Annotated in this window: 48 protein-coding genes and 1 other RNA gene (1 of these 49 cut by a window edge); 15 read left to right on the top strand and 34 right to left on the bottom strand. The window is 68.9% G+C overall.

What is annotated here, in order from left to right; all coding sequences use genetic code 11:
* On the top strand, window positions 1-1,017 hold the 3' end of the coding sequence (locus tag AC1D2H_RS23840) for a M3 family metallopeptidase (protein WP_478012666.1). The gene continues 1,026 nt to the left of window position 1, outside the view; the window shows 1,017 of its 2,043 coding nt (coding positions 1,027-2,043); its start codon lies beyond the left edge, outside the window; its stop codon occupies window positions 1,015-1,017.
* Between the two features lie 17 nt (window positions 1,018-1,034).
* Here the strand turns inward: AC1D2H_RS23840 and bamE are convergent, their stop codons facing one another.
* From bamE to AC1D2H_RS23820, 4 genes are all read right to left on the bottom strand, one after another.
* The gene (gene bamE / locus AC1D2H_RS23835) at window positions 1,035-1,361 is read right to left on the bottom strand and encodes an outer membrane protein assembly factor BamE domain-containing protein (RefSeq protein ID WP_478012665.1); all 327 of its coding nucleotides are present in this window, start codon (window positions 1,359-1,361) and stop codon (window positions 1,035-1,037) included.
* A 125-nt stretch (window positions 1,362-1,486) separates the two neighbouring features.
* A complete protein-coding gene (locus AC1D2H_RS23830; protein WP_478012664.1) occupies window positions 1,487-1,897 on the bottom strand; it encodes a hypothetical protein in 411 nt (136 codons plus the stop codon).
* Between the two features lie 116 nt (window positions 1,898-2,013).
* Window positions 2,014-2,544: an outer membrane beta-barrel protein gene (locus AC1D2H_RS23825; RefSeq protein WP_478012663.1), complete on the bottom strand. Its 531-nt coding sequence runs from the start codon at window positions 2,542-2,544 to the stop codon at window positions 2,014-2,016.
* 130 nt (window positions 2,545-2,674) lie between these two features.
* Window positions 2,675-4,768 (bottom strand): ATP-binding protein, encoded by a 2,094-nt coding sequence (locus AC1D2H_RS23820; protein ID WP_478012662.1) that lies wholly within the window; start codon window positions 4,766-4,768, stop codon window positions 2,675-2,677.
* A gap of 165 nt (window positions 4,769-4,933) precedes the next feature.
* Between AC1D2H_RS23820 and AC1D2H_RS23815 the strand changes: the two genes are divergently transcribed.
* Entirely contained in the window at window positions 4,934-5,257 is a 324-nt protein-coding gene (locus AC1D2H_RS23815; RefSeq protein WP_477929850.1) for a hypothetical protein, read from the top strand.
* Between the two features lie 62 nt (window positions 5,258-5,319).
* The gene (locus tag AC1D2H_RS23810; protein WP_477929848.1) at window positions 5,320-6,051 is read left to right on the top strand and encodes a response regulator; all 732 of its coding nucleotides are present in this window, start codon (window positions 5,320-5,322) and stop codon (window positions 6,049-6,051) included.
* Window positions 6,052-6,054: 3 nt separating this feature from the next.
* Here the strand turns inward: AC1D2H_RS23810 and AC1D2H_RS23805 are convergent, their stop codons facing one another.
* The 12 genes from AC1D2H_RS23805 to AC1D2H_RS23750 form a co-directional block, all read right to left on the bottom strand.
* Window positions 6,055-6,417 (bottom strand): YbaN family protein, encoded by a 363-nt coding sequence (locus AC1D2H_RS23805; protein ID WP_477929846.1) that lies wholly within the window; start codon window positions 6,415-6,417, stop codon window positions 6,055-6,057.
* 1 nt (window position 6,418) lies between these two features.
* Window positions 6,419-7,189, bottom strand: coding sequence for an ABC transporter ATP-binding protein (locus AC1D2H_RS23800; RefSeq protein ID WP_477929844.1), 771 nt, complete (start codon window positions 7,187-7,189; stop codon window positions 6,419-6,421).
* Between the two features lie 20 nt (window positions 7,190-7,209).
* Window positions 7,210-8,325, bottom strand: a complete 1,116-nt coding sequence (locus AC1D2H_RS23795; RefSeq protein WP_478012661.1) for a succinylglutamate desuccinylase/aspartoacylase family protein — start codon at window positions 8,323-8,325, stop codon at window positions 7,210-7,212.
* Between the two features lie 2 nt (window positions 8,326-8,327).
* Entirely contained in the window at window positions 8,328-9,014 is a 687-nt protein-coding gene (locus AC1D2H_RS23790) for an ABC transporter permease (RefSeq protein ID WP_477929840.1), read from the bottom strand.
* Window positions 9,011-9,703: an ABC transporter permease gene (locus tag AC1D2H_RS23785; protein ID WP_477929838.1), complete on the bottom strand. Its 693-nt coding sequence runs from the start codon at window positions 9,701-9,703 to the stop codon at window positions 9,011-9,013. The genes AC1D2H_RS23790 and AC1D2H_RS23785 overlap by 4 nt, the downstream gene beginning before the upstream one ends.
* Window positions 9,704-9,724: 21 nt before the next feature.
* Window positions 9,725-10,504: a transporter substrate-binding domain-containing protein gene (locus AC1D2H_RS23780; RefSeq protein WP_478012660.1), complete on the bottom strand. Its 780-nt coding sequence runs from the start codon at window positions 10,502-10,504 to the stop codon at window positions 9,725-9,727.
* Window positions 10,504-11,295 (bottom strand): ABC transporter substrate-binding protein, encoded by a 792-nt coding sequence (locus AC1D2H_RS23775; RefSeq protein ID WP_478012659.1) that lies wholly within the window; start codon window positions 11,293-11,295, stop codon window positions 10,504-10,506. Before AC1D2H_RS23775 ends, AC1D2H_RS23780 begins: the two co-directional genes overlap by 1 nt.
* 26 nt (window positions 11,296-11,321) lie before the next feature.
* Complete coding sequence (locus AC1D2H_RS23770; RefSeq protein WP_478012658.1) at window positions 11,322-12,278, bottom strand: alpha/beta fold hydrolase; 957 nt, start codon at window positions 12,276-12,278, stop codon at window positions 11,322-11,324.
* Window positions 12,275-13,012, bottom strand: a complete 738-nt coding sequence (locus AC1D2H_RS23765; protein ID WP_477929830.1) for a sulfurtransferase — start codon at window positions 13,010-13,012, stop codon at window positions 12,275-12,277. The genes AC1D2H_RS23770 and AC1D2H_RS23765 overlap by 4 nt, the downstream gene beginning before the upstream one ends.
* A gap of 192 nt (window positions 13,013-13,204) precedes the next feature.
* Entirely contained in the window at window positions 13,205-14,326 is a 1,122-nt protein-coding gene (locus AC1D2H_RS23760) for an HD-GYP domain-containing protein (RefSeq protein ID WP_477929828.1), read from the bottom strand.
* The gene (locus AC1D2H_RS23755) at window positions 14,323-16,359 is read right to left on the bottom strand and encodes an ATP-binding response regulator (protein ID WP_477929826.1); all 2,037 of its coding nucleotides are present in this window, start codon (window positions 16,357-16,359) and stop codon (window positions 14,323-14,325) included. The genes AC1D2H_RS23760 and AC1D2H_RS23755 overlap by 4 nt, the downstream gene beginning before the upstream one ends.
* Complete coding sequence (locus tag AC1D2H_RS23750) at window positions 16,356-18,671, bottom strand: hybrid sensor histidine kinase/response regulator (RefSeq protein WP_478012657.1); 2,316 nt, start codon at window positions 18,669-18,671, stop codon at window positions 16,356-16,358. The genes AC1D2H_RS23755 and AC1D2H_RS23750 overlap by 4 nt, the downstream gene beginning before the upstream one ends.
* Window positions 18,672-18,811: 140 nt before the next feature.
* On the opposite strand from AC1D2H_RS23750, the gene AC1D2H_RS23745 reads away from it, so the two are divergent.
* From AC1D2H_RS23745 to feoB, 5 genes are all read left to right on the top strand, one after another.
* Window positions 18,812-19,978, top strand: a complete 1,167-nt coding sequence (locus tag AC1D2H_RS23745) for a response regulator (protein WP_477929822.1) — start codon at window positions 18,812-18,814, stop codon at window positions 19,976-19,978.
* A complete protein-coding gene (locus tag AC1D2H_RS23740) occupies window positions 19,978-21,222 on the top strand; it encodes an urea ABC transporter substrate-binding protein (protein ID WP_478012656.1) in 1,245 nt (414 codons plus the stop codon). The genes AC1D2H_RS23745 and AC1D2H_RS23740 overlap by 1 nt, the downstream gene beginning before the upstream one ends.
* Window positions 21,219-24,983, top strand: a complete 3,765-nt coding sequence (locus AC1D2H_RS23735) for a response regulator (RefSeq protein WP_478012655.1) — start codon at window positions 21,219-21,221, stop codon at window positions 24,981-24,983. The genes AC1D2H_RS23740 and AC1D2H_RS23735 overlap by 4 nt, the downstream gene beginning before the upstream one ends.
* Before the next feature lie 114 nt (window positions 24,984-25,097).
* Window positions 25,098-25,358 carry a FeoA family protein gene (locus tag AC1D2H_RS23730; protein WP_477929816.1) on the top strand — a complete coding sequence of 87 codons (261 nt, stop codon included), beginning with the start codon at window positions 25,098-25,100 and terminating at the stop codon, window positions 25,356-25,358.
* A gap of 243 nt (window positions 25,359-25,601) precedes the next feature.
* Window positions 25,602-27,488: a ferrous iron transporter B gene (gene feoB, locus AC1D2H_RS23725; RefSeq protein ID WP_478012654.1), complete on the top strand. Its 1,887-nt coding sequence runs from the start codon at window positions 25,602-25,604 to the stop codon at window positions 27,486-27,488.
* Here the strand turns inward: feoB and AC1D2H_RS23720 are convergent.
* The 3 genes from AC1D2H_RS23720 to AC1D2H_RS23710 are packed head-to-tail and all read right to left on the bottom strand — an operon-like array spanning window position 27,473 to window position 30,334.
* Window positions 27,473-28,432, bottom strand: a complete 960-nt coding sequence (locus tag AC1D2H_RS23720; protein WP_477929812.1) for a peptidylprolyl isomerase — start codon at window positions 28,430-28,432, stop codon at window positions 27,473-27,475. The genes feoB and AC1D2H_RS23720 overlap by 16 nt on opposite strands.
* Before the next feature lie 49 nt (window positions 28,433-28,481).
* Window positions 28,482-29,378 carry a hypothetical protein gene (locus AC1D2H_RS23715; protein WP_478012653.1) on the bottom strand — a complete coding sequence of 299 codons (897 nt, stop codon included), beginning with the start codon at window positions 29,376-29,378 and terminating at the stop codon, window positions 28,482-28,484.
* Window positions 29,357-30,334: a glycoside hydrolase family 43 protein gene (locus tag AC1D2H_RS23710; protein WP_478012652.1), complete on the bottom strand. Its 978-nt coding sequence runs from the start codon at window positions 30,332-30,334 to the stop codon at window positions 29,357-29,359. The genes AC1D2H_RS23715 and AC1D2H_RS23710 overlap by 22 nt, the downstream gene beginning before the upstream one ends.
* Before the next feature lie 247 nt (window positions 30,335-30,581).
* On the opposite strand from AC1D2H_RS23710, the gene dnaE reads away from it, so the two are divergent.
* Both dnaE and AC1D2H_RS23700 read left to right on the top strand, forming a co-directional pair.
* Window positions 30,582-34,136 (top strand): DNA polymerase III subunit alpha, encoded by a 3,555-nt coding sequence (dnaE, locus tag AC1D2H_RS23705; RefSeq protein ID WP_478012651.1) that lies wholly within the window; start codon window positions 30,582-30,584, stop codon window positions 34,134-34,136.
* Between the two features lie 298 nt (window positions 34,137-34,434).
* The gene (locus tag AC1D2H_RS23700) at window positions 34,435-35,733 is read left to right on the top strand and encodes a patatin-like phospholipase family protein (protein ID WP_477929804.1); all 1,299 of its coding nucleotides are present in this window, start codon (window positions 34,435-34,437) and stop codon (window positions 35,731-35,733) included.
* Here the strand turns inward: AC1D2H_RS23700 and AC1D2H_RS23695 are convergent.
* Both AC1D2H_RS23695 and AC1D2H_RS23690 read right to left on the bottom strand, forming a co-directional pair.
* Entirely contained in the window at window positions 35,707-35,985 is a 279-nt protein-coding gene (locus AC1D2H_RS23695; protein ID WP_478012650.1) for a ComEA family DNA-binding protein, read from the bottom strand. The two genes, AC1D2H_RS23700 and AC1D2H_RS23695, sit on opposite strands and share 27 nt — an antisense overlap.
* A gap of 159 nt (window positions 35,986-36,144) precedes the next feature.
* A complete protein-coding gene (locus AC1D2H_RS23690) occupies window positions 36,145-37,881 on the bottom strand; it encodes an ABC transporter transmembrane domain-containing protein (protein ID WP_478012649.1) in 1,737 nt (578 codons plus the stop codon).
* A 124-nt stretch (window positions 37,882-38,005) separates the two neighbouring features.
* On the opposite strand from AC1D2H_RS23690, the gene AC1D2H_RS23685 reads away from it, so the two are divergent.
* On the top strand, window positions 38,006-39,124 hold the full coding sequence (locus AC1D2H_RS23685; RefSeq protein WP_478012648.1) for a glycosyltransferase: 1,119 nt from the start codon (window positions 38,006-38,008) through the stop codon (window positions 39,122-39,124).
* Here the strand turns inward: AC1D2H_RS23685 and AC1D2H_RS23680 are convergent.
* From AC1D2H_RS23680 to gyrA, 13 genes are all read right to left on the bottom strand, one after another.
* A complete protein-coding gene (locus tag AC1D2H_RS23680) occupies window positions 39,075-40,031 on the bottom strand; it encodes a glycosyltransferase family 2 protein (RefSeq protein ID WP_478012647.1) in 957 nt (318 codons plus the stop codon). The two genes, AC1D2H_RS23685 and AC1D2H_RS23680, sit on opposite strands and share 50 nt — an antisense overlap.
* Window positions 40,028-40,975 carry a glycosyltransferase family 32 protein gene (locus tag AC1D2H_RS23675; protein ID WP_478012646.1) on the bottom strand — a complete coding sequence of 316 codons (948 nt, stop codon included), beginning with the start codon at window positions 40,973-40,975 and terminating at the stop codon, window positions 40,028-40,030. The genes AC1D2H_RS23680 and AC1D2H_RS23675 overlap by 4 nt, the downstream gene beginning before the upstream one ends.
* Entirely contained in the window at window positions 40,972-41,718 is a 747-nt protein-coding gene (locus AC1D2H_RS23670; protein ID WP_477929792.1) for a glycosyltransferase, read from the bottom strand. The genes AC1D2H_RS23675 and AC1D2H_RS23670 overlap by 4 nt, the downstream gene beginning before the upstream one ends.
* Window positions 41,702-42,844: a lipopolysaccharide assembly protein LapB gene (lapB, locus tag AC1D2H_RS23665; RefSeq protein ID WP_478012645.1), complete on the bottom strand. Its 1,143-nt coding sequence runs from the start codon at window positions 42,842-42,844 to the stop codon at window positions 41,702-41,704. The genes AC1D2H_RS23670 and lapB overlap by 17 nt, the downstream gene beginning before the upstream one ends.
* Window positions 42,834-43,133 (bottom strand): LapA family protein, encoded by a 300-nt coding sequence (locus AC1D2H_RS23660; RefSeq protein WP_477929788.1) that lies wholly within the window; start codon window positions 43,131-43,133, stop codon window positions 42,834-42,836. Before AC1D2H_RS23660 ends, lapB begins: the two co-directional genes overlap by 11 nt.
* Window positions 43,134-43,149: 16 nt before the next feature.
* A complete protein-coding gene (locus tag AC1D2H_RS23655; RefSeq protein ID WP_056202110.1) occupies window positions 43,150-43,449 on the bottom strand; it encodes an integration host factor subunit beta in 300 nt (99 codons plus the stop codon).
* A 110-nt stretch (window positions 43,450-43,559) separates the two neighbouring features.
* Entirely contained in the window at window positions 43,560-45,275 is a 1,716-nt protein-coding gene (gene rpsA, locus AC1D2H_RS23650; RefSeq protein ID WP_477929786.1) for a 30S ribosomal protein S1, read from the bottom strand.
* Between the two features lie 198 nt (window positions 45,276-45,473).
* Window positions 45,474-47,474, bottom strand: coding sequence for a bifunctional 3-phosphoshikimate 1-carboxyvinyltransferase/cytidylate kinase (locus tag AC1D2H_RS23645; protein ID WP_478012644.1), 2,001 nt, complete (start codon window positions 47,472-47,474; stop codon window positions 45,474-45,476).
* On the bottom strand, window positions 47,474-48,370 hold the full coding sequence (locus tag AC1D2H_RS23640; protein ID WP_477929782.1) for a prephenate dehydrogenase: 897 nt from the start codon (window positions 48,368-48,370) through the stop codon (window positions 47,474-47,476). The genes AC1D2H_RS23645 and AC1D2H_RS23640 overlap by 1 nt, the downstream gene beginning before the upstream one ends.
* Window positions 48,371-48,373: 3 nt before the next feature.
* On the bottom strand, window positions 48,374-49,471 hold the full coding sequence (pheA, locus tag AC1D2H_RS23635; RefSeq protein WP_478012643.1) for a prephenate dehydratase: 1,098 nt from the start codon (window positions 49,469-49,471) through the stop codon (window positions 48,374-48,376).
* The gene (gene serC, locus AC1D2H_RS23630) at window positions 49,464-50,555 is read right to left on the bottom strand and encodes a 3-phosphoserine/phosphohydroxythreonine transaminase (RefSeq protein ID WP_478012642.1); all 1,092 of its coding nucleotides are present in this window, start codon (window positions 50,553-50,555) and stop codon (window positions 49,464-49,466) included. Before serC ends, pheA begins: the two co-directional genes overlap by 8 nt.
* A 15-nt stretch (window positions 50,556-50,570) precedes the next feature.
* Window positions 50,571-51,155: a DUF2059 domain-containing protein gene (locus tag AC1D2H_RS23625; RefSeq protein ID WP_477929776.1), complete on the bottom strand. Its 585-nt coding sequence runs from the start codon at window positions 51,153-51,155 to the stop codon at window positions 50,571-50,573.
* Window position 51,156: 1 nt separating this feature from the next.
* Window positions 51,157-53,811 carry a DNA gyrase subunit A gene (gene gyrA / locus AC1D2H_RS23620; RefSeq protein WP_477929774.1) on the bottom strand — a complete coding sequence of 885 codons (2,655 nt, stop codon included), beginning with the start codon at window positions 53,809-53,811 and terminating at the stop codon, window positions 51,157-51,159.
* A gap of 262 nt (window positions 53,812-54,073) precedes the next feature.
* Between gyrA and ompA the strand changes: the two genes are divergently transcribed.
* The 4 genes from ompA (at window position 54,074) to ssrA (ending at window position 56,573) form a co-directional block, all read left to right on the top strand.
* Window positions 54,074-54,733: an outer membrane protein OmpA gene (gene ompA / locus AC1D2H_RS23615; protein WP_477929772.1), complete on the top strand. Its 660-nt coding sequence runs from the start codon at window positions 54,074-54,076 to the stop codon at window positions 54,731-54,733.
* A 76-nt stretch (window positions 54,734-54,809) separates the two neighbouring features.
* A complete protein-coding gene (gene ubiG, locus AC1D2H_RS23610) occupies window positions 54,810-55,514 on the top strand; it encodes a bifunctional 2-polyprenyl-6-hydroxyphenol methylase/3-demethylubiquinol 3-O-methyltransferase UbiG (RefSeq protein WP_478012641.1) in 705 nt (234 codons plus the stop codon).
* A complete protein-coding gene (gph, locus tag AC1D2H_RS23605) occupies window positions 55,511-56,185 on the top strand; it encodes a phosphoglycolate phosphatase (protein WP_478012640.1) in 675 nt (224 codons plus the stop codon). The genes ubiG and gph overlap by 4 nt, the downstream gene beginning before the upstream one ends.
* Before the next feature lie 14 nt (window positions 56,186-56,199).
* Window positions 56,200-56,573: a transfer-messenger RNA gene (ssrA, locus tag AC1D2H_RS23600) on the top strand.
* Window positions 56,574-56,599: the final 26 nt, after the last annotated feature.

Below are 56,599 nucleotides of genomic sequence, written 5' to 3'. Positions count from 1 at the left end.
CAGGCCAAGCGCGTCCGTTTCGAGCTCGACGAAGCCGAGGTCAAGCCCTATTTCTCGCTGGACCGCATGGTGGCCGCGATGTTCGACTGCGCCAGCCGCCTGTTCGGTCTGCAGTTCAAGGCCAGGCCCGACCTCGCCGGCTACCACGCCGACGTGCGCGCCTACGAGGTCTTCGATGCCGACGGTTCCGTGCGGGGTTTGTTCCTGCAGGACAACTTCGCGCGGCCGACCAAGCGCAGCGGCGCCTGGATGAATGCGATGCGCAACCAGAGCCGTGCGCTGGGTGCGACACCCGTCATCCTGAACAACAACAACTTTGCGCGCGGTGCCGCCGGCGAGCCGACGCTGCTGAGCTTCGACGACGTGCGCACGCTCTTTCACGAGTTCGGCCATGGCCTCCACGGCCTGCTGTCCAGCGTCGAGCATGAGCGCCTGGCCGGCACCCAGGTGCTGCGCGACTTCGTCGAACTGCCCTCCCAGCTCTACGAGCACTGGATGGCCGAGCCGCAGGTGCTCAAGACCTTTGCCCGCCACTGGCAGACCGATGAACCCCTGCCCGACGCGCTGCTCGCCAAGCTGCAGGCGGCGCGCCAGTTCGGCCAGGGCTACGAGACGCTGCGCTACACGGCCAGCGCCATCGTCGACATGGCGGCACATTCGGCCCCGCAGCCACCCAGCGACGTCGTCGCCTTCGAGCGCGACACACTGGCGCAGTGGCAGCTGCCTGCCGAGGTCGGCCTCAACCACCGGTTGACCCACTTCCAGCATCTGTTCAGCAGTGCCGGCTATGCGGCGGGCTACTACGTCTACCTGTGGGCCGAGGTGCTGGACTGCGATGCCTTCGATGCCTTCGTCGAGGCCGGCAACGTCTTCGACACGGTGGTGGCCGCACGTCTGCGCGAATGCATCTACTCGGCCGGCAACAGCCGCGAGCCGGGCGAGGCCTTCCGTGCCTTCCGCGGCCGCGATCCGGTGGTCGAGCCCATGTTGAAGGATAGAGGCCTGCTGCCGGCCTGAGGGGTGGCGTCGCGCCTTCAACGGTGGCCGTGGCCGGAGTCTCCTGGCACTTCGGTGGCGGAAGCCACCTTGCCATCGGTGTCGAAGTCGATCTCGAACACCGTCGGTTCAATGCCGGCCACGCGGTAGGTGTAGACCGAACCCGGTTGATTGCGGTAGGAGATGTCGGTCTGCGGCCGGCCCAGCAGTTGCCGGACGTCGGCCTGGCTCATGCCGACGCTGACCAGCGTCTCCTGGCGAGCATCGACCGTGTACCCCGGTGCAGCCTGGGCGCCGGCCGCGCCGAGAAACAGGCCGATGGCCAGCAGCGCGCTGGACGGTGGGGAGAAGCGTACGAGCGTCATGATGACTCCTTGTGGTCGTGACTTGACAGGCTCCGGGGCGGCTGCGGGATCGCAGCGCCTCGCCTGTGCAGACATGTTGAAGACGATCCGGGACCGCAAGATTGCAGCCCGTGCCAGGCAGGAAGTCAGATGTCATCGAGCGGCCCGCCGCCTGGCGTTGCGCTGCTCTCAACGGCGCTCAGGTCCACGAACAGCCGGGACTCGCGCCCCGGCGCCAAGCTGRGGTAGTACCCGCGCCTTGCGTTGCCCTGCCGTGCCGTGACCAGGTAGGGCCCGCCCGGCAGCACCAGGCGGTTGACGGCAGCACCGGTGTTGAGGTGGCCAACGCAGCGCCCCTGCCGGTCCTGCACGCGCAATTCCAGCGTCGGCGGCTGGCCGGGCGCTGCGGCGTGCAGGTAGTGGGCTCGTAGCTGCCGCCACCAGGCCGCCACACCCGTGGCGACCGGTGGGTCGGTGACATGAATCAGCAGCACGGCGTCGGCCTGCGGTGTGGCCTCGCCGTGGCCGTGCGGCCCGGCTTGCGGCGGCGTGTTCACGAGATGCTCCCGTGACGCGGGTCGCGCGTTGCCCGCCTGGGTTCAGCAATATGCATGGGGCCTCCGGTTGCCGAGCCGGCTCGGCGCGATGGATGGACGGGCGTGGGCCGGTCGGTTCAGAAGCCCAGCCGCAGGCCGACGGTCAACTGGCCCACGCTGGGCCGCTCGTCGAAGGCGTTGGCGCGGTAGTGCTCGTATTCGGCGCGCAGCGTCGTTTGCGTGTTGATTGCGTACTCGGCGCCCAGGCCGAGCTTGAGCCCGGCGCCGCCGTCGCCGCCGGTCGGCGACGAGAAGTGGACATGGTCGGCGCCGACGCTGCCCAGCAGCGAGACCTCATGCCCCAGCGGCAGGCGGCCGACGAGGTCGAGGAATTCGCCATGGGCGCTGACACTGCCGGTGTCGCCCTTGAGGCGGCCCAATGTGGCCAGGCCCGCCTCCAACGCGAAGTTGGGCGTGAACTGGTAGCCGCCGTAGACCTTGCCGGCCACGCCATGGTCGTCGCCGCTGACGCCGTTGACGTCATGGCCGAAGTGCGGCGCGCCAATGCTGGCGCCGACGTAGGCGTCGTCGGCATGGGCCGCTGAGGCCAGCAGGGCCAGGGAGGCCGTCGCTGCCGCGGCCAGGGACTTCAGGTTGAACATCGTCATGATTGGGGCTCCTTCAAGCTCAACCGCATCACCGTGATGCGATGTTGGCGACTGTGTGGTGTCGGGTCGCTGGCTCTGTGACGCGACTGGGCGCCTCATATTGCAGTTGCAATGGCGCGGCGCGGTGTCATCAGGGCAGCAACTGCGCCAGCGCCTGGGCCAGTTCGGCCCGCTGCAGCGGTTTGGCCAGCAGCCGAGTCACGCCCGCCTGGGTCGCACGCTGGGCCAGCAGCGCGCCGCCATAGCCGCTGACCAGCAGCACCGGCAGATCGGGCAGGTGGCGGCGCACTTCGGCCGTGAGCTGGGTGCCACTCAGGCCGGGCATGACCTCGTCGGTGATGACGGCTGCGTAGCCGTGCCCGCGTTCCAGCAGCGTTTCCAGCGCCGCCGCCGGGTCGACAAAGCCGTTCGGCGTGTAGCCCAGCCCGGTCAGCATCTCCATGCCCATGCCCACCAGTTCAGGTTCGTCGTCCACCACCATCACCTGCTGCCCCTGGCCCGCCGCCAGCGCGCGCGGCGCGGCGGCCATGCCTCCCGGCGCCTCCAGGCATTCAGGCAGGTAGAGCGTGAAGCGTGCACCTTGGCCCGGCGCGCTCTGCACGTCGATGGCGCCGCCCAGCTCCGCCACCACGCCATGCACCACCGCCAGTCCCAGCCCCGTGCCGGATTGGGCGCCGCGCGTGGTGAAGAAGGGCTCGAAGAGCCGCTCCATCACCTCGGCCGACATGCCCGTGCCCCGGTCGGCAACGCTCAGGCGCAGGTAGTCGCCAGGCTGCAGCCGGCTGTGCGACAGCACCTGGGGTGTGCGGGCCTGCCAGCGATCCAGGTGCACGCTCAGCTGGCCGCCGTCCGGCATGGCCTGCATGGCATTCGTGCACAGGTTCATCAGCGCCTCGAAGGCCTGCGTCGAGTCGCCGCGCAGCCTGGCACCGGGTGCCGCGAGCGCGCGCTCCAGCACGATGCCGGGCCGCAAGGAGCCCGACAGCAGCGTCAGCACCTCGTCGATCACGGGCTCCAGCGCGAACACGCTGGAGCTGCGGGCGCCGCCCTTGCTGAACGAAAGGATGCGCTCCACCAGCTGTCTGCCGCGCAGGGCCGCCTGCATGACCTTGTCGAGATGACGCGCCTGGGTGCTGCCGGCCGGGGCCTCGTCCTGGGCCATCTCGGTGTAGCCGACGATGCCCGACAGCACATTGTTGAAATCATGGGCGACCCCGCCGGCCAGCGTGCCCAGCGCTTCCAGCTTGCTGGCCCGGGACTGCTGGGCGGCCAGGCTGTGCCGGGCCATCTTGCGGTGGCGCTCGGCGCGCAGCACGTGGTGGACGGCCACTATCGCGAGCAGCAGCAGCAGCGCAAGGATCGCGACCGTCAGCTGCACGACGCCGCGCCAGCCGGCGAGCACCTGGCCCAGGTCGCGCGACACCAGCAGCACCAGCCCATAGCGGCCCACCGTGTGCTGCGCGACGAGGTGGCGGCTGCCGTCCTGGAAGCGGCGCTGCTCGAGTTCAGCATGCCGGGCCAGCGTCTGCGCGGTCAGGGCCTCGTCGCCATGAGGCCGCGGCGCATTGACGCTCGCGAGCAGGGCGCCATCGCGCCGGAACACATACATGCGGGCGTCCGGCGCCGGCAGTGCCGCGGGGAAGGCGCCAAGGAGGCCCTGCGCCGGCACGGTGCCGACGATCCAGCCGGCGGCGCGGGCCTGCGCATCCACGCCGTGCGTCGCCAGGGCCACCAACGGGGCACCGCCGCCCGGCATGGTGAACGGCCGGCTCACGGCGATGGCGCCAGGTTCTAGGCTGCGCAACGTGGGCAGAAAGCCGTCGAGCGCGGGCAGCGCCTGGCCGTCGGACTGCGCCGTGGGCTGACCCTGGTCGTCCAGCAGCCAGAGGTCCTGCACCATGGGCATCAGGTCGGCGCGTGAGCGCAGTTCCCGGGCTGACAGCAGGCCTGTGCGGCCCATGCGCGCCTCGCGCAACTCGTTCTGCAGGGCGTGCAAGCCTTCCTCGGCGCCCCGCAGGCCGCGGTCCAGCTCGTCGGTAAGGGCCTGGGAGAGCACACTCAGCTCGCGCCGCTGGGCGTTCAACGCCTCGCTGCGCAGATGCCACAGCACCGCCGCCGCCGTGCCGGCCAGCACCAGCCAGCCGGCGAAGGCCAGGGCCCACGGAGCCCAGGATGAGGGCGGCGGCCCCGGCTTGTCGACGAGCGGGGCAAGGGGATGGCGCATGCCCGCAGTCTGGCCGTGGTCAGCCCCTCAGGGCAAGGTGGCCTGGATGACATCTGCAACACAGCGGTCCCGGTGTTGCCATCAAGCGCCCCAACGGGCCCGGCACAGTCCCGACCCAGGCCCGGCTCATGGGGAGCTGTCGGCCCGTGCACACTGGAGTCTGACGTGAAACACCGCATTGCCCGGTACCTCCTGCCCTCCCTGCTGAACAGCCTCGCCCTGGTGTTGGCGCCCGCGGGCGCTCAAGGCATCAGCCCCGCGCAGGAGTCCATGATCCAGCCCGGCATGAGCCAGGCGCGCGTGCAGACCCTGCTGGGCCTGCCCTCGCACGAGTTCCATTTCGTCAAGGAGGGTGTGACGGCCCTGACCTACGAACTGCCCGGGCAGGCCGCCAGCGGCGAGGTGTTCGACATCGACATCGACGCCCGCGGGCGGGTCGTGCACGCGGCAGAACTGGTCGAGGTGGCCGGCCACCGCAGCGGGCGTTGATGCAAGCCGGGGACGCGGTGCTGCACGCTACAGTGGCCGCGTCCACCAGCCCGCAACCGCCGATGTCTGTCGCTGCCGCCCCTCACATCCTTGTCATCGACGACGATCCCCTGATCCGGGAGATGGTTGCCGAGTACCTTCGCAACAACGACATGCGCGTCAGCACCGGGGCGACGGGAGCAGAGATGTTCGAGGCCTTCGAACGCGAGGCTATCGACCTCGTCCTGCTGGACTTGAAGCTGCTCGGCGAGGACGGCATGCAGCTCGCGCGCACCCTGCGCGAGCGGGCCGCCGTGCCCATCGTGCTGCTGACCGGGCGCTCCGAGGAGGCCGACCGCGTGATGGGCCTGGAGCTGGGCGCGGACGACTACATCACCAAGCCCTTCAGTCCGCGCGAGATGCTGGCGCGCCTGCGTGCCGTGCTGCGCCGCTACCAGGTGCAGGCCACGCTGCCGCAGCGCGACGGCACGCGGCGTGCCTTCCGGTTCGCGGGCTGGGAGCTCAATCTGCGCACCCGCCGCCTGTTGTCGCCCCAGGGCGGGCTGGTGGAGTTGTCCAACGGCGAGTTCAGCCTGCTCAGCGCGCTGTGTCGCGCGCCGCAGCGGGTGCTGTCGCGTGACCAACTGCTGTCCATGTCGCGACTGCACGAGGCCGAGGTCTATGACCGCACGATGGACGTCCAGGTGCGGCGGCTGCGCCTGAAGATCGAGGCCGACGCCTCCCAGCCCAGGCTGGTGGTGACCGAGCGGGGCGAGGGCTACCGCCTGGCCTGCGACGTCGAGACGTTGTTCTAGGCCTCAGGCCTCAGGCCGGCGCCAAAGCCAGATCGCCACGGCGGCCATCACGGCCGGCACGGCGATCTTGACGGCCAGCGGCAACGGCGTCATTGCCAGCCCAGTGGCGCTGGCCAGCATCATCAAGCTGGCCAGCCACTTGGCGCGGCGTGGCACGGCGCCGCGTTCGCGCCAGCGACGGATGTGAGGGCCGAAGTGCGTGTGGTTCAGCAGCCAGGTCTCCAGCGCCGGCCAGCCCTTGCCGGCGGCCCAGGCAGCCAGCAGCAGGAAGGGCACCGTGGGCAGCACCGGCAGCAGGATGCCGATGAGCCCGAGAACCAGGCTCAGCAGGGCCAGCGCCCGCCACAGCAGGCTGCGCAGCGTCACGCTACTTCAGGCCACCGCTGAGGAACTGCTGCAGCCGCTCGCACTGCGGGCGCAGCAGCATCTCCTTGGGGTTGCCTTCCTCCTCCACGCGCCCCTGGTGCAGGAAGAGGCAGTGGTTGGAGACCTCGCGCGCGAAGCCCATTTCGTGGGTCACGACGATCATGGTGCGGCCCTCGGCGGCCAGGTCGCGCATGACCTTGAGGACTTCGCCGACCAGCTCGGGGTCCAGTGCCGACGTCGGTTCGTCGAAGAGCATGACCTCGGGGTCGACGGCGAGGGCGCGGGCGATGGCCACGCGCTGCTGCTCGCCGCCCGACAGCTGGGCCGGATAGACATGGGCGCGGTGGGACACGCCGACGCGTGCGAGCAGGGCCTGGGCACGCTCGATGGCCTCGGCCTTGGGCTTGCCCAGCACATGGATGGGTGCCTCGATGACGTTCTCCAGCACCGTCATATGGGCCCAGAGGTTGAAGTTCTGGAACACCATGGCCAGCTTGGCACGCCACAGCTGCAGCTGCTTGGGCGAGGCCGCCTTCAGGCTGCCGTCGCGGTCGCGCACCAGCTTCAGGCTTTCGCCGCACAGGCTGAGTTCGCCCTCGTTGGGCTGCTCCAGCAGGTTGAGGCAGCGCAGGAAGGTGCTCTTGCCCGAGCCCGAGGAGCCGATCAGCGTGACGACGTCGCCGGCCTTGGCCGCGAAGGAGATGCCCTTGAGCACCTCGCGCTCGCCGAAGCGCTTGTGGATGTTGGTGGCCTGGAGTTGGATATCGCTCATGTTGTTCTTGTTGTCGTCGTTCAGGCGCCCAGCAGCTTGCCGGTGCGCAGCGCCTCGCGGCCGGCGACCTTGGCGACGCGCATGCCGGCGTTGGCGAAGCGCAGGAAGTCGCGGGCGAAGAACAGGCCGTCGACGGGGCTCTTCAATTCGGTCACCGCGGCCGTGATGGGGTCGATGACATGGGCCAGCACCTCGCCGGCCAACACCTCGGTGCCGACATCCTTGACGAAGGTCAGCACGCCGGCCACGGGCGACTTGATCGGCATGCTGCCGGCCAGCGGGCGGGCATCACCGACGGCCTCGGGCACGGCGGGCTTGTCGCCGGTGATCAGGCCGCGCCAGCGCAGGAAGTCGATGATGTTCCTGGCGTCGGCCGAGGCCAGCTCGTGCGTCACATCGGCCGCACCGCGCAGCTCGACGGTGACCGACAGGCAGGCCTGGGGTATCGGGAACTTGCCACCGAAATGCTTGGCCCACTTCCACCAGACCTGGGAGCAGGCCTCGTCGAAGGGGTTGTCGCCGGAGTCCTGGGCCAGCAGCGTCAGGCGCGAGCGCAGGAAGCGCGCCAGCGGCTCGCAATCGGGCCAGCAGGGCGTCTCGGTGTAGAGGTGCATCAGCGCCTGGGCGTCGCAATGCAGATCCAGCACGATGTCGGCGTCGCAGGACAGGCTCAGCAGCGTGCGACGCTGGGACTGAAGCTCGGTGTCGACCGGGCTGGCCAGCACGGCCGCCTTCAGCGCGCGACGCAGCAGGGCGACGTTGGCATTCGCGTCCGCGCCCAGTTGCGATTCGACGGCCTGGGCGACGGCGTCGATCTGGTCCGGGTAGTGGCGGTTGAAGTTCTCGCCCGTCGTCAGCTCGAAGCGGCCCAGATGGGCGTGCAGCATGAACTGGCTCAGGCCAATGGGGTTGGCCATGGGCACCAGGACGATCTCGCCGCTGATCTGGCCGGCGGCCTGCAGCGCATCCAGTTGCAGGCGCAGATGGTGGGCGACCAGCATGCCGGGCAGTTCGTCGCCGTGCAGGGAGGCCTGGATGTAGGCTTTCTGGCCGCCAGGCTGGCCGTAGTGCAGCGAGACCAGTTCGCGTTGGGTGCCTGGGGCGGGGGAGAGCAGGGGGTGGCGGGTGAGTTGCATGATCAACGGCTCATCATGGGTTTCAGCCAGCGGTTTTCGGCCCAGCGGAACAGCCCGACCAGGCACAGCGTGAGCGTGAAATAGAAGGCGCCGGCCGTGATGAAGGCCTCGAAGGGAAGGTAGTACTTGGCGTAGACCTGCTGGGCCGCGCCGGTCACGTCCAGCAGCGTCACCGTGCTGGCCAGCGAGGTGCCGTGCAGCATGAAGATGGCCTCGTTGCCATAGGCGGGTAGCGCACGGCGCAGCGCTGCGGGCAGCACGATGCGGCGCAGCATCAGGCCACGGCTCAGCCCCAAGGCCTTGGCGGCCTCGATCTCGCCCGCGGGCAGGGCGCGGATGCTGCCGGCAATGATCTCGGTCGTGTAGGCGGCCGTGTTCAGCGTGAAGGTCAGCCAGGCGCAGAAGGTGGCGGACGACAGCCACGGCCAGGCGAAGCTGTCGCGCACGACCTCGAACTGGGCCGCGCCGTAGTAGACGAGGAAGAGCTGCACCAGCATCGGCGTGCCGCGGAAGACATAGGTGTAGAGCCAGACCAGCCGCGACGGCCAGCCCAGGAACACGGTGCGCACGATGGCCAGCGGTACGGCCAGCACCAGCCCGCCGAGCAATGACAGCGTCAGCAGCTGCAGCGACGTGACCAGGCCGGTGAGGTAGAGCGGAAAGTTCTCGAGGACGGCGTCGAAGTTCACAGTTTCCCCGCCTTGGTACCGATGGCCAGGCGCCGCTGCGCCCAGGCGAAGCCGAGTTCCGAGACGCTGGTGAAGACGAGATAGATGACGGCCACGGCCAGGTAGAAGGTGAAGGGCTCGCGTGTCGTGCCGGCGGCCTGCTTGCCGCGCGTCATCAGGTCGGACAGGCCGATGATGGACACGATGGCCGTGCTCTTGATGAGCACCAGCCAGTTGTTGGAGATGCCGGGCAACGCATGGCGCAGCATCTGCGGCAGCGTGATGCGCCACAACACCAGGCCCGGGCTCATGCCGTAGGCGAGGCCCGCCTCGCGCTGGCCCGGCGGCACGGCCAGGAAGGCGCCGCGGAAGGCCTCGGTCAGGTAGGCGCCGAAGATGAAGCCGATGGTCAGCACGCCGGCGATGAAGGGGTCGATGTCGATGAAGTCGTCGTGGCCCAGCTTGGGCGCGAGCGTGTTGACCGCGAGCTGGCCGCCATAAAAGATCAGCAGCATCAGCACGAGGTCGGGCACGCCGCGGATCAGCGTCGTGTAGAGACCGGCGAGGCCTCTCGCGATGCGCGAGCGCGACAGCTTGGCCAGGGCGCCGACGAGACCCAGCAGGACGGCGATGGCCAGCGACGACAGGGCCACCGCCAGCGTGACGGCGGCGCCTTCGATCAGGCTGGGAAGGAATCCGTGCAACAACATGGGAAGAGGAGAAGGCTGCGCTCAGCGCGGGGGATTCACGAGGTCGAAGCTGAAGTAGCGGTCGTTGATGGTCTTGAGGGCGCCGCTGCCGCGCAGGGCGGCGAGTGCCTCGTCGATGCGCTGGCCCAGCGACGTTGCTTCGCTCTTGCGCAGGCCCACGCCGATACCTTTGCCGTAGTAGCGCTGGTCCCTGGCGAAATCGGGCCCGACGAAGCCGAAGCCGCGGCCGTCGGCGTGGTTCAGAAAACCGAACTGGGCGATGACGGCGTCCACCAGCGTCGCGTCCAGCCGGCCCGACTTCAGGTCCAGAAAGACCTGATCCTGCGTCGCATAGCGCAGCAGCTGGATGCCCTTGAACTGTTCGGCCAGGAAACGCTCATGGATGGTGCCGCGCTCCACGCCGACGCGCTTGCCCTTCATGCCGGCCGGGCTGACGTCGGTGCCGGTGTCGCCGCGCATGACCAGGCGGGCCGGCGAGAAGTAGTAGGGCGAGGAGAAGGTGATGACCTGCTGGCGCTCCGGCGTGATCGACATCGAGGCCATGATGGCGTCGATCTTGCGCGACTGCAGCGCCGGGATCAGCCCGTCGAACTCCAGGATGACGGGCGTGTAGGCCTGCCCGAGCTTGGCGCTCAGGGCCTGGGCCACGTCGATCTCGAAGCCCTTGAGCTGGCCGTCGGTGCCGATCTCGCTGAAGGGCGCATAGCCCACGGCGAAGCCGATGCGCAGGCGCTGGGGCGCCTGGGCCCACGCCGCCGGGGCGAGGGCCAGGGGCGCGGCCAGGGCGGAGCGGCGTCGCATCACTGCTGCTTGGTGCGCGGCGCGATGTCGTAGTCGAAATATTTGTCGGCGAGCTTCTTGAAGGTGCCGTTGGCCTGCACGGCGTCGATGGCGGCGTTGAACTTCTTGCCCAGCGTCGCCTCGTCGGCCTTGCGCATGCCCACACCGGTGCCGACACCGAAGACCTTGTCGTCGATGATGGCCGGCCCGGAGAAGGCGAAGCCCTTGCCTTCGGGCTTCTTCAGGAAGCCGAAGTCGCCGGCAGGCGAATCCATCAGCGTGGCGTCGATGCGGCCGCTCTTCAGGTCCAGGAAGACCTGGTCCTGGCTGCTGTAGCGCACGATCTCGCTCTGCTTGAAGGTGGCGGCGGCATAGGTCTCATGCGTCGTGCCGCGCTGCACGCCGATCTTCTTGCCCTTCAGGCCGGCGGCCGTGGGGTCGAGCTTCACGCCGGCCTTGGCGATCAGGCGGGCGGGGGTGTTGTAGTAGGGCTTGGAGAAGGCGACGACCTTCTGGCGCTCTTCGGTGATGGAGACGCTGGCGAAGATGGCGTCCACCTTGCGCGACTGCAGCGCCGGGATGAGGCCGTCGAAGTCCTGCTGCACCAGCGTGCACTGGGCCTTCATCTCGGCGCAATAGGCCTGCACCAGTTCGATCTCGAAGCCCTTGAGCTTGCCGTCGGGGCCGATCTCGGAGAAGGRCGGGTAGGCACCCTCGACGCCGATGCGCAGCTTCTTCCATTCGGGGGCCTGGGCCTGGGCCAGCGAGGCGGCGGCCAGCAGGGCCAGCGCGATCAGGGAGCGTTTCTTCATGTCGGACCTCTTGGGTAGGACGGTGTTCAGCGGGCGACCTGAGGCAACCAGTCGCGCAAGGCCGCAAGGGTAGCAGCCGGGTCTTCCTCCTGAGGCACATGGCCCAGCTTCGGGAAAACCACCAGGCGGCTGCCCGGGATGGCCTTTTCGAACTCGCGGCCCCAGCGCAGCGGGATCAGCCGGTCGCGTTCGCCCCAGAGGATGAGGGTGGGTACCTTGATCTCGGGCAGGCGCTGGTAGGGGCCGGGCGCGAGCTGGTCCATGCGCCTCATCAAGGCGACACGGTTGCCTTCGCGCAACGCCAGTTCGTAGTAACGGTCCACCAGTGCGGCGGTGACGCGGCTGGGGTCGCCGTAGACGTTGAGCACGCTGTCCTCGATGGCGCGGCGCGGCAGCACCCAGCGCATGGGCTCGCGCACGACGGGGATGCGGGCGATGGCGAAGCCCAGCGGCAGCGACTCGGGCGTGAAGTCGAAGCCGGCGGCATCGACGAGCACGAGGCCGGCCACGCGCGCCGGGTCGGCCAGGGCCAGTTGCCAGGCGATTTCGCCCCCCAAGGAGTTGCCGCCGACGATGGCGCGGCCGACGCCCAGGCGGGCCAGGAACTGGCGCACGAAGGCGACATAGCGGGGGTCGCTGTAGTCGTTGTCGGCGTTCGGGCCGGTCAGGCCAAAGCCCGGCAGGTCGAAGCTGATGACGCGGCGGGTGGCCTTCAGCTCGGCCACCCAGCCTTCCCAGGTGTGCAGGCTGGCGCTGGTGCCGTGGATGAGGACGATGGGCAGCGGGTCGCTGCTGGGGCCTTCGTCGCGGTAGTGCACGAGCAGGCCGTCAATGTCGACGAAATCGGACGGCGGCGGCGCCCAGCGCGGCACCAGGCTCTCCAGGGAGCGGTCAGGCGCCTTGCTGACGGCAAAGCCCAGGGCGGCCAGCATCAGCAGGATGCCGATGGCCTTCAGCGCGAAATCACCAAATCGACTGGTCATGTTGGGGTCAGGTCGGCATTGACGCCTCGGCGATCGTCGAAGACGAAGCAGTTGCCGTGGTAATGCTTGCCGCCGGTGTCCTCGAAGTACTTCAGGATGCCGCCGTCGAGTTGCCAGGCCGTGAGGCCTTGTTCCTCCAGCACCATGGCTGCCTTCTCGCAGCGGATGCCGCCGGTGCAATAGCTCACCACGGTCTTGCCAACAAGTTCGTCGCGATGGGCAGCCAGTGCATCCGGAAAGTCGCTGAACTTGTGCAGCCGCCAGTCGATGGCGCCGTCAAACGCGCCCTCGTCCACCTCGAAGCCGTTGCGCGTGTCCAGCATCACAAGCTCCCGGCCGTCGTCGTCATGGCCCTGGTCCAGCCAGCGCATCAGCGTCGCCGGGGCCAGCGCGGGTGCGCGCGGGGCCTGGTCGGGGCGGATGGTCGGGTGGTTCATGCGGATGATCTCGGGCTTGACCTTGACCTTCAGGCGCTGGAAGGGCTGCACCTCGCTCCAGCTTTCCTTGGGCGTCAGCGTCGTGAAGCGCGGGTCGGCGCGCAGCTCGCCTACCCAGGTGTTCACGGCCTCGGCCGAGCCGGCCAGGAAGAGATTGATGCCCTCTTCGGCGATCAGCACCGTGCCCTTGAGGTCCAGGGCTTGCGCCCGGGCTTCGAGGAGGTCGCGCAGCGCCGCCGTGTCGGTCAGCGAGACGAAGAGGTAGCAGGAGATGTTGAGGATGGGGCCGGACTGCATAGACGCGGAGGATTATCGCGGCCGCTTTTGTTGCTGACGGTGGAGTCTGCGGGCCGAGCGCCGGGCCGCTCCCTAGCCGGCCCGCCTGGGCGACGTGCTTGCGGCTCGATGCCGCGAGCGTCGCCGTCCCCTCGGGGGACCGACCAGACTCGCCCGCGTTTCAGCGGTGCGAGGATGGGCGAGGGGTAGCGTTCAATCGGCCCATCGGGACGCAATGCCGCGGACTTCGTCGAGGCAGGCATTGAGTGCCTCGACGATGCGTGGATCGAAATGGCTGCCGCTGCCGCCGCGGATGAAGGCCAGCGCCTCGTCGTGGCTCATGGCCTGCTTGTAGGGGCGCACGCTGATCAGGGCGTCATAGACGTCGGCGACGGCCATCAGCCGGGCCGACAGCGGGATGGCTTCGCCGGCCAGGCCGTCGGGGTAGCCGCTGCCGTCCCATTTCTCGTGGTGGTGGCGGGCGATCTGCTTGCCGAAGGTCAGCATCGGGCCGGCGTCTTCGCCGAGCTTGTCGATGGCGCGCTGCAACAGGTCGGCGCCATGTTCAGCGTGGGTCTTCATGACCTGCCATTCGTCGGGCGACAGCTTGCCGGGCTTGAGCAGGATGCCGTCGGGGATGGCGACCTTGCCGATGTCGTGCAGCGGCGCGGCCTTGGCCAGTTCGTCGATGGCCTCGGCAGTCAGATCGAGGGGGCCATCGGGCTGGGCCGCGATCCACTGCGCCAGCGTGCGCACGTATTCCTGGGTGCGCTGGATGTGGTTGCCGGTGTCGGCGTCGCGGAACTCCGCCAGGCCCACCATGACGAAGAGGGTGGTGTCACGCAGCCGCTCGACCTCGCGCCGGCGCGCCTCCAGCTCGCCGCTGAGCTGGGCGTTGTGGCGCAGCAGATGGTCCTCGGCCAGCTTCAGCTGCAGGTGGGTGCGCACGCGCGCCAGCACGGTGGCCGGATTGAAGGGCTTGTGGATGAAGTCGGCGCCACCGGCCTGGAAGCCGGCGCTTTCGTCCTCGGGCCGCGTCAGTGCGGTCAGGAAGATGACCGGCACGCGGCGCGTGGCCGGGTCGGCCTTGAGCTGGCGGCAGACTTCGTAGCCATCCAGCTCGGGCATCATGACGTCGAGCACGATCAGGTCGGGCGGCTGGCGGCGGCAGATCTCCAGCGCCTTGGCACCACTGACGGCCAGTTGCACGCGGTAGTCGGGCTTGAGCACCTGGGCCAGCAAGGTCAGGTTGGCCGGCGTGTCGTCCACGACCAGCACGGTGGCCTGGGTGATGAGCGGGGGCGTGGACGCGACCTCGGGCGGCATCAGGGTCATGGCGGGCTCCCGTCCTTGCTTTCGCCGCGCAGCGCGGCCTGGGCCTCGTCGAAATCGAAGCGCTGCATCGCACCGGCCAGGGCCTTGGCCTGGCGGGCGGGCAGGGCTTCGATGAAGGCGGATTCATGCTGCTCATACAGCGTCAGCGCATTGCTGTCGGCCTCGCCGAGCAGGGTGTCGAGCTCGCTGATCAAGGTGGCCGAGTCGGTGGCGGGGCCGGCGGGGTCCAGCGCGGCGGGCGTCGTCAGGTCGGCCGGCAGGTCGACGGGCAGCGGCCGGCCCAGGTCCAGCAGGCGGCGCAGCATGTGCGGCAGCAGGGGCTTGGCGCACAGGGCCTCGGCGCCCAGGCGCAGCGCGCGTTCGCGCAGCACCGGCGTGTCGAAGGCGCTCAGCAGCACGGTGCGGCGGGCGCGCGGCGGGCCGCTGTCACGCAGGCTGGCCAGCAGCTCGCTGCCCTCCATGTCGGGCAGCACCCAGTCGACGATCAGCAGGTCGTAGGGCTGGCTGGCCGGCACGGTGACCAGGCGGGACAGGGCCTGGCGGCCCTGGGCCAGCAGGTCGACGCGGCTGGTCGGCGCCAGCGCCTTCAGCAGCGCGGTCAGCGTTTCGTGGCCGCCGCTGTAGGCCGCCTGCACCAGCATGACGCGCCGCGGCGGCGGGGGCGGCGGCGCGGCGAACTCGGGGCAGGGCGCCGGTGGCAGGCAGAGCTCGAACTCGCTGCCCCGCCCCGGTGAGCTGCGCGCGGTCAGCGTGCCGCCCATGCGCTCGGCCAGGGCCCGGCAGATGGCCAGGCCCAGTCCGGTACCGCCGAAGCGCCGTGTGGCGCTGGCCTCGGCCTGGGCGAAGGGCGTGAAGAGGCGCGCCAGCTGGTCGGGCGCCAGCCCCACGCCGCTGTCGCGCACGCGCAGCACCCAGCCGCCGGCGGCGTCCACCGCGATGCTGAGCTTGACCTGGCCGGCCGGCGTGAACTTGACGGCGTTGACGAGGAGCTCGGTGACGAGCTGGGTCAGGCGCACCGCGTCGCCACGCCGCGCGCCGGACGCGGCCAGCAATTCGGGCGAGGCGATGTCGCAGATCAGCTCCAGCTGCTTGGACTGGGCTGCCGGCCGCACGGCGTCGAAGGCGCTGGCCAGCAATTGCTCGAGCTGCAGCGGCTCGTTGGCGAGCTGCATGCGCCCGGCGTCGAGGTCGGCATAGTCCAGCAGGCCGTCGATGAGCTTGACGAGGGATTCGCCGGCCTTGGCGACTTCGGTCAGCCGGCCGCGCTGCTCGGCGTGCAGCCGCCCCTCCAGCAGCAGCCGGGTCAGGCCCAGCACGGTGTTCATGGGCGTGCGGATCTCGTGGCCGATGTTGGCCAGGAAATCGGACTTGGCTCGTGACGCCGCCTCGGCGGCGGCACGCGAACGCTCGAGCTCGGCGACCCGCGCCTTGACGAGGTCTTCGGCCGTCGTCAGGCCGCTGGCGGCCGGGGCGAGCTGGGTGAGGCGGCCGATCTGGCGCGACAGGCCCCACAGTGCGATGCAGAACATGGTCTGGCACAGCCCGAGGTTGGCGATCAGCGGCCAGCTCTCGAGCAGCCATTGCGGCGGCGTGCCGTAGAAGCGCAGCAGCGTCGGCGGCGCCAGCATGACGACGAGCAGGCTCAGCGAGATCCACAGCGCCTCGCGGGCCCGCCAGGTCGCGAACAGCAGCAGGGAGGCGCCCATGGCCCAGGGGGTGAAGCTGCCCAGGGTGTAGAGGCTGGGCCCGGGGTCGGGGCGCAGCGTGAAGACCAGCATGCTGAGGGTGAAATACAGGGCCAGCAGCGTGACGCCGGTGCGCTGCCAGATGCGCAGCCGCAGCGGCCGGCGCCAGACGAGCAGGGCCAGGGCCGCGAAGGCGGTGGCGATCAGCGGGTAGGCGACGCGGTCGCTGGGTTCGATGACGCCCAGGGCGGCCTCGCTGGCCCAGGCGAACAGCGCGGAGGCGACGATGACCTTGAAGAGCCAGCGCGTGCCGACGGGGCCCAGGACGACGATGACCGGCGTCCTCAAACCTGGCCTTTCAATGCGAGGGCCGCGGCGTCGAAATCGAGGGCGGCCAACGCACGGTCCAGGCGCTGTCGCAGCTCCGGCGAGAGGCCGCTGTGGGCGCCATGGGCCTGCCACCAGTCCAGGGCGCGGCTGTCGCTCTGGGCCAGCAACTGCTGCAGTTCGGCCACGTCGCCCGGCCCGCTCGGGCGCGGCGCCGTCGCAGCGTCCCAGTTGCGTGCCAGGGCGGTGTCGATCTCGGCCTGCAGCAGGCCGAGGGCCGGCTCGACGCGGCCGAGATGGCGGCCGGCACCGTCGGCATCGGCAGCCGCCGCACTGCGCTCCAGCGCCAGCGCGGCCTGGTGCAGCGGCTGGGCGCCCAGCGTCGCGGCCAGGCCCTGCAGCGTGTGGGCGGCTCGGCGCAACTCGACCCAGTCGCCGCTGGCCAGCCAGCCGGACCAACTGCCCAGGCCGGCGGCGTACTGGTCGGCAAAGCCGCGCAGCGTGCGGCGGTACAGCGCCGACTGGCCGTCGAACTGGCGCAGCCCGACCTGCAGGTCCAGTGTCGGGCGTGGCGGCTGCGGCACCGCGGGCTTGGCAGCAGGGCGGTAGCGCTGCAGCTCGCGCACCAGCCGGTTCACGTCCAGCGGCTTGGCGATATGGCCCTGCATGCCGGCGGCCGTGCACTGGGCACGCTCTTCGGCCAGCGCATGGGCCGTCATGGCCAGCACGGGCAGGGCGTCGAACTCGGGCAGCTCGCGCAGCTTGCGTGTCGCGCTGAGGCCGTCGAGCACGGGCATCTGCAGGTCCATCAGCACGAGGTCATAGGCTGTCGGTCCGTGGGCGAGCAGGCGGTCCAGGCCCTCCTGGCCGTTGGCGGCGACGTCGACCTGGGCACCGCGGCTGCTCAGCAGGCGCAGCGCGATCTCCTGGTTGATGGGGTGGTCCTCGACGAGCAGCACGCGCAGCCCGGCCAGGGATTGGGCATCCACGCCGGGCCGCTCGGTCGCTGCGTCGTCGAGCAGGCGGCGCAACTCCCCCGGCAGCAGCGGCTTGGGACACAGGGCCCGCGCACCGAAGCTGCGGGCCTGCGCCGGGCCTTCGTCGGCGCCCGGCGGGCAGAGCACGGCGATGCGCAGCGCGGGGTGGTCGCGGCGCAGCTGGGCCAGCAGCTCGGCACCGGTCGCGCCCGGGCCGGGCAGTTGCCAGTCGAGCAACAGCCACTCGAACGGTGTGCCGGACTGGCGCGCCTCGACCAGGGCGGCCAGCGTGCTGGCGGCGTCGGTGCTCGCCGCCAGGCCGGGACCCAGGCCGAGATGGCGCAGCAGCGCCAGCGTGGCTTCGCGGCCTTCCGGGCTGGCCTTGGCGAGCAGCAGATGCTGGGCTTTCAGCGGCGCGGGGGGCGTGCCGTTGGCGTCCAGCGGCAGCAGCAGGTGCATCTCGAAGCTGCTGCCGCGGCCGGGCAGGCTCTGCACGTCCAGGGTGCCGCCCATCAGCTCGACGAGGCGGCGCGTGATGGCCAGGCCCAGGCCGGTGCCGCCATAGCGCCGCGGGATGGAGGCATCGCCCTGCCTGAATTCGCTGAACAGGCCCTCGAGCTGCTCGGTGCTCATGCCGATGCCGCTGTCCTGCACGGTCAGGCTGAGCGGTACGCGGCCCTGCGCGTCGGTCGGCGCGGCGGCCAGGCGCAATTGCACCTGGCCGGCCGGCGTGAACTTGATGGCATTGGTCAGCAGGTTGACCAGCACCTGCTGCAGCCGCAGCGCATCGCCGCGCAGTTGGCCGCGCTGGCCCAGCAGGCTGGCGTCGGCCCAGTCGCAGATCAGCGCGACGGCGGGGTTGGCATGGACCGGCCGCACCAGCTCCATGGCCTGGCCGACGACATCCTCCAGCCGCAGCGGCAGGGACTCGATCTCCATATGCCCCGCCTCGATCTTGGAGACGTCCAGCACGTCGTTGACGAGGCCGAGCATCATGCGCGAGGCTGCGTCGGCCTTGGTCAGCAGGTCGCGCTGCTCGGGCGTGAGCTGGGTCTGCAGGGCCAGTTGCGTCATGCCCATGACGGTGTTCATCGGAGTGCGGATCTCGTGGCTGATCTGGGCCAGGAAGCGGGTCTTGGCCTCGGTCGCGGCCTTGTGCGCATCGGCAACGTCGACACCGCGCCGCAGCGCGAACACGCACAGCGGCGGCAGAGGCAGCAAAAGGGCATTAATCACCAACGCGACATCGACCGCCGTGCCACCCGCGCCACGCAGGCTCCAAAGCAGGGCGAGAAGCGCCAGCAGCGCCGCCATGGCAAGCCAGAGGAGGCCGAGCGTGAGCGTGCGCTGGGGCATGGAGCGGTCGGGTGGCAACCGGATGATTATGGTGGTGGCGCTGGGCCCGAATGTGCGACGGAATCCTCGCCCTCGCCCTGGGGAAAGCCCAGGGCATGCCACTGGTCGGTGGGCAGGTGCAGCGGTTATTCTGGCCCGCCATGCCGCTCATCCTCGTAGTCGACGACCAGCCGAGCAATATCCATGCGCTCTACCAGCTGCTGGTGGACGAATGCGAGGTCTCCATGGCCACCAGCGGTGCCGAGGCACTGGCCTTCTGCGCCCAGCAGTTGCCCGACCTGATCCTGCTCGACGTGCTGATGCCGGAAATGAGCGGCTACGAGGTCTGCGACCGCCTGAAGGCCGACCCGCGCACACGCGCCGTGCCGGTCATCTTCGTGACCGTGCAGGGCAGTGCCGACGACGAGGCCGAGGGCTTCGCCCATGGCGCGGTCGACTACATCCCCAAGCCCTTCGTCGACGTCGTCGTCAAGGCGCGGGTGCGMACGCAACTGGCCCTCAAGCTGGCGTCCGAAAGCTTTGCGCGCTCGCAGATCGAACTCTTCCAGCGCGACAAGCTGGCCTCGGTCGGCCGCACCATCTCGGGCATTGCCCAGGAGCTGAGCTCGCCGCTTGGCAATGCGCTGATCTCGGCTTGCACGCTGCAGGACGACCTGACCCATCTGCGTGGCCTGGCGGCCCAGGGCAACATCAAGCGCAGCGACCTCGACAAGCATCTGCGCGTCAGCGACGAGAGCGTCGGCCTGGTGCTGTCCAACCTGCAGCGCACGCTGTCCATCGTCGACTCCTTCCTGCAGTCCACGGCCGACAACTTCGGCGACCAGCGCCGCAGCTTCTCGCTGCTGGAACTGGTGCACGAGGTGGTGGCCGGCCTGGCACCGGCGCTGGAGGCCCATCAGGTGCGCTGCGAGCTGGACGCCGGCGATGACCTGCATCTGCTGAGCTTCCGCGGCGCGCTGGCCAAGGTGCTGGCGACGCTGATCCAGAACGCCGTCAAGCACGCCTACCGCGAGGCCGGCGGCGAGGTCCATCTGCGCGTGCGCGCCCTGGGCACCGACCAGCTCGTCGTCACCGTGCAGGACCATGGCGTGGGCATCCCGCCGGGCATGCTCGGCCGCGTCTTCGACCCCTTCTTCTCGACGCGTTTCGGCCCCAACCGCAGCGAGCCCGGCCTCTACATCGTGCGCAACCTCGTCACCTTCGCGCTGGGTGGGCAGATCCAGGTCGAGTCCACGCCCGGCGTGGGTACGACGGTGCGGTTGACGCTGCCGCTGATTTCGCCCGAGGCGCGGCGCGCGGCGGGTTGATGCTGGCAGGTATTCGGGCCCGACTGGCGCTGCTGGGCGGCCTGCTGCTGGTGCTGGCGGTGGCGCTGGCCCTGTTCCTGATGAACAGGCCGTCGACCGATGCCAGCCGCGGCCCCATCGTCATCGGCCTGCTGCATGCCCTCAGCGGCCCGATGGCGGCCAGCGAGGCGCCTTTGGTGGCCACCGTCAAGCTGGCCGTGGAGGAGATCAACGCCGGTGGCGGCCTGCTGGGCCGGCGCGTCGAGCTGAAGATCGAGGACACGCGCTCCGAGCCGCGCATCGCGGCCGCGGCGGCCGAGCGCCTCATCAGCACCGAGCATGCGGTGGCGCTGTTCGGCTGCTGGTCGTCCAACTGCCGCCAGGCCGTCAGGCCGGTGGTCGAGATCCACCGCCATCTGCTGTTCTATCCGCTGGCCTACGAAGGCATGGAGCAGTCGCCGCACATCATCTACACCGGCCCGACGCCCAACCAGCATGCACTGCCCGCCACCGACTGGGCCATGCACGGCTTCGGCCGGCGGGTCTACCTCATCGGTACCGACGCCCTCTACCCGCGGCGCGTCAATGCCATGCTGCGCGACTTCATCCAGCTCGGCGGCGGCCAGGTGCTGGGCGAGCGCTATGTGCCTTTGGCCGGCACCGACATGGGCGGCGTGCTGGCCGACCTGCAGAAGTTCCAGCCCGATGTCGTGCTGAGCACCCTCGGCGGCAGCAGCAACCGCGCCTTCTTCGACGCACTGGTGGCGGCCGGCCTGACCGATCTGCCGCTGATGTCACTGCGTGCCGCCGAGCCCGAGATGACCGCCTACGACGGTGGCCGGCTCGACCGCCATTTCACRGCCTGGAGCTATCTGCAGTCGCAGCCCGGGCCGGCCAACCAGGCCTTCCTGGCGCGGCTCAAGCGCAGCCAGGGTGAAGGCATCCAGGCCAGCGATCCGGCGGTGTCGGCCTATATCGGCGTGCAGCTGTGGGCTGCTGCGGTGCGCGAGGTCGGCAGCGTGCAGACGGATGTCGTCAATGCCAATGTGCTGCAGCAAAGCGTGTCCACGCCCCAGGGTTTGGGGGCCGTGGACAGCCAGAGCCGCCATCTGTGGCGCCAGCTGCGCATCGCCCAGGTCAAGCCCGGCGGCCAGCTCGCCGAGGTGTTCGCGCTGCCGCGCTACATCAAGCCCGCGCCGTGGCCGACCTTCCGCTCGGCCGAGCACTGGACGGCGGTGTTGCCGCACGTCGAGGGCGCGCCGTGATCGCCGCCGTGCCGGTCCAGGAGTCGACGCGCCGTGCATGGCGCGTCGGGCCCGTGCTGCTGCTGGGCCTCATGCTGCTGTCGATGCTGCCTCTCGGCCTGGTCGGGCTGTGGCAGCTCGCCAGCTTCGAGAGCAGCCTGCGCGACACGGTGACCGAAGGCCTGGTGGCGATCTCGCGCAAGAAGGTGCACGAGATCAACGAGTACCTCAACGAAGTCGAGGTGGACGGCCGCCTCGTCGCCCAGGCCACCGACACGCGTGAGCTGTTGGTGCAGGGCGGCGATGCGGTCGCCACCCGCGTGAGCCCGCAGAGCCGTGCCTTCTTCGAGCGCCTCTACGACGGCGGCAAATACCTCAATGTGCTGCTGGTGCAGCCCGACGGGCGCATCAGCTTCGCGATGAAGGCGCCCGCCGGTTCGACACCCGAGCTGGCGCGGCTGGACGGCGGCGCCTACGAGGGCAGCGAATTGCTGGCGGCGCATCGGCGTGCCCTCGGCCAGCTCGACCCGCAGCTGACACCGGCCCAGCGCCTGCGCGGCGAAGGCCCGGCGACGCTCTTCCTGGTTCATCCCGTCGTCGACGGCGGCCGCGTGCTGGGCAGCGTCGTGCTGCAGCTCGACCTGGACCGCCTGGTGCGCGTCGCGACCGAGCGTTCCGGCCTGGCGCTGACCGGCGAGACGGTGCTGGTGCAGCGTGAGGGCGATCGGGCCGTCTTCATCAACGACCTCAAGCGGCCACCGACACAGACGCTGACCGGCTCGTTGGACCTGGCCTCGCCGGGCCTGCCGCCCGCCGTGCTGGGCCTGCTCGGCCAGAGCGGCAGCGGCCTGGCGCGCGACTACGCCGGCGCCGAGGTCGTCGCGTCATGGCGCCATCTGCCGGCGCTGGACTGGGGCATCGCCGTCAACATCGACGCGGCCGAGGCCTTCGCGCCGGCCCGCGTGCTGCGCGATCGTCTGCTGATCGCCCTCGGCCTGTCGCTGCTGCTGGCGCTGGGCCTGGGCCTGCTGCTGGGCCGCCGCCTCGTCGAACCCATCGAGATGCTGAGCGGCGCCGTCGGCCGCATCGCCGGCGGCAAGCTGGACGAGCGCGCGCCGGTCTGCGGGTTCGCCGAGTTCCGCGAGCTGGCGCGCAGCTTCAACCAGATGACCGAGCAGCTCGTCGTCGAACGCCAGTTGCTGGAAGCGCGCGTGGAGCAGCGCACGCGGGCCCTCAACGACAGCGAGCAGCGCTTTCGCGGTGTCTTCGAGCGCGCCCAGGTGGGCATCGCGCTGTGCGACGCCCAGGGCGTCATCCTCGACGTGAACCAGGCATTGACGGCCATGCTGTGCCGCGAGGCCAGCGCGCTGCGCGGTGCCAAGCTGGCCGACCTGCCGGACTTCCGCCCCGGCCGCATGGCCGGCGGCGAGCTGACGCGCCTGGCCACGGCGCGGCTGGAGCATGTCCGCTTCGAGCGCGGCTTCGCGCTGCCTGGCGGCGGCGAGCTGTTTGTGGACGGCAGCGCCAGCGCCATCCGCGATCGGCGTGGCCGCCTGGTCAATGTCGTGCAGATGCTGATCGACGTGACCGAGAGGCATCGCGCCGAGGTCGACCTGGTGCGCGCCCGCGTCGCCGCCGAGGCGGCCAGCCAGGCCAAGAGCGACTTCCTGGCCAACATGAGCCACGAGATCCGCACGCCGATGAGCGGCGCCTTGGGCATGCTCAACCTGCTGCTGCGCACCGAGCTCGCGCCGCGGCAGCTGGACTATGCGTCAAAGGCCCGCACCGCCGCCCAGGCGCTGCTGGCCGTCATCAACGACGTGCTCGACTTCTCCAAGGTCGAGGCCGGCAAGATGGAGCTGGACCCGCACCGCTTCGCGCTCAGCGACTTCATGCGCGAGCTGGCCGTCATCCTGTCGGCCAATGTCGGCACCAAGGACATCGAGGTGCTGTTCCGCCTCGACCCGCGCCTGCCCGCTGCCCTCGTCGGCGACGCGACGCGGCTGCGCCAGGTGCTGCTCAACCTGGCGGGCAATGCGCTGAAGTTCACCGAGCGCGGCGAGGTGGTGCTGGGTCTGTCGCTGCTGGGCATGGAGAGCGGCCAGGCGCGGCTGCGGTTCGAGGTCAGGGACACCGGCATCGGCATCGCGGCGGACAAGCTCGAGCACATCTTCGTCGGCTTCAGCCAAGCCGAGCAGTCGACGTCGCGCCGCTACGGCGGCACCGGCCTGGGCCTGGCCATCAGCCGGCGGCTGGTGGCGCTGATGGGCGGCGAGCTGCGCGTGGACAGCCGGGTCGGCGAGGGCAGCCGCTTCCATTTCGAGCTGACCCTGCCCATCGCGGTGGCCGACGCCGCCGAGGAGGACACGGCCCAGCGCGGCCTCAAGGTCCTCATCGTCGACGACAACCCCATGGCTCGCGAGGTGCTGCAGGGCATAGGCGGCAGCCTCGGCTGGGACTGCGACATGGCGGCCAGCGGCGAACAGGCGCTGGCCCTGGTGCACGAGGCCGCCGAGCGCGGCGAGCCGCATTACGAGCTGATCCTGATGGACTGGCGCATGCCGGGGTTGGATGGCTGGGAGACCTCGCGCCGCATCCGCGACAGCCATGAGTCCGATGCGCCCGTCATCATCATGGTCACGGCCCATGGCCGCGAGCTGCTGGCCGAGCGCAGCGAGCAGGACATCCAGAGCCTGGGCGGCTATCTCGTCAAGCCGGTCACCGCCTCGATGCTGCACGACGCCGTGGCCGAGGCCACGCGCGGGCAGCCCGCGGCGCTGCCGCGCGCCGCGGCCGAACCGCGGCTGCTGGGCATGCGCCTGCTGCTGGTGGAGGACAACGGCTTCAACCAGCAGGTGGCCCAGGAACTGCTGGAAGGCGAGGGCGCCGTCGTGACGGTGGCGGGCGGCGGCGTCGAGGGCGCCCACCAGGCCCAGGTCGCCGAGCCGCGTTTCGACGCCATCCTGATGGATCTGCAGATGCCCGACATCGACGGCTTCGAGGCCACCCAGCGCATCCTCGCGCGCCGGCCCGATGCCCTCATCATCGCGATGACGGCCAATGCGATGGAGTCCGACCGCCAGGCTTGTCTCGCCGCCGGCATGCGCGACCACGTCGCCAAGCCGGTGGACCTGGAGCAGCTCGTCGCCAGCCTGCGCCGCCACGTCGGCCCCATCCCCCTGCGGCCCGCGCCGCTGCCGCCGCCAGCCCCCCTGCTCGAGCGCGAGGCCGCCCTGCAGCGGCTCGGTGGAAGGGCGGCTTTGTACGAACGCCTCGCCAAGTCCTTCGCCCAGGATGCGCCCGGCGAGATGGAAGCGCTGAGGCGCCATCTGCAGCAGCAGGCCCTGGCCGACGCGACACGCGTGCTGCACACGCTGCGTGGCCTGGCCGGCGCCGTCGGCGCCACCGCCCTGGCCGCGCTGGCCGGCCGCCAGGAACTGGCGCTGCGCGAGGGCGGCGGTTCGGTCGGCGTCGACCTGGTCGGCCTGCAGACGCTGCTCGATGCCAGCCTGGCTGCGCTGTCGACCATTTCCGTGCCCAGCCCGCCAGCGCCGGCGGCGGTCACGGAGACCGTCGAGCCGCTGGAAGCGCTGCGCCGGCTGCGCCAGTTGCTGGTCGAGCGCAATATGCGCTCGGTCGCCGTCTGCGAGGAATTGGCCGCCCAGCACGGCGGGGCGCTGGGTGCCGAGCTGTCCCAGCTGTCTGCGGCCGTGGCCAAGCTGGATTTCAGCCGGGCGCTGAAGGCCTGCGACCTGCTGCTGGACCGCCTGAATCCGCGCTGAACACCGGCGCGACCCGGCGCCGACGGGCAAAAGCCATTCCCGGGCCGCGGGCAGGTTGGCTTGCGTACAATGAGAATCATTCTCATCAATATGACTCGCCCACCGAGCCTGCCCATGTCCGAGCCGCTGCCTTCCAGCCTCGCCGCCGCCCCTGCCGGGCAGGCGCTGACCGTCCAGCAGGTCAGCGCACCCGGGCATTCGCCGGAATGGGCGGCCTGGCTGGCCGATCTGGGCTTCCTGCCCGGTGAAGCCGTGCACGTGCTGCGCCGTGGCGCCCAGCGCACGGGCAATCTGGTGGTGCGCGTCGGGCAATCGACTTTTGCGCTGCGCCATGCCGAGGCCGAATGCATCGCCGTGACACCCCGTCATGGCTAGGAGCCTGTTTGTGATGTCTTCATGGCGTCCGCAAGGCAGCCCGGGGCCGCAAGCTAGGCGCACGCCACAGGCCAGGCTGGGCGCCTGGCCAAGGCGGGCAACGACGGGTGCGGCCCCGGGCTGCCTTGCCCTTCGGGTTGCCCCGCAAAAGCAGCGTTTGCTGCGTTGSAAATCCTCGCCGGGTGACCCACCCGGCTGCGGTTTGCGCCTTGCACCCTCTACTTTTGCGGGGCAACGGACGCTATGAAGGCATCACAAACAGGCTCCGCCATCGTTCACGTCCACCGCGGCGGCAAGCTCGTCGCGCTGGTCGGCAACCCCAATTGCGGCAAGACGGCCCTCTTCAACGGCCTGACCGGCAGCCACCAGAAGGTGGCCAATTACGCCGGCGTCACCGTCGAGCGCAAGGAAGGCAAGTTGACGACCGCGGCCGGCAAGGCCCTGCGCCTGCTGGACCTGCCCGGCACCTACAGCCTGCACCCGCGCTCGCCCGACGAGCGCGTCACCTGCGATGTGCTGGCCGGCCGCGCCAAGGGCGAGAAGCGCCCCGACCTGGTCGTCTGCGTGCTGGACGCGACCAATCTGCGCCGCAACCTGCGCCTGCTGCTGGCGGTGCGCCGCCTCGGCCTGCCCGTCGTCGTGGCGTTGAACATGGCCGACCTGGCCGCCCGGCGCGGCCTCAAGATCGACGCGGCGGCGCTGGGCGCCCAGCTCGGCCTGCCGGTCGTGCGCACGGTCGCCATCCACAAGGAAGGCCTGGACGAGTTGCGCGAACTGCTGGACAAGCCCGAGGTCTGGGAGGCGGCACCGCTGCCCAGCGCGGCCGAGCAGCAGGTCGACGACCACGTCACCGTCAGGACGCTGCTGCGCGAGCTCCAGCTCGACCACGAACTGCCGACCCTGCCCGGCGACCGCGTCGACCGCGTGCTGCTGCACCCGGTGGCGGGCTCCGTCATCCTCGCGGTGCTGCTCTTCCTGCTCTTCCAGGCCGTCTTCTCCTGGGCGGAGCCGCCCAAGGACGCCATCGAGGCCGGCATGGCCTGGATCGGTGCGCAGGTAGGCAACTGGCTGCCCGAAGGTTGGCTGCGCAGCCTCATCGTCGACGGCGTCATCGCCGGTGCCGGTGGCGTGCTGGCCTTCCTGCCGCAGATCCTGATCCTGTTCTTCTTCATCCTGCTGCTGGAAGAGTCGGGCTATCTGCCGCGCGCGGCTCTGCTGCTGGACCGCCTGATGGGCAGCGTCGGCCTGTCCGGGCGCAGCTTCATCCCGCTGCTGTCGAGCTTTGCCTGCGCCATCCCCGGCATCATGGCCACGCGCTCCATCTCGAATCCGCGCGACCGCCTCGTCACCATCATGATCGCGCCGCTGATGACCTGCTCGGCGCGGCTGCCCGTCTATGCGCTGTTGATCGGCGCCTTCGTGCCGCATCGCGACGTGGCCGGCTTCGAGCTGCAGGGCCTGGTGCTGTTCGGTCTCTACGTCGCCGGCATCCTTGGCGCGCTGGCCGTGGCCTGGGTGCTGAAGCGTTTCACCGACACCGGCCGTCTCGTGCGGCCGCTGATGATGGAGTTGCCGAGCTACCACTGGCCGCATCCGCGCTCCATCGCCATCGGCCTGTGGCAGCGCGCCATGATCTTCGTCAAGCGCGTGGGCGGCATCATCCTCGTGCTGACCATCGCGCTGTGGCTGCTGTCCAGCTTTCCCGGCCCGCCGGAAGGCGCCACGGGCGCACCCATCCAGTACAGCATCGCCGGCTACCTCGGCGCGGGCCTGGCCAAGATCTTCGCGCCCATCGGCTTCAACTGGCAGATCAGCCTGGCCCTGGTGCCGGGCCTGGCTGCACGCGAAGTCGCCATCAGTGCGCTGGGCACCGTCTACGCGCTGTCGGCCACCGGCGATGAAGCCGCCCAGGCGCTGTCACCGCTGATCCAGCAGAGCTGGAGTTTGGCCACGGCCCTGTCCCTGCTGGCCTGGTATGTGTTCGCGCCGCAATGCCTGGCAACGCTGGCGGCGGTGAAGCGCGAAACCGGCGGCTACAAGATGCCGCTGATCATGGCGGCCTATCTGTTCGGCCTGGCCTACCTGGCTTCGTTCATCACCTACCGCGTCGCGCTTTACTTGGGCGGCTGAGGGGGGATGGGGCGTGTCGGTACGGACGCGCTGCAGATGTCGATATAGCCGGGGCTGTGGACGAACCAGCCCCCGCGAAAGCGCCGCGCGTCCAGCAGCTGCGTCCAGGTGGTGGACTCGGTCTTCAGCACCTGCAACGCGGGACGCTCCTCGACGGGCACCTCGGCCAGCAGGCGGATGCGCTGGATGCCCGTGCGCTGCTCGGGCTTGTCGTAGAAGCCCATGGCCGCCCCACCGCGCGGCAGGCCCGACAGCAGCTCCATGCCCTTGAGCACGCGGCCGACGACGGTGATGTTCAGGTCCAGCCCACGCGGCGCCTGRCCGATGACGACATAGAGCTCGCTGCCGTTGCTGGAGTCGACCGCATCGCTGCGGCCGGCGCCCACCATGCCGTAGCAATGGGCCAGCCAGGCCTTGCCGGCCTTGGGGTCGGCGGCCACGGGCATGCCCTGGGCAAAGCCGGTGCGCGGCGCCCAGCCTTCGGCGTCGGGCAGCTTGGCAAAGCCGGCGTCCTTGCCGATGCGGTCCAGCGGCACCGAGAACTCGGCGGGCAGCTTGGCAGAGGCGCCGGCCGGCAGCGGCTTGGCCTTGGCGGCGTCCTCGCCGTCGGGGTCGCCCCATTGGGTGACGAAGTTGTCCTGCACGCGCAGGATGGCCAGGCCGTCCCAGTAGCCGCCGCGCGCCAATGCGCGGATGTTGGCGGCGTGGGCGGGTGCGAAGCGCGGGGCCAGTTCGATGATGGCCTGACCGGTCGCCAGCTCCATCAGCAGCGTGTTCTCGGGATCGAGGCCGCGCCAGTCGCTGGCGGGCGAGCTGGCCAGGATCTCCTGGGCGGTCTTCTTCGCGACCGCCTTGGCAGGGGATGGCTTGGCGGGCTTGCGGGGTGCGGCGATGGCCGTGGACAGCAGGCCGGCGGCAGCCAGCGCGAGGATGATGTGCTTCATGGGCGCGCAGCTTAACGGCGGCTGTCCCGGCCGCCAGCCCGCGCAAACCTCAGGGCGGCGGCAGAAAACGGCCCAGCTCGCCTGCCCGTAACGCCGCAGCCAGGCGTGCAGCCAGCGCCTGCGCAGCAGCGGGTTGCTGATCGAAGCGCGAGGCCGCGCAGCCGTCGCCGCGCAGGCAGGCGAGCCAGACTTCGGGGTCGCGCTCGTCGCAGGCGAGGCCGAAGTGGCAGGGCAGCAGGCGCAGCGCGGCCTGGGCGGTCGCGCGGCCCGCCGCGTCACCGAAGCGCTGGCCGTCGAAATAGAGCTGTGCTTCGCCGGCGCTGCGGCGCAGCAGCAGGCGCTCGCCAAGTTCGTCGAGCAGCAGCGCATCGGGGCGAGCGATGACGGCATTCAGCAGCGCCGCGTCGTCGAGGTCGGACTGCTGGATGGCCAGCAGCGGGTCGCCGGCGGTCGCCTCGTCGGGGGCGATATTGACGAGGGCCAGCCACTCGCCGTTGGCGAACTGGCTGCAGCCGGCCGCCAGCGCCGCCTGGCGGACCATGGCGCGCTGGTGGCGGGTGTCGTTGGCGTCGGGCGGCTGTTCGGGCGCGGGCAGGCTTGCCAGGGCGTCGCAGCGCCGCGCCAGGGCGCGGGCGTAGAGCCGGCCGCCTTGCGCGCGTGCTGCCAGTGCCGCCTGCACGCCGGCGCGCAGATTGGCCTCGGGGGCTGCGAGCAGGTCGGTCAGGCTGGGCTGGGGCGGCTCCGCTGCAGGCCGGGCAGCCGGCTGCGCCCGCGGCTCGGCCGGCGCCTGCAGCGGCCTGGGCGATGGCGCTGCCGGCACGGCCACGGCAGGTGGGGGCGTTCCTTCGGCCTCCGCCGCTGGATGCCCCCACCACGCCCAGGCCAGCAGCGCGACGCCCAGCGCCAGCGCCGCCGGCGGTGCGATCACCAGACCGCTTGCGGCCATCCGTCGGCGCCCCAGGTCACGTTGTTGATGAAGAGCACCGGCGCGCCGTTGTTGCTGGCGTCATAGGCATGCCAGGCGATCACCGAGCCGTCGGCCAGCAGCGACTGCCCGCCCGGGCCCTTGAAGCGCGTGCCGCTGGACGCCAGCACCGTGCCGCCGCCGGACAGCATGGCGACGCCGGCCTTGTCGGCGTAGGGCCCGGTGATGGACGTCGAGCGGCCGACGACGATGCGGTAGGTGCTGTTGGCACCCTGGCAGCAGGCGTTCTTGGACGCGAACAGGTAGTACCAGGTCGTGCTGCCGATGGCCTTCTTGACGACGAAGCCGTTCTCGATGCCGTTGACCGTGTCCTTGGCGATGTTGACGATGCCGCCGGTGGGCGGCTTCAGGTTCACCTTGCTGACGCGGGTGATGTGGATGCCATTCCAGAACGAGCCGAAGACGAGGTAGGGGTCGCCGTTGGCCGCCAGCACGAAGGCCGGGTCGATGGCGTTGTAGCCGTCACCGGACTTGGAGGTCAGGATGGCGCCCTGGTCCACCCACTGGCCCGCGGCGATGCCGCCGGCCGAGGTGGTCAGGCCGATGGCCGACTTCTGCGAGCCGAAGCTGGAGATGGCGTAGTAGCAATAGCCCAGGCCGCTGTACTCACCGCAGCCGGGTGCCCAGACCATGGCGGTCTTGTTGGACGGCAGATAGGTCTTCCACCAGGACAGGCCGCTGCCGAAGATGGGCAGGCCCTGCGTCCAGGCATGGCCGTCGCTGGAGTACTTGACGCCGATGCCGCCGTTGTCGGTGGTCTCGAAGATCCACCAGGTGGAGCTGGTCTTGTAGATGTTGGGATCGTGGGTGCCGAGCGAGCCGGTCAGCGTCCAGGGCGCCGCGTGGGCGGGGGCCAGCAGGGCGCTGAGGGCGCATGCGGCGGCCAAGCGCATCAGGCGCTTCAGGGTCAGGAACATGTGTTGTCTCCGGGTGTGGCGGGCCGCCTCGTGTGGGCGGGCCTCGTGGGTTGCCTGGAACCGGCGCCAGCTCCGGGCAAGCAAATTAAACATGACTATTTGTTGATGAGAACCCCGCGATTACGCCGATTCAGCAATTGGCATCGATTAAAAGTAATACTTAATACTTTCTGGCATCGCTGAGCCATGTAAGCGTTGCCATGCCGGCTCGGGTCGGCAGGCGACAGCGCCTTCCTACAATGGCGGCATGCCCGAGACCGCTGTTCAAGACCTGCAAGATCTGCCCTATGTCCACCTGCGCATGCACACCGAGTTCTCGGTCGTGGATGGCACCTTGCGTACCGACGACGCCGCCGATGCGGCCGCCGCGGACGGGCAGGTGGCGGCGGCCATCACGGACCTCGCCAACCTCTTCGGCGGCATCAAGTTCTACAGCGCGATGCGCAAGAAGGGCGTGCAGCCCATCCTCGGCGCCGACTGCTGGCTGGAGACCGACGCCACCGACAAGCCGCCGACGCGCCTGCTGCTGCTGGTGCAGAACAGCCAGGGTTATCTGAACCTCAGCGAGCTGCTGTCGCGCGCCTGGATCGACAACGTGCAGCGCAACCAGGCCTGCCTGAAGTGGGAGTGGCTGACGGAGCTGGGTGCCGGCCTGATCTGCCTGTCGGGTGCCCAGCACGGCGGCCTGGGCCAGGCGCTGATGCAGGGCGACAAGGTGCGGGCCAAGGAATGGGCACAGCGGCTGTCCGAGGTCTTCCCGGGCCGCTTCTATATCGAGCTGCAGCGCGCCGGTCTGCCCGGCCAGGAAGCCCTCGTGCAGGCCAGCGTGCCTTTGGCGGCCGAGTTGGGCCTGCCCGTGGTGGCCACCCACCCCATCCAGTTCCTGGGCGAAGACGACTTCGAGGCCCATGAGGCGCGCGTCTGCGTCGCCGAGGGCGAGACGCTGGCCAATCCCAAGCGCATCAAGCGCTTCCTGCCCAGCCAGTACTTCAAGAGCCAGGCGCAGATGCGCGAGCTCTTCAAGGACATCCCGAGCGCCATCCAGAACACGACGGAGATCGCGCGCCGCTGCTCGCTGACCCTGGTGCTGGGCAAGCCGCAGTTGCCCAACTTCCCGACGCCGCTGATGGACGACGGCACGCCGATGCCGATGGACCGCTACTTCCGCGAGCTCAGCCACGAGGGCCTGGTCGGGCGGCTGCAGCATCTCTTCCCCAACGAGGCCGAGCGCGACAAGGAGCGCCCGCGCTATGTCGAGCGGCTGGAGTTCGAGCTGAACACCATCATCAAGATGGGCTTCCCGGGCTACTTCCTCATCGTGTCGGACTTCATCCGCTGGGCCAAGGCCAACGGCTGCCCGGTCGGCCCGGGCCGGGGTTCGGGCGCGGGCTCGCTGGTGGCCTATGCGCTGCTGATCACCGACCTGGACCCGCTCAAGTACAACCTGCTGTTCGAGCGCTTCCTGAACCCCGAGCGGGTCTCGATGCCTGACTTCGACATCGACTTCTGCCAGGGCAACCGCGACCGCGTCATCGACTACGTCAAGGACAAATACGGTCGCCCGGCGGTCAGCCAGATTGCGACCTTCGGCACCATGGCCGCCAAGGCCGCGCTGCGCGACATCGGCCGCGTGCTGGGCATGGGCTTCGGCCATGTCGACAGCATCGCCAAGCTCATCCCCGCGCCACCGGGCAAGACGGTGACGCTGGCCAAGCTGCCGCCCAACTTCGACCCCGACAAGGCCAAGGTCATCTATGCCCGCCATGAGGCGCCGGAGCTGGAGGAGCGCGAGAAGAGCGACGAGGAAGTGGCCGAGCTGCTGAAGCTCGCCGCGCGCGTCGAGGGCATGGTGCGCAACATCGGCATGCATGCCGGCGGCGTGCTGATCGCGCCGGGCAAGATCACCGACTTCTGCCCGCAGTACCAGCAGCCCGGCTCCAACAGCGCCGTCAGCCAGTTCGACAAGGACGACGTGGAGGCCATTGGCCTCGTCAAGTTCGACTTCCTGGGCCTGGCCACGCTGACCATCCTGGAGCTGGCCAAGGACTTCATCGTCGCCCGCCATGCCGACCGCGCCGGCTTCGACTGGGCCAATGTGCCCCTGGTCGACAAGAAGGTCTTCGACCTTTTCGGCAAGGGCTATTCCGAGAGCGTGTTCCAGTTTGAATCGCCCGGCATGCAGCGCCTGTTGAAGGACGCCAAGCCCTCGCGCTTCGAGGACCTGATCGCGCTGGTGTCGCTCTACCGCCCGGGGCCCATGGACCTGATCCCGTCCTTCGTGGCGCGCAAGCATGGCAAGGAGGCCATCGAGTACCCGCACCCACTGCTGGGCCAGGTGCTGGAGGAGACCTATGGCGTCTTCGTCTACCAGGAGCAGGTGATGCAGGCGGCCCAGGTGCTGGGCGGCTACAGCCTCGGCGGCGCCGACATGCTGCGTCGCGCCATGGGCAAGAAGAAGGCCGAGGAGATGGCCATGCACCGCGAGATCTTCCGCAAGGGGGCCGCGGTCAAGGACATCGACGAGAAGAAGGCCGACGAGGTCTTCGACCTGATGGAGAAGTTCGCGGGCTATGGCTTCAACAAGTCGCATGCCGCCGCCTACGCCTTGCTGTCGTATCACACGGCCTGGCTGAAGACGCATTACACGGCCGAGTTCTACGCCGCGAACATGACCATCGAAATGGACGACACCGACAAGCTCAAGGTGTTGCTCAACGACGCCAAGATCTTCGGCATCGAGTTCCAGTCACCCTGCGTCAACAAGGGCGTCTACCGTTTCGAGCCGCTGGGCAACCGGCTGGTGAACTACGGCCTGGGCGCCATCAAGGGCACCGGCCGCGGCGCCATCGAGGCCCTTATCGCGGCGCGCGAGGCCGGCGGGCCCTTCCTGAGCTTCTACGACTTCTGCCTGCGCGTGGACCGCAAGAGCGTGAACAAGCGCGTGGTGGAGGCCCTCATCAAGGCCGGTGCCTTCGACAGCATCAATCCCGAGCGCTCCAGGCTGCTGGCCAGCGTGGCGCGCGGCTACACCCATGCCGAGACGACCGAGGCCAATGCCGACCAGGGCGGCCTGTTCGACTTCGGCGACTCGCATGCCTCGTCCACCGCCGAGCCCGACCTCGTCGAGGCGCCGGTGTGGAGCATCAAGGAGCGCCTGTCGCTGGAAAAGACGGCCATCGGCTTCTATCTGTCGGGCCATCTCTTCGACCAGAGCGGCACCGAGGTGCGGCGCATCGTCAAGCGCCAGATCGCCGACCTCGTCGACAGCCGCGAGCCGACGCTGGTGGCCGGCATCGTCAGCGGCCTGCGCGTCATCAACGGCCAGCGTGGCCGCGTCGCCATCTTCAAGATCGACGACAAGAGCGACGCCATCGAGGCCGTGGCCAACGAGGAGTTGCTGAATGCCAACAAGGAGCTGCTCGCCGAGGACGAACTCATCATTGCCCAGGGCAAGGTGCAGAACGACCGCTTCTCCGGCGGCCTGCGCATGAATGTGCAGGCGGTGTGGAGCCTGGCCGCAGCGCGCGCCAAGTTCGGCCGCCATCTGCTGCTGGGCAGCGCCGGTGCGGCCGGGCTGATCAAGGAGCTGGTGGAGCGCTTCCCGCCGCGCGACGTCGTGACCGAAGAGGGCGGGACGCGCAAGCTGGGCCTGCCGGTGCGGGTGTCGGTCAAGGCCGAGCCCGACGGCGGCCAGGTCGGCGCACGCTGGCTGGTGGAACTGGGCGAGACCAGCCGCTTCTGGCCCGCCGATGACGCTATCGCCAAATTGGGCACGGCGGCTGAGGTCATTTACGAAGTTTGAGGAGGCTCTGCGAAACCCCTGCGGGCCGCGTTGGCGAGAAACCGGCCCGCGAGTAGGCGCGTCGCGAAGCTGGGGCTGGGTGCCCCAGAGAGCGGCGCAACACCCGCGCGGGTCGGTTCTCTCGCCAACCCTTCGGGGCGTGGCTTTGCCGGCGCTGGTCGGCGTTGCGAACCTTGCCCAGGCATGGGTCTGGGAGGCGGTCCGCGCCTTGCCCAGCATCCCGGCAAAGACCTCGCCGCGGCCTACAGGGGTTTTGCAGAGCCTCGTGACGGCCTGCCATCGGCGATGATTCCCGCCGATGCTGCAAGCCGTGCCCAAGCCCCATTCGCAGTTGCAGGGGCTCAACCGTACGCCGCCGGTCACAGGTCTGATCCTGACCGGTGGCGGCGCCCGCGCCGCCTACCAGGTGGGCGTGCTGGCCGCCATCGCCCAGCTGCGGCGTGACGCCGGCGCAACGCAGACCAATCCCTTTCCCGTCATCAGCGGCACCTCGGCCGGCGCCATCAACGCGTCGACGCTGGCCTGCCACGCGGACGACTTCGACGGTGCCGTCGACGGCCTGTTGCACCTCTGGCAGGGCCTGCACGTCGAGAACATCTACCGCGCCGACGCCTTCGAGGCGGTGCGCAGCGGTGCGCGCTGGCTGAGCATGCTGAGCCTGGGCTGGGCCATCGCGCGCTGGACGCGCAGCCGCCCGCGCAGCCTGCTGAACAACTCGCCGCTGCGCGAACTGCTCGCGCGTTATCTCGACATGCCGCGCATCGAGGCCATGCTGGACGGCAACCATCTGCGTGCGCTGGCGCTGACCGGCTCCAGCTACACCTCGGGCCAGCACGTCACCTTCTTCCAGACCCATCACCACGTCGTGCCCTGGCTGCGCGAGCAGCGCATGGCGGTGCAGACCAAGCTAAGCCTGAGTCATCTGATGGCGTCGTCGGCCATTCCCTTCATCTTTCCGGCCGAGCTGCTGGAGCTCGAGGGCATGGCCGAGTGGTTCGGCGACGGCTCCATGCGCCAGAGCGCCCCCATCTCGCCGGCCGTGCACCTGGGCGCCGAGCGCGTCCTCGTCATCGGTGCCGGCCGCATGAAGGAGCCCGAGGGGCGCCGCGTCACCGCGACCGAGGCCCACCCGAGCATGGCGCAGATCGCCGGCCATGCGCTGTCCAACATCTTCCTGGACGCGCTGGCGGTGGATGTCGAGCGCCTGCGCCGCATCAACCGCACGCTGGCCCTGCTGTCGCGCGAGACGCGGGCGGCGACGGCGCTGCGGCCCATCGAGCTGCTCGTCATCGCGCCCAGCCGGCGCCTGGACGACCTGGCCGGCGAGCACCAGGCCAGCCTGCCGAACTCGGTGCGCGCCATGCTGCGGGCCTTCGGCGTCAGCGGCAAGGGCAAGACGACCAGCGGCTCGGCCCTGGTCAGCTATCTGCTGTTCGAGCCCAGCTTCGTCAACGAGCTGATCAACCTCGGCATGAGCGACACGCTGGCCAAGCGCGCCGAGGTGCAGCGCTTCTTCGGCTGGCCGGCGCGCGCGCCGCAGCTCGACCCGGCGATGCTGCGCCGCAGCCGCTCAGCGGGCTTCGCTGCCGACTGCTGAAGAGAAGGGTTGGCCGGCCACGCGCAGGCCGGCGCCGGAGAGCTTGCGGGCGGCAGCCGCCTTGACGCCCGGCACGCGCTTCATCAGGTCGGCCCAGTCCTGGAACGGTCGCGCGGCCAGCAGGCGTTGCACCAGGGCCGGGCCCAGGCCGGGCAGGGACTCGAGCTCGGCGCGCGTCGCGGTGTTGGCTTCGACCACGGCTTGTGCCAGGGCGGGCGCCGTTGCCCACAGCAGCAATGCCCGGCGGCGCATGTCAGTCGTCCAGGGAGGGGCTTTTGGGCCGAGCGCCGGGCCGCCCCAAGTCGGCCCGTGTGGCGATGTGCGCGCGGCTTGATGCCGCGTGCATCGCCGTCCCCTCGGGGGACCGGCTGGGAATGCCCGCGTTCAGCGAGGCGGGACCGGACGAGGGGCTCACGGTTCGCCGGCCTGGGCCCGCACCATGGCCGCATAGGCGCCATCGCGGGCCAGCAGCTCGGCATGCGTGCCGGTCTCGACGAGCTTGCCGCCACCCAGCACATGGATGGCGTCGGCGTCGCGGATGGTGGACAGGCGGTGGGCGATGACGATCAGCGTCTTGCGGCCCGACCAGGCGGTCAAGGCCTGCTGCACGGCGCGCTCGCTCTCGGTGTCCAGGGCCGAGGTGGCCTCGTCGAAGATCCAGATCGGCGCGTCCTTGTAGAGGGCCCGGGCGATGGCCAGGCGCTGGCGCTGGCCGCCGGACAGCTTGCTGCCGTTGGCGCCGACATTCGTCTCCACGCCCTCGGGCAGGGCCTGCACGAAGTCCCACAGATGGGCGGCGCGCAAGGCGGCCTCCAGCTTGGCTTCGTCGCGGGGCTGGGCATAGGCGATGTTGTTGGCCACCGAGTCGTCGAAGAGGACGATGTCCTGGGACACGACGGCGAACTGGCGGCGCAGGCATAGACGGGTCAGCGCCTCGATGTCATTGCCATCGAGCAGGATGCGACCGGCATCCGGCCGGCCGAAGCCCAGCAGCAGATGGATGATGGAACTCTTGCCCGCGCCCGAGGCGCCGACCAGGGCCGTCGTCTTGCCGGCGGGGAAACTGAGGCTCAGCCCGTCCAGCGCCGCCTGGTTGGCGCCCGGATAGGTCAGGCTGACCGATTCCATCGCCAGGTCACCCAGGGCCGACTCGGGCAGTTCGAGCGTGCCGCTGTCGGCCTCCTTGGGGGCGTCCATCAGCTCGAAGCAGCCCTTGGCAATGACGCTGGCGCGCGTCAGCGGGGCGGCCAGGTCGGACAGATGGCGCAGCCGCGAGGTCAGCAGCAGCAGCGCCGTGACGAACTCGGCAAAGGCCTGCACGCCGGTTCCTTCAGCGCGCGCCTGCCACAGCGTCACGCAGATGATGAAGGACAGGCCCACGGCGGCGACCAGCTGCGACAAGGGCTGGGCCAGCGCGCCGGCGGTGGCCGTCTTCAGGTTGTTGCGGCGCACCTCGTGGGCGGTCTCGGCGAAGCGCTCGCGCTCATGGGCCTCGGCGCCGAACTGGCGCACGACACGCCAGGCGCGGGCGAGGTCATCGACCTTGTTGACGAGCAGCAGTTGCGAGTCGTAGGAGCGCGAGGCCATCAGCCGCATGCGCTGGTTGACCTTCTTCATGATGAGGGCCATCAGCGGCGTGACGACGAGGCTGAGCAGGGTCAGCTGCCAGTTCAGATAGAAGAGATAGGCCAGCATGGCGATGGCGGGCAGGCCGTCGCGCAGCACGCTCATGCCGACGTCGCCCACCAACTGCAGGATCTGCTGCGGATCGTTGACGACCTTGCTGACCGCCGTGCCGGGTTGCATGCGGGTGTAGACCTGGGCGTCCAGGCGCAGCAGGGCGTTGACGAGGGTGGCCCGGAAGTCCATCACGCTGCGCGTGACGGTCCAGTTGAAGAGGTATTGCCCGGCGAAGCCGAAGATGCCGCGCATCAGGTACAGGCCGATCAGCACGACGGGGATCATCCACAGCGGAAAGGCGTCCTTGGTGAAGCCCTCGCCAAAGGCATAGCCGATGAGCTTGGGAATCATCGGCTCGGTGGCCGCGGCGCCGACATAGGCCAGCACGGTCAGCAGCGCGCCCCAGCGGTGGGGGTAGACGAAGTGGCCCAGTCGTTGAGCGGGAGAGGCGTTGGTGTCGGGAGACATGGGGGGCGATTGTCTCCCGGGGCACGCCGGGCCGCCCCAAGTGCCCTGAGCCCCCTCGGGGGGCGTGGCGGCGTGCCGCCACATGGGGGCCTTCTCTTTACACTGCGCGCCCATGCCCAACCCAATGACGACTCCCGCGCGCCCGAAAGTCGTTCATTTCGTGACTGGCGGCTTCTCCGGCGCGACGCAGGTCGCGGTTGATCTTTGCCTGTCCGCTCTGCAGGGCGGCCCTTTCGAGCCCATCCTCATCCTGCGCCAGAAGCCGCACACGCCAATGGCCCGCGTCGAGGCCCTGCAGGCCCAGGGGCTGCGGGTGTTGCTGGTGCCGGGCTATTGGGTGCACAGGCGCACGCAGATCGAGCTGGCGCGCCTGCTGGCAGAGATCCGGCCCGTCGCCTTGCTGGCCCATGGCTTCCCCGAACACCTGATCGGCCGCCAGGCCGGGCTGGACGCCGGTGTGCCGGTGCTGATCCAGGTCGAGCACAACTCGCGCGAGCGCTATCTGCCCTGGAGCCTGCGCGAGAGCCGGCAACTGGCCGAGAAGAGCGCGGCCCTGGTGGGGGTCAGCGAGGGCGTGCGCCAGAGCCTGCTGGCCCAGGGACTGCCGGCAGACAAGACCATCGCCATCCCCAACGGCGTCGACCTGTCGCGCTTTGCGCAGGCCGGCGGCGAGCGCGAGGCCGGTCTCGTCATGTCGGCGCGCTTCGCGCGGCAGAAAGACCATGCAACGCTGATCGAAGCCATGGCCAAGCTGGGGCAGCTCGGCCTGCGGCCCCGGCTGCAACTGGCCGGCAATGGGCCGCTGCTGAGTCGCATGCGATCCAAGGTGGCCAAGCTAGGCTTGGGCGAGCAGGTCGTGTTCCTTGGCCACCATGCCGACATGCCCGGCCTGCTGCGCTCCCAGGCCATCTACGTGCTGTCCACCCATTACGAAGGCATGCCACTGGCCCTCGTCGAAGCCATGGCCGCGGGCTGCGCCTGCATCGCTTCGGACGTCATCGGCGTGCATGGCGTCATCGAGGAGGGCGTGACGGGCCTGCTCGTGCCCGAGGGCGACGCGCAGGCGCTGGCCGATGCGATCGCGCGGCTGTTGCGCGAACCCGAGCTGGCGGCGCGGCTGGGTGCGGCGGCGCGCCAACGGGCATTGGCCGAGCACGGCCTGATGCTGATGCGCGAGCGCTACGAGGCGCTGATCACGCGCTGCGCCACCACTGCAGGCCACGCAGCCAGCGTCCCCGCTTGAAGTAGGCAGCCAGCAGCTCGTGCCGGGTCAGCGGCGAGCTGCGGGCGAAGCGCGCGACATCCGTCGTCAGGCCGGCCAATGCTTCGCCACCCAGTTGCAGACGGCGCCGTCTGGCGCGCAGCAAGGTGCGGGCGCAGAAGTGGGCGATCTCGAAGCGTGCGTCCTCGTGCAGCGGCGGCAGGTCGGCCGCGAGGCCGTCGAGGGCCCAGGTCCAGTCATCCAGTCGCTTGGCGTCCAGGCTGCCGAGCAGGCTGCCGCCGCGCTGGCGGTAGGCGATCCAGACGTCGGCGACGTGCAGATGCCGCGGCGTGTGCAGCAGCAGGCGCGGGTAGACGGCCATGTCCTCGAAGACGCGGCCTTCGGGGAAGCGCAGGGCCGCCGGCCAGCAAGCGCGGCGCACGACCTTGCTCCAGGGGTGGAACTGGCCATGCACGAAGAAGCCGCGCAGCCGCTGGTTCACGTCGTTCATCAGCGTGTTGCCTGGCCCGTCGAAGCTGGCGATATGGCGATGGCGCGGCTTGAGGGACGCGGTCGATGCGCCGTCGTCGAAGACGCGGAAGTCGCAGCTGACGAGGTCGGGGCGGTGCTCAGCCAGCAAGGCCTTCAGCCGCGGGATGACACCAGGCTCGACAAGGTCGTCGGGGTCGATGAACCACAGGTAGTCGCCGCGCGCCTCGTCCAACAGCCGGTTGCGCGCGGCGCTGACACCGCGGTTCTCCGCTTGTTGAATGAGCCGTGCCTGGGGCAGCAATGCTTGCACGAGAGCCGCCGAGCCATCGGGCGACGCGTCGTCCACAAAGACGAGCTCGACGCCGTCATCGAGCTGGGGCTTCAAAGACTCGATGCAGGCCTTCAACCAGGGCTCGACCCGATACATCGGGAACAGCAGGCTGAGCCAGGGTGTCATGGCGCCTTGTCGATGAGCTGGACCAGCGCGCTGAACGGCGACACCAGGCCGCGCCGCCAGTTGCGCTCGACGACGGCACGATCACCGCCGCGCAGCTTCAGCACGGCGGGCAGCACGCGCGGGCAGGGCAGCAGGGCCAGCCGCGCATAGAGGTGGCGCTTGCGCCAGCCCACGCCAGCATGCCAGGCGAAGGGGCCGTCCTCGGCGCGCAGCAGCACCAGGCGGGCGAGCTGCGGCTCGCGGTCCAGCAGATCGCTGGCGGCGACGTGCATCAGCAGATAGCGCTGGAAATCCTCGGTCAGCGCCTGCACGACGCGGGCGTGCCGACCTTCGGCCTGCAGGCGTTGCAGCAGGGCTTCCGCGCCTTCGTCCAGCGCGCGGTCGAAGGCGGTGGCCAGGGCGGTGGCAAAGCGGCCGCCGGGCACCGAGGCCATCATCCAGTTCTCGACGATGGGCAGTTCGGGTCGCGTCGTGTAGCGGTCGATGTAGAAGCCGAGGTAGTCCGCGGCGCGGCGTTTGCGGGTCTCGTGCAGCCAGGCCAGGTCGCGGCTCAGCAGCATCGACGCGTCCATCCACACGCCGCCATGGCGGGCCAGCAGCTGGATGCGCAGCCAGTCGGCCTGGCGGTAGGCGGGCATGGCGTCGAAGTCCGCGCGCAGCTCGGGCAGCCAGCGGGTGACGCCGTCGCGATCGAGCAGGCGCAGCTCGTGGTCAGGCGCGAAACGACGCCAGTTGGCGAGGCAGGCCTGGATGAAGGCGGGTGCCGGCGAGGCCTGCCAGTAGGTCCAGATGATCTTGGGGATCTCGTCCTGGCACAGCGGCGCGTTGTCTCCGACCATGACGGCGCGCGTCTGCGCCGGCACCTTGGCGCGCAGCACCGTAGCCAGTTCGCGCAGCAGGAGGCCGGCCAGGATGGCCAGCAGCGCGAGCGGGAGGACGCTCATTCGCGCCAGTGGTCGGCGATCCAGCGCGCCGGCCGCGCATGCCGCCAGTTGCCGTTGCTGCGGCCGGCCAGCGCGTCGGGCGGGTTCATGACGCCGTGGAAGATCAGGATGCGCGCTCCCTCGGGAATGAAGGGGTCACGCCAATAGCTGGTCGGCCATGCCGGGAGGCAGTGGTATTTGTAGCTGGCGCACCAGGCGTCGTCCCAATACTTGAGCAAGCCCCGCCGGTGCAGCACGTCACTCAGGAAGGCCTGTTCGTTGCGGAACTCGGTCTTGGCCTTGGCCTGGTCGGCGACGAACTCGGTCAGCACGTCCTGGTGGGCGCCGAGCTCCCAGCGGTAGACGGAGGAGTTGCCCGTCACGCGCCAGCGGCGCTTCCAGTCGTGGATGACGAGGAACTCGCCCGGCACCTCGAAGAAGGGCGTGATGTCGTCGACGATGACGACGTCCAGGTCGAGGAAGAGGGCGGTGCCGCTCAGGCCGTATTCGTTGACGAGAACGGGGCTGAAGGTCGTCAACTTCTTCCAGCCGCGTTCGGGCTCGCCATTGGGCAGCGTCAGCTCGGGGATGGGGAAGCAGCGCACTTCGGGGCGGATGCCCTCGGTGCGGTCGGTCAGGCAGACGAAGCCGAAATCGCCCTTGAGATGGCGGCGCACCATCGCATAGAGGCGATTGACGTATTCGGGGCCGTACTTGGTGCCCCACTTCATGCAGATGATGGTGCGTTCAGAGCTCTTCGACATGGCGCGGGGGGTAGGTGTCCCAGTTCAGGCAACCGGGGCACTGCCAGAAATAGTGGGCGGCTTCGAAGCCGCAGGCGGCGCAACGGTAGCGCAGCAGCGGTTTGCTGGCCTTCTCGAGTGTCTGCACCACGGCTGCGGCCTCGGCGGCCGGCAGGGCTGCCGCGTTCAGCTTGAGCAGTTCGGTCGCGGCCGACAGCGCGGGTTGCTCGCGCAGATGGGCTGTGAGGCGTTCGCGCTGCGGTGCGGGTTGCAGCGTGGCCAGCGCCCGCAGCAGGTGCATGCTCGGCGCGCGTTGGTACTGCTCCAGCAGCAGCGCGATCGCGCGTTCGGGCTGGCCGAGGCTTTGGGCGGCGGCCGCGCAGTCGGCGGCGACCAGGTTGAAGGCGGGCGGGTTGGCGGCGAGCAGCTGGGTGAAGGCCGCGAACGCGGCTTCGGGCTGGCCCGCCTTCAGCAGCAGCTGGCCTTGCATGACGTAGGCGCGCGCGGCTTCGGGCTCGCGGCGCTGGGCCTGGCCCAGCAGGTCCTGGGCGAGGTCGGCATGACCCTGGGCCTGGGCGACGAGGGCCTGCTCGCAAAGGTAGTGGGCAATGCGCCCCGAGAAGGAACCGGTGCCTGCGGCCTCCAGCTCGGCCGCGACCTCGGCGGCCTTGGCCCAGTCGCGCGAACGCTCGTACAGGGACAGCAGGGCCAGCCGCGCTTCGCGCTCGAAGGCGGTGCCGCGCAGTTCGGCATAGGCCGCCTCGGCGCGGTCGAACAGGCCGGCCTTGAAGAAGTCCTGGGCCAGCTCATGCTGGGCGCGGTCGCGGTCGGTCTTGGGCAGATCGCCACGGCGCAGCAGGTGCTCGTGCACGCGCACGGCGCGCTCGGTCTCGCCACGGCGGCGGAACAGGCTGCCGAGGGCGAAGTGCAGCTCGGAGGTGTCGGGGTCGTTCTGGACGGCTTCGATGAAGGCGTCGATGGCCTTGTCCTGCTGCTCGTTCAAGAGCAGGTTCAGCCCCTTGAAATAGGCCTTAGGCGAGTCGCGCTGTTCCAGCTTCCACTGCTTGGAATCGAGCTTGGACGCCAGCCAGCCGAGGACGAAGACGACGGGCAGGACGAACAGCAGCCAGCGCGGATCAAACTCCATCTTGGTGGGCGGCGTAAGGGGCGGTGGGAGCGTCGGGGGCCGGCGCGGGCGCGCCGGGCAGGGGCTCGGTGCGCTGGGCGGCGCGGCGGTGGCGCCACCAGGACGGCACCATGGCCAGCACGCCGAAAGCGGCGCCGAGGCCGAAGGCCAGCAGCACGATGATGACTTGCGGTGCACGCCATTCGTGGCCGAAGAACCAGCGCACGATGGCCTCGTGGCTGTTGTTCAGCGCGAAGGCGAACAGCGTGAAGAAGAGCAGGGCCCGCAGGAGCCAGACAAGGGTGCGCATGGCCCCGGATTCTGGCTCAGGCGTCGGTGACCGGGAGATGCTTGTCGACGGCCTCGCGCAGCGCCTTGCCGGGCTTGAAGTGAGGTGCCAGCTTCTCGGGGATCATGACCTGTTCGCCGCTGCGCGGATTGCGGCCCACGCGGGGCGGACGGCGGCTGATGGAGAAGCTGCCGAAGCCGCGGATCTCGATGCGGTGGCCGCGCGCGAGGGCATCGCTCATCGCGTCGAGGATGGTCTTGACCGCGAACTCGGTGTCGCGCTGGGTCAATTGGCCAAATCGTTCGGCGAGGACGGCGACGAGATCGGAGCGGGTCATAAGCGAAGCGGCTTGTCGGTCTTGGAATTGAAACAGGCCCGCTGGCGAGGCCGGCGAGCCTGTGGGGAGCATACCCGGCCTCCGAGGAGGCCGGGCAGGTCAAACAGGGCTTAGTTGCCCTGGTTGTCCAGCTTGGCGCGCAGCAGGGCGCCCAGGCTGGTGGTGCCGGCGTTTTCACGCTCGCTCGACTGGCTCAGGCGCTGCATGGCTTCCTGGTTGTCGGCGTTGTCCTTGGCCTTGATGGACAGCTGGATGTTGCGCGTCTTGCGGTCGATGTTGACGACGATCGCGGTGACTTCGTCGCCTTCCTTCAGCACGTTGCGGGCGTCTTCCACGCGGTCGCGGGAGATTTCCGAAGCGCGCAGATAGGCCATCACGCCGTCAGCCAGCTCGATCTCGGCGCCGCGCGGGTCGACGGTCTTGACCTTGCCGGTCACCGAGGCGCCACGGTCATTGATCGTGGTGTAGGCGGTGAACGGGTCGCTGTCCAGCTGCTTGATGCCCAGCGAGATGCGCTCGCGCTCGACGTCCACGGCCAGAACCACGGCTTCGACTTCCTGGCCCTTCTTGAAGTTGCGAACGGCGGTTTCGCCGGTCTCGTCCCAAGACAGGTCGGACAGGTGCACCAGGCCGTCGATGCCCTGGGCCAGGCCCACGAACACGCCGAAGTCGGTAATCGACTTGACCGGACCCTTGACCTTGTCGCCGCGCTTGACGTTCTCGGCGAACTCTTCCCACGGGTTGGCCTTGCACTGCTTCATGCCCAGGCTGATGCGACGCTTGTCTTCGTCGATTTCCAGGACCATGACTTCGACTTCGTCGCCCAGCGAGACCAGCTTGCTGGGGGCGATGTTCTTGTTGGTCCAGTCCATTTCGGAGACGTGCACCAGGCCTTCGATGCCCGGCTCGATCTCGACGAACGCGCCGTAGTCGGCGATGTTCGTGACCTTGCCGAACAGGCGGGTGCCGGTCGGGTAGCGGCGGGCAACGCCGAACCACGGGTCGTCGCCCAGCTGCTTGATGCCCAGCGAGACGCGGTTCTTCTCGGCGTCGAACTTCAGGACCTTGGCGGTCAGTTCCTGGCCGACCTGAACGACTTCGCTCGGGTGGCGGACACGGCGCCATGCCATGTCGGTGATGTGCAGCAGGCCGTCGATGCCGCCGAGGTCCACGAACGCACCGTATTCGGTGATGTTCTTGACCACGCCGTTGACGATGGCGCCTTCGGACAGCGTCTCGAGCAGCTTGGCGCGCTCTTCACCCATGGAGGCTTCGACCACGGCACGACGCGACAGCACAACGTTGTTGCGCTTGCGGTCGAGCTTGATGACCTTGAATTCCATGGTCTTGCCCTCGAACGGGCTCATGTCCTTCACCGGGCGCGTGTCCAGCAGCGAACCGGGCAGGAAGGCGCGGATGCCGTTGACGAGGACAGTCAGGCCGCCCTTGACCTTGCCGGAGACGGTGCCGGTCACGAAGTCGCCGGACTCCAGGGCCGTTTCCAGGCTCAGCCACGAGGCCAGGCGCTTGGCCTTGTCGCGCGACAGGATGGTGTCGCCGTAGCCGTTTTCGATGGCGTCGATCGCGACGGAGACGAAGTCGCCGACTTGGACTTCCAGTTCGCCCTGGTCGTTCTTGAACTCTTCGATGGGCACATAGGCTTCGGACTTGAGGCCTGCGTTGACGACGACGAAGTTGTGTTCGACACGAACGACTTCAGCCGAGATCACTTCGCCAGCGCGCATGTCGGAGCGCTGCAGCGACTCCTCGAACATGGCGGCGAAGGATTCCATGCCGGAGGCTTGGGCGGTTTGGGTTTGGGACATGTTGATGGATCCTGATGCGCCGCTTTCGCGGCGCTGCGGTGCAGGCGAACCTGCGGGTTAGTTTGTTGAGTTCCGCCGATCTCGAGGCACTTGCGTTCCTCTTGCCATTCGGACTGGCGTCCGATGGAGGCCGGCGGGCCCTGGCTTCTCAGGCCTGGACCGTTATGGCAATTGGCATTCCCRAATGGGATGCGAACGTCAGAAGGGTCGGCGCTTTTGCCACCAATCCAGCACCTGATCCACCGAGGCTTCGATGGTCAGCGCCGAGTTGTCGAGCAACTGCGCGTCCTGCGCTGGGAGCAGAGGTGAGGCCGAGCGGTTCTTGTCCCGTTCGTCCCGCGCCTCCAAATCTTCGCGCAAGCTATCGATATTAGCCGAAATTCCTTTGGAAATCAATTGCTTATGCCGCCGATCGGCGCGCGTCGCGGCGCTTGCCGTCAGGAATACCTTCAAGTCGGCGTCCGGAAAAATGGCCGTGCCCATGTCGCGCCCGTCGGCGACGAGGCCGGGCAGGCGGCGGAAGTCGAGTTGCAACTGGTGCAGCGCCTGACGCACCTGGGCATGGACGGCGACTTGCGAGGCCAGCAGGCCGGTCGCTTCGGCGCGCAGCCGGGCGCTGACGTCTTCCTGGCCGAGGAAGACATTGCCGTCACTGAAACGCAGCTGCAGCGTGGGCACGATGGCGGCGACGGCATCGCCGTCGTCCAGGTTCAGGCCGGCGCGTCGGGCCGCCAGGCCCGTCACGCGGTAAAGCGCGCCAGAGTCCAGCACGCCGAAGCCCAGGGCCTTGCCGACCTCGTCGGCCAGCGTGCCCTTGCCGGACGCGGTCGGGCCGTCGATGGTGATGACGGGAATGTCGGCGGCCTGGGCAGTGACGACGCCGAACAGCGTCTCGAAGTAGTCCGGGAAGGTCTTGGCGACGCAGTGCGGCTCGAGCACGCGCACCGGCACGGCAGCGGCGCTGACCAGGCCGTTGAAGGCGGCCAGCGAGAAGCACATCGCGACACGGTGGTCGTCGTAGGTGTGGATGGCCGCCGCTTTCCAGTCGCGCAGCGGCTGCACACGAATCCAGTCCGGGCCTTCGTTGACCGTCGCGCCGAGCTTGCGCAACTCGGTGGCCATCGCGGCGATGCGGTCGGTTTCCTTGACACGCCAGCTGGCGATGTTGGTCAGCGTCGTCGGGCCGTCGGCGTAGAGGGCCATGACGGTCAGCGTCATCGCCGCGTCGGGGATGTGGTTGCAGTCCAGCGTCAGGCCCTTGAGCGGCCAGGCGCCGCGGCGGACCTCGAGCCAGTTGGGGCCGGTCCGCACTGAGGCGCCCATGGCGGCCGCGGCTTCGATGAAACGCACGTCGCCCTGCAGGGATTCGCTGCCGACGCCTTCGATGCGGATGGGCGCATCCACTGCCGCGATGGCGCCGAGGCCGACGAAATAGGAGGCCGAGGACGCGTCACCCTCGACGAAGACTTCGCCCGGCGAGCGGTAGCGGCTGCCGGCCGGGATGACGAAGGCCTCCCAGCCCTCGCGCTTCACGGCGATGCCGAAACGTTCCAGCAGGGCCAGCGTGATCTCGATATAGGGCTTGGAGATCAACTCGCCGATGACCTCGATACGGATATCCCTCTCGGCCACGAGTGGCAGGGCCAGCAGCAGCGCCGTCAGGAACTGGCTGGACACATCGCCGCGCACGCGCACCGGTGTGTCGAGGGACAGCGACGAGGGCCCGCGCAGGCGCAGCGGCGGGTAGCCGGCGTTGCCGAGGTCATCGATCTCGCAGCCCAGGCCGCGCAGCGCATCCACGAGGTCGCCGATGGGGCGCTCGTGCATGCGCGCCACGCCCGAGACCTCGAAGCTGCCGCCTTGAGTTGCGGCCAGCAATGCGAGCGCCGCGGTGAGGGGGCGCATGGCGGTGCCGGCATTGCCGAGGAAGAGCTTGGCTTCCTTGGCGCGCAGGCGCCCACCCAGGCCATCGATGACGATGGCCTCGCCTTCCCGCCAGACGCCGCAGCCCAGCGCGCGCAGTGCGTCCAGCATGACGGCCGTGTCGTCGGACGCCAGCAGGTCGCGCACGACGGTCTTGCCTTCGCTCAGCGCCGCCAGCAGCAGCACGCGGTTGGAAATGCTCTTGGAGCCGGGCAGGCGCACAGTGCCTGCGGCGCCGCGCAGGGGCGGCAGGTCGAGGAAGGGGATCTTGAACATCACTTGCCGGCCGGGCGGCCGGGAGGGACTGCAGGAGGAGGATTGCCCCAGGCCAGGCGGCCTTCGGAGATGGGGCGCAGTGCGGCTTCGAGGGCCGTGGCGTCGCCCGCTTCGATCAAGGCTTCGAGCTGGTCCAGCATGGTGCGAAAGCGCTTGGACTGGGCCAGCACCTCGTGCTTGTTGGCCAGCAGGATGTCACGCCAGACGCCCGGCTCGCCCGCCGCGATGCGTGTGAAGTCCCGAAAGCCGGGGCCGGCCAGGCTCAGGTAGTCGCGTGCCGCGGGCTGCTCGGCGATGGCCTGGAAGTAGGCGAAGGCCAGCAGATGCGGCAGATGGCTGACGGCGGCGAAGGCCGCGTCGTGGTTGTGCGGCCGCATCTTCAGCACGGTGGCGCCCAGGGCCGACCAGACGTCGGTGGCCTTCTGCACGAGCTGCGGGTTGGTGAAGGGCTGGGGCGTCAGGATGACCTGGCGGCCTTCATAGAGATTGGCCTCGGCATGCTGGACACCGCCCGATTCCTTGCCGGCGATGGGGTGGCAGGGCACGAAGCTCGATGCACGGTCGCCCAGGGCGCGGCGCGAAGCTTCGATGACGTCGCATTTCGTCGAGCCGACATCCATGAAGAGGACGCCCGGGTTGACGAGGTGGCGGATGGCCTTCAGCGTGCTTTCGGTGGCCGACACCGGCACGGCGATCAGCACGATGTCCGAGCCCGACACGGCCAGCAGGGCCGATTCGGCGGCCACGTCGATGACGCCGAGCTTCTTGGCTTGCTCGGTCGTCGACGGCGATTTGCTGTAGCCGACGACGCGCTTGACGAGGCCGGCCTTCTTCATCGCCAGCGCGAAGCTGCCACCCATCAGGCCGCATCCGATCACGCCGAGCTGCTGAAACATGTCTTAGGCCTTCACCGGGTAGGAGCCGAGCATCTTGAAGAAGGCGCAGGACTCGCGCAATTCCGCCAGTGCTGCCGCGACGTTCGACTGGCTGGGATGGCCGTCGAGGTCGATGTAGAAGTAATAGTCCCACTGGCCGGTACGGGCCGGGCGGGATTCCAGGCGGGTCATGGACACGCCGTGGGTCTTCAGCGGCACGAGCAGGTCGTGCATCGCGCCCGGGCGGTTGGGCACCGAGACGACCAGGCTGGTGCAGTCGCGGCCGGTGGCCGGCGGCGTGGCCATGGTCTGCGGCAGGCAGATGACGGCGAAGCGCGTGCGGTTGTAGGCCTCGTCCTGGATGGCGTGGGCCGTGATGTGCAGGCCGAAGATGGTGGACGCGCGGTCGCTGCCCAGGGCCGCCCAGGCCGGGTTGGTGGCGGCCAGGCGCGAGCCCTCGGCATTGCTGGACACGGCCCGGCGCTCGACGTCGGGCAGGTGCTTGTTGAGCCAGTTCTGGCACTGGGCCAGGGCCTGGGGATGCGCCAGCACCGCCTCGATGCCATGCATCGAGGGTTCCTTGCGCATCAGGTTATGGCGGATCAGCAGGCTGACTTCGCCGACGACGTGGCAGGGCGTGTGCAGGAACAGGTCCAGCGAGCGCGTGACGACGCCCTCGGTCATGTTCTCGACACCGACGACACCGAACTGCGCGCTGCCGCTGGCGGTGGCGTGGAAGACTTCGTCGAAGTTGGCGCAGTAGGTGATGTCGGCCGCGCCGCCGAAGTATTCGAGGGCCGCCTGCTCGCAGAAGGTGCCGACGGGCCCGAGCACGGCAACGCGCTGCGGTGACTCCAGCGCCAGGCAGGCCGACATGATCTCGCGCCAGATGGCGGTCACATGCTCGCCCTTCAGCGGGCCGGGGTTGGCGGCGCGGATCTTCTCGATGACCTGGGCCACCCGGTCGGGGCGGAAGAAGGGCGTGCCCTCGGCGCGCTTGATCTCGCCGACCTGTTCGGCCACGCGGGCGCGCTGGTTCAGCAGCGTCAGCAACTGCTTGTCCAGGCCGTCGATCTGGTCGCGCAGTGCCAGCAGCGCCTCGGAGGCGACGGGTTCAGCCATGGCGGGCCTCGAAGTCCTTCAGGAATGACACCAGCGCCTGCACGCCTTCCAGCGGCATCGCGTTGTAGATGGAGGCACGCATGCCGCCCACCGACTTGTGGCCCTTGAGCTGCAACAGGCCGGCGGATTTCGCTTCGGCCAGGAAGCTCTCGTTGAGCTTCTCGTCCTTCAGGAAGAAGGGCACGTTCATGCGCGAGCGGCAGCTGGCGTCGACGCGGTTCTCGTAGAAGCCGGAGGCATCCAGCGCCGCGTAGAGCAGGCCGGCCTTGTCGATGTTGCGCTGCTCGATGGCCTCAAGGCCACGCTTGCCCGCGTATTCGAAGCCCTTGACCCACTGGAACACCAGGCCGGCGACGTAAATCGCGAAGGTCGGCGGCGTGTTGAACATGGACTGAGCCGCGGCCACGGTCTCGTAGTTGAAGGCCGAGGGGCAGATGTCCAATGCGCGACCCAGCAGGTCCTCGCGCACGAAGACCAGGGTCATGCCGGCGGGGCCGATGTTCTTCTGTGCGCCGCCGAAGGCCAGGCCGACGCGGCTCCAGTCAATGGGGCGCGACAACAGATGCGAAGAGCAGTCGATGACGAGGGGCACGCCGTTGCCGACATGGGGCAGGTCGTGGAACTCGACGCCGTCGATGGTCTCGTTGGTGCAGACGTGGACATAGCTGGCATCACTGCGCAGCTGCCAGTCGCGCGGGATGGCGCTGCCCTGGCCGATGTCCGCCGCGATCTGCACGTCGGCATAGCGGCGTGCCTCGGCCGCGCTCTTGCGCGACCAGGAGCCTGTCACGACGACGTCGACCTTGCCGCCGCGGCTCAGGTTCAGCGGCACGATGGCGTTTTCGCCCAGGCCACCGCCCTGCATGAAGAGGATGCGGAAGTTGGCCGGCACGGCGAGCAGCTCACGCAGATCGCGCTCGGCGCTCTCCGCGATGGAGATGAACTCCTTGCCGCGGTGGCTCATCTCCATGACGCTCATGCCGCTGCCGTGCCAGTCCAGCATCTCGGCCGCCACCTGGCGCAGCACGGGCTCGGGCAGGGTGGCGGGGCCGGGGGCGAAATTGAACGGGCGGGATGAGGTCATCGAGAGATCGGAAGGCTACTTCTTGGGCGCTGGGGCCGACGCCTTGGGCGCGGATGCTGCCGGCGGAGGTTGCAGGCCCAGCTGTTTGGCGATATTCATGTTCAGCGTCTTGAAGCGGCCTTCCAGCGTCGGGCTGACTTCGGCCACGACCTTCTGCGCGACCGCCTTCTGCAGCTCGACATTGGCGAGGCCGAACTTCTGGCTGACCGGCGATTCTCCCCAGGCCAGGATCTGCTTCAGTTCGTCCTCGTTGAAGCGTTCATCCAGCAGGGCCGAAGCCGTTGTCGGCACAGCCTTGGCAATCTTGTCCTTCAGATAGGGAACGTTTTCGTCGACGAACTTCTTCAGTTCGGCGTCCATGGCCTTGGCCGTGGCTTCGCGCTTCTCGGCAGGCACCTGCTGCAGCGCACCGCGACCCATCTGGGTCAGTTGGGACAGAGGGCCCTGGATGATGTTGCCGGCGAGCCCATCGGCCATGCCCTGCTGCTGCAGCGCGACGATCCTGTCGATCAGCGCCTTCTTGGCCGCGGAGGGTTCGGCCAGCGTGCTGCTGGTGGCCAGGGCCAATGCGAGGGCCAGGCCCAGCTTGCGAGAAATCATGTCAGTCCTTGGGGGTTTCAGGGGTATCGCCGGCCGAGCCGGTATCGCCATCTTCGGCGGTGGCGTCGTTCTCGTTGGCGTCGTTCTCGACGATGCGCTGCAGGCCAGACAGTTTGCTGCCGTCGTCCAGCGCGATCAGCGTGACGCCTTGAGTGGCGCGGCCGAGTTCGCGGATCTCGCTGACACGGGTGCGCACGAGCACGCCCTTGTCAGTGATCAGCATGATCTCGTCTTCCGGGCGCACCAGCGTGGCGGCCACGACGCGGCCGTTGCGTTCGCTCTGCTGGATGGCAATCATGCCCTTGGTGCCGCGGCCATGGCGGGTGTACTCGACGATGCTGGTGCGCTTGCCGTAGCCGTTCTCGGTGGCGGTCAGCACGCTCTGCGTCTCGTCTTCGGCCACCAGCATGGCGATGAGGCGCTGGTCGGGCTCGAGCATCATGCCGCGCACGCCGCGGGCGGTGCGGCCCATCGGGCGCACGTCGTCCTCGTCGAAGCGCACGGCCTTGCCGCCGTCGCTGAACAGCATCACGTCGTGATGGCCATCAGTCAACGCGGCACCGATCAGGTGGTCGCCCTCGTCCAGGTCGACGGCAATGATGCCGGCCTTGCGCGGGTTGCTGAAGTCCTTCAGGGACGTCTTCTTGACCGTGCCCATGGCCGTGGACATGAAGATGAAGTGATCTTCAGGGAAGCTGCGGAACTCACCGGTGAGTGCCAGCACCACGGTGATCTTCTCGCCGGCCTGCAGCGGGAACATGTTGACGATGGGCTTGCCGCGCGAGTTGCGCGAGCCCTGCGGCACTTCCCAGACCTTGAGCCAGTAGACGCGGCCGCGGTCGGAGAAGCACAGGATCCAGTCGTGGGTATTGGCGATGAAGAGCTGGTCGATCCAGTCGTCTTCCTTCGTTGCCGTGGCCTGCTTGCCGCGGCCGCCGCGGCGCTGCGCGCGGTATTCGCTCAGGGCCTGGCTCTTGATGTAGCCGGTGTGCGAGAGCGTCACGACCATGTCGGTCGGCGTGATCAGGTCTTCGGTGCCGAGTTCCTGGGCGTTGTGCTCGATGACGCTGCGGCGGGCGCCGAGCTTGGTCTGGCCGAACTCGGTCTTCAGCTGCACCAGCTCTTCGCTGATGATGGTCGTCACACGGGCGGGCGTGGCCAGGATGTTGAGCAGATCGGCGATCTCCGACATCACGTCCTTGTACTCGCCGACGATCTTGTCCTGCTCCAGGCCGGTCAGGCGTTGCAGGCGCATCTGCAGGATTTCACCGGCCTGCGACTCGGACAGCCGATACAGGCCATCGGCCTGCATGCCGTACTCGGGCTCCAGGCCTTCCGGGCGGTAGGCAGCGGGCCCGCCGGCCGACAGGGTCTCGGTGCGCGACAGCATCTCGCGCACCAGCGACGAATCCCAGCTCTTGGCCATCAGCGCGGCCTTGGCGACAGGCGGCGTCGGCGAGGTCTTGATGGTCTCGATGAACTCGTCGATGTTTGCCAGCGCGACCGCCAGGCCTTCCAGCACATGGCCACGCTCGCGCGCCTTGCGCAGCTCGAAGATCGTCCGGCGCGTCACCACCTCGCGGCGGTGTTCCAGGAACACCACCACCATGTCGCGCAGATTGCAGAGCTTGGGCTGGCCGTCGACGAGGGCGACCATGTTCATGCCGAAGCTGTCCTGCAGCTGCGTCTGCTTGTACAGGTTGTTCAGCACCACCTCGGGCACTTCACCGCGCTTGAGCTCGATGACGACCCGCATGCCGGACTTGTCGGACTCGTCCTGGATGTGGCTGATGCCTTCGATCTTCTTCTCGTGCACCAGCTCGGCGATGCGCTCGAGCAGCGTCTTCTTGTTGACCTGGTAGGGGATCTCGTCAACGATGATCGACTGGCGCGAGCCCTTGTCGATGTCCTCGAAGTGCACCTTGGCGCGCATGACGATGCGGCCGCGCCCCGTGCGGTAACCGTCGCGCACACCGGCCAGGCCGTAGATGATGCCGGCGGTCGGGAAGTCCGGCGCCGGGATGATCTCCATCAGCTCGTCGACCGTGCACTCCGGGTTCTTCAGCGCGAACAGGCAGGCGTCGACGACCTCATTCAGGTTGTGCGGCGGGATATTCGTCGCCATACCCACGGCAATACCCGAGGAACCATTCACCAGGAGATTTGGCAAACGGGTCGGCAGTACCAGGGGTTCCTTATGGCTGCCGTCGTAGTTCGGTCCGAAATCGACGGTTTCCTTGTCGATGTCGGCCAACATTTCGTGAGCGATTTTGTCGAGACGAATCTCGGTGTATCGCATCGCCGCGGCGTTATCGCCGTCGATGGAACCGAAGTTGCCCTGGCCGTCGATCAGCATGTGGCGCAGGCTGAACGGCTGGGCCATGCGGACGATGGTGTCGTAAATGGCCGAGTCACCGTGTGGGTGGTATTTACCCATCGTTTCACCCACGGCCTGCGCACTCTTGCGGTACTTGGCGTTGTAGGTGTTGCCCATCTCATTCATCGCGTACAGCACGCGACGATGCACTGGCTTCAGCCCGTCTCGGGCGTCGGGCAGCGCGCGTCCCACGATCACGCTCATCGCGTAGTCGAGGTAGGAGCGGCGCATCTCCTCCTCAAGGCTGATCGGCAGGGTTTCCTTGGCGAACTGGGTCATGCGCAGCGTGGCACGCGCCTACATGGGCGCGGCGTCCTTGGAGGTAGGTGAAAGGCGCGAATTCTAAGGGCCGCGCTACCTTGTAGCAGCAGCGCAACATCGTCACCGTGCCCATGAACGTAGGCCGCCACAATGCGGTCGTCTCGGTGCCCCCATGGCACAATCGTCGAGTCCCTAGGAGAAACCCTAAAGTCTCTCCTGAGGTTAGAGGTTGAGTACTGACTCTCGCAGGGCAACTGCGGCATTCCTTGAGAGGAGAATCATGAAGAAACTGAATCGTGTGGCGTCGCTGTTTGCGGTGGCCGCTGTCGCCGTTGCTACGTCTGGTGCATCTGCCCAGGCCATCGACAACTGGCGTGCAACCGACGGCACCGTCTGGAAGAACGGCACCAACGAATATTGCTGGCGCGACAATTTCTGGACGCCGGCCACGGCTGCCAAGGGTTGCGACGGCGAAATCAAGCCGGCGCCCAAGGTTGAACCGGCTCCTCCGGTCGCCCCGCCGCCCCCGGCTCCGGCTCCCGTGCCGCCCAAGCCCGTGACCCCGCCGCCCCCGGCGCCGGTCAGCGAGAAGGTCACCTTCGCTGCTGATGCCTTCTTCGACTTCGACAAGTCGACGCTGAAGCCCGAAGCCACCGCCAAGCTGGACGACCTGGTCAGCAAGACCAAGGGCATCAACCTGGAAGTCATCATCGCCGTTGGCCACACCGACTCGGTGGGCAGCGATGAGTACAACCAGAAGCTGTCGATCCGCCGCTCGGAGGCCGTCAAGTCCTACCTGGTGAGCAAGGGCGTCGAGCCGAACCGCGTCTACACCGAAGGCAAGGGCGAAAAGCAGCCCGTCGCCGACAACAAGACGACCGAAGGCCGCGCCAAGAACCGCCGCACCGAGATCGAAGTCGTCGGTACGCGCAACAAGTAAGCTCTAGCGCCCTCGGGCGCTTTGCGCAAAGCCCCGCCGGCCCGCCGTCGGGGCTTTTCTTTTTTCCGATTCCGTCATGACGATCAACGCCGACCCTCAAGAGCTCGCCAAATTCGGCGAACTGGCCCACCGCTGGTGGGATCCCGAGAGTGACTTCAAGCCGCTGCATCAGATCAACCCGCTGCGCCTGGGCTGGATCCAGCAGCTGTGCCCGCTGGCGGGCAAGCGCGCCCTCGACGTGGGCTGTGGCGGCGGCATCCTGAGCGACTCCATGGCCCGTGCGGGCGCCAGCGTGCTGGGCATCGATCTGTCGACCAAGCCGCTGCGCGTGGCCGAACTGCATGCGATGGAGGCCGGCACCGAGGGCGTGGAATACCGCGAGGTCGCCGTCGAGGCGCTGGCCGCCGAACAGCCGGCCTGCTTCGACGTGGTCACCTGCATGGAAATGCTCGAGCATGTGCCCGATCCGGCCTCGGTGGTGCGCGCGCTCGCGACGCTGGTCAAACCTGGCGGCTGGGTTTTCCTGTCGACGTTGAACCGCAACGCCAAGTCCTTCCTGCTCGCCATCGTCGGCGCGGAATACGTGCTGCAGATGTTGCCCAAGGGCACGCATGAATACGCGCGCTTCCTGAAGCCATCCGAGCTGGCCCAGTTCTGCCGTGACGCCGGCCTGGAGCTGCAAGGCAGCCGCGGCCTGAGCTACAACCCGCTGACGCAGCGCTACAGCCTGGGCAGCGATACCGACGTGAACTATCTGCTGGCCTGCCGCCGCCCCGCTTGAAGCTCGCTGCACACTGGTCGCATCTGCGCGCCGTCCTGTTCGACCTGGACGGCACGCTGATCGACAGCGCCGCCGACCTCGCAGCGGCAGCCAACGCGATGCGCGCCGAACGCGGCCTTGCTGCGCTGCCCTTGGCCCAATACCGGCCGCACGGCGGCTCTGGCGCACGCGGCATGCTCGGCCAGGCCTTCGGTTCCGCGCCTGGTCAGCCAGACTATGACGAACTCAAGCGCGAGTTCCTGGACCGCTACGAAGCGCTGATGTACGACAGTACGCAAGCCTTTGCCGGCGTCGAAACCGAACTCGCTGCGTTAACCGCAGCCGGCCTGGCCTGGGGCATCGTCACCAACAAGGCCGAACGCTTTGCCTTGCCGCTGGCCAAGGCATTGGGCCTGTCGGCCGGTGCCATCGTCGGCGGCGACACGACCGGCCACACCAAGCCTCACCCCGCGCCGTTGCTGGAGGCCGCACGCCGCCTGAACGTGGCAGCCGAGTCCTGTCTCTATGTCGGCGACGACGAACGCGACATCCTGGCCGGGCGTGCGGCCGGCATGGCGACGGCCGCAGCAACCTGGGGCTATCTCGGCCACGGCGGCGAATTTCGTCATTGGAGAGCCGACCTGGAGCTGTCAGCGCCCGGCGAGCTCTTGAAGCGACTCGGACTGGCCTAAGATAGGGGTTCTCTGGGGCCGACTTGGTTTCGACGTGGGTGCGGATCCGGAGTAGGGCATGCCGAGGACCAGTCACCTCGTAAATACATCTGGAAACACAGTAACTGCAAACGACTCTACGTTCGCACTCGCCGCTTAATTGCGGATGAGCTTCTCAACGGCAGGCCGATGGGCCGGGCTGAGTTCCGCAAGGGGCAAGGCTGAGAAGTCACTCACATCGGCTGGCGTCGCACCGGGTCACTCGGTGGGGCGTGAGATCAAGTGACTGGCGGAAAAGCTAGCGTGCCACTGCGCGAGTTGACCGTGAGATTCAAATCAGCCGGCTAAGCATGTAGATCTGCCCGGTGATGGCTTGCGGACGGGGGTTCAATTCCCCCCGGCTCCACCATCCAAGCAAAAAGGCCCGTGTCGGTG

Source organism: Roseateles sp. P1_C1_2, from assembly GCF_056406535.1.
Note: the sequence above shows the minus strand (reverse complement) of the source record. Positions and strands in the feature narration are given on the sequence as shown.

What these genes read in the sequence shown, in the direction of transcription:
- bamE (WP_478012665.1), bottom strand. Translation starts at nt 1,361, where the DNA reads ATGACGCTCGTACGCTTCTCCCCACCGTCCAGCGCGCTGCTGGCCATC.
- AC1D2H_RS23825 (WP_478012663.1), bottom strand. Translation starts at nt 2,544, where the DNA reads ATGACGATGTTCAACCTGAAGTCCCTGGCCGCGGCAGCGACGGCCTCC.
- AC1D2H_RS23820 (WP_478012662.1), bottom strand. Translation starts at nt 4,768, where the DNA reads ATGCGCCATCCCCTTGCCCCGCTCGTCGACAAGCCGGGGCCGCCGCCC.
- AC1D2H_RS23810 (WP_477929848.1), top strand. Translation starts at nt 5,320, where the DNA reads ATGTCTGTCGCTGCCGCCCCTCACATCCTTGTCATCGACGACGATCCC.
- AC1D2H_RS23800 (WP_477929844.1), bottom strand. Translation starts at nt 7,189, where the DNA reads ATGAGCGATATCCAACTCCAGGCCACCAACATCCACAAGCGCTTCGGC.
- AC1D2H_RS23795 (WP_478012661.1), bottom strand. Translation starts at nt 8,325, where the DNA reads ATGCAACTCACCCGCCACCCCCTGCTCTCCCCCGCCCCAGGCACCCAA.
- AC1D2H_RS23785 (WP_477929838.1), bottom strand. Translation starts at nt 9,703, where the DNA reads ATGTTGTTGCACGGATTCCTTCCCAGCCTGATCGAAGGCGCCGCCGTC.
- AC1D2H_RS23780 (WP_478012660.1), bottom strand. Translation starts at nt 10,504, where the DNA reads ATGCGACGCCGCTCCGCCCTGGCCGCGCCCCTGGCCCTCGCCCCGGCG.
- AC1D2H_RS23770 (WP_478012658.1), bottom strand. Translation starts at nt 12,278, where the DNA reads ATGACCAGTCGATTTGGTGATTTCGCGCTGAAGGCCATCGGCATCCTG.
- AC1D2H_RS23765 (WP_477929830.1), bottom strand. Translation starts at nt 13,012, where the DNA reads ATGCAGTCCGGCCCCATCCTCAACATCTCCTGCTACCTCTTCGTCTCG.
- AC1D2H_RS23760 (WP_477929828.1), bottom strand. Translation starts at nt 14,326, where the DNA reads ATGACCCTGATGCCGCCCGAGGTCGCGTCCACGCCCCCGCTCATCACC.
- AC1D2H_RS23750 (WP_478012657.1), bottom strand. Translation starts at nt 18,671, where the DNA reads ATGCCCCAGCGCACGCTCACGCTCGGCCTCCTCTGGCTTGCCATGGCG.
- AC1D2H_RS23730 (WP_477929816.1), top strand. Translation starts at nt 25,098, where the DNA reads ATGTCCGAGCCGCTGCCTTCCAGCCTCGCCGCCGCCCCTGCCGGGCAG.
- feoB (WP_478012654.1), top strand. Translation starts at nt 25,602, where the DNA reads ATGAAGGCATCACAAACAGGCTCCGCCATCGTTCACGTCCACCGCGGC.
- AC1D2H_RS23715 (WP_478012653.1), bottom strand. Translation starts at nt 29,378, where the DNA reads ATGGCCGCAAGCGGTCTGGTGATCGCACCGCCGGCGGCGCTGGCGCTG.
- AC1D2H_RS23710 (WP_478012652.1), bottom strand. Translation starts at nt 30,334, where the DNA reads ATGTTCCTGACCCTGAAGCGCCTGATGCGCTTGGCCGCCGCATGCGCC.
- dnaE (WP_478012651.1), top strand. Translation starts at nt 30,582, where the DNA reads ATGCCCGAGACCGCTGTTCAAGACCTGCAAGATCTGCCCTATGTCCAC.
- AC1D2H_RS23700 (WP_477929804.1), top strand. Translation starts at nt 34,435, where the DNA reads ATGCTGCAAGCCGTGCCCAAGCCCCATTCGCAGTTGCAGGGGCTCAAC.
- AC1D2H_RS23695 (WP_478012650.1), bottom strand. Translation starts at nt 35,985, where the DNA reads ATGCGCCGCCGGGCATTGCTGCTGTGGGCAACGGCGCCCGCCCTGGCA.
- AC1D2H_RS23690 (WP_478012649.1), bottom strand. Translation starts at nt 37,881, where the DNA reads ATGTCTCCCGACACCAACGCCTCTCCCGCTCAACGACTGGGCCACTTC.
- AC1D2H_RS23685 (WP_478012648.1), top strand. Translation starts at nt 38,006, where the DNA reads ATGACGACTCCCGCGCGCCCGAAAGTCGTTCATTTCGTGACTGGCGGC.
- AC1D2H_RS23680 (WP_478012647.1), bottom strand. Translation starts at nt 40,031, where the DNA reads ATGACACCCTGGCTCAGCCTGCTGTTCCCGATGTATCGGGTCGAGCCC.
- AC1D2H_RS23675 (WP_478012646.1), bottom strand. Translation starts at nt 40,975, where the DNA reads ATGAGCGTCCTCCCGCTCGCGCTGCTGGCCATCCTGGCCGGCCTCCTG.
- AC1D2H_RS23670 (WP_477929792.1), bottom strand. Translation starts at nt 41,718, where the DNA reads ATGTCGAAGAGCTCTGAACGCACCATCATCTGCATGAAGTGGGGCACC.
- lapB (WP_478012645.1), bottom strand. Translation starts at nt 42,844, where the DNA reads ATGGAGTTTGATCCGCGCTGGCTGCTGTTCGTCCTGCCCGTCGTCTTC.
- AC1D2H_RS23660 (WP_477929788.1), bottom strand. Translation starts at nt 43,133, where the DNA reads ATGCGCACCCTTGTCTGGCTCCTGCGGGCCCTGCTCTTCTTCACGCTG.
- AC1D2H_RS23655 (WP_056202110.1), bottom strand. Translation starts at nt 43,449, where the DNA reads ATGACCCGCTCCGATCTCGTCGCCGTCCTCGCCGAACGATTTGGCCAA.
- rpsA (WP_477929786.1), bottom strand. Translation starts at nt 45,275, where the DNA reads ATGTCCCAAACCCAAACCGCCCAAGCCTCCGGCATGGAATCCTTCGCC.
- AC1D2H_RS23645 (WP_478012644.1), bottom strand. Translation starts at nt 47,474, where the DNA reads ATGTTCAAGATCCCCTTCCTCGACCTGCCGCCCCTGCGCGGCGCCGCA.
- AC1D2H_RS23640 (WP_477929782.1), bottom strand. Translation starts at nt 48,370, where the DNA reads ATGTTTCAGCAGCTCGGCGTGATCGGATGCGGCCTGATGGGTGGCAGC.
- pheA (WP_478012643.1), bottom strand. Translation starts at nt 49,471, where the DNA reads ATGGCTGAACCCGTCGCCTCCGAGGCGCTGCTGGCACTGCGCGACCAG.
- serC (WP_478012642.1), bottom strand. Translation starts at nt 50,555, where the DNA reads ATGACCTCATCCCGCCCGTTCAATTTCGCCCCCGGCCCCGCCACCCTG.
- AC1D2H_RS23625 (WP_477929776.1), bottom strand. Translation starts at nt 51,155, where the DNA reads ATGATTTCTCGCAAGCTGGGCCTGGCCCTCGCATTGGCCCTGGCCACC.
- gyrA (WP_477929774.1), bottom strand. Translation starts at nt 53,811, where the DNA reads ATGACCCAGTTCGCCAAGGAAACCCTGCCGATCAGCCTTGAGGAGGAG.
- ompA (WP_477929772.1), top strand. Translation starts at nt 54,074, where the DNA reads ATGAAGAAACTGAATCGTGTGGCGTCGCTGTTTGCGGTGGCCGCTGTC.
- ubiG (WP_478012641.1), top strand. Translation starts at nt 54,810, where the DNA reads ATGACGATCAACGCCGACCCTCAAGAGCTCGCCAAATTCGGCGAACTG.